The 55784-nt window shown below is 43.3% G+C and carries 65 protein-coding genes, 1 pseudogene and 2 riboswitches (1 of these 68 cut by a window edge); of the genes and pseudogenes, 8 read left to right on the forward strand and 58 right to left on the reverse strand.

What is annotated here, in order from left to right; all coding sequences use genetic code 11:
- Nucleotides 1-148 precede the first annotated feature (148 nt).
- From CW370_RS06715 to CW370_RS06745, 7 genes are all read right to left on the reverse strand, one after another.
- On the reverse strand, nt 149-733 hold the full coding sequence (locus CW370_RS06715; RefSeq protein WP_003230533.1) for a genetic competence negative regulator: 585 nt from the start codon (nt 731-733) through the stop codon (nt 149-151).
- A 158-nt stretch (nt 734-891) separates the two neighbouring features.
- Nucleotides 892-1671 carry a metallophosphoesterase gene (locus CW370_RS06720; RefSeq protein ID WP_015251802.1) on the reverse strand — a complete coding sequence of 260 codons (780 nt, stop codon included), beginning with the start codon at nt 1669-1671 and terminating at the stop codon, nt 892-894.
- 86 nt (nt 1672-1757) lie between these two features.
- Nucleotides 1758-2201 (reverse strand): YpbF family protein, encoded by a 444-nt coding sequence (locus tag CW370_RS06725; RefSeq protein ID WP_003230531.1) that lies wholly within the window; start codon nt 2199-2201, stop codon nt 1758-1760.
- 62 nt (nt 2202-2263) lie between these two features.
- Entirely contained in the window at nt 2264-2992 is a 729-nt protein-coding gene (locus CW370_RS06730; RefSeq protein WP_015714184.1) for a LysM peptidoglycan-binding domain-containing protein, read from the reverse strand.
- Nucleotides 2943-3545 (reverse strand): CPBP family intramembrane glutamic endopeptidase, encoded by a 603-nt coding sequence (locus tag CW370_RS06735; RefSeq protein ID WP_014477208.1) that lies wholly within the window; start codon nt 3543-3545, stop codon nt 2943-2945. Before CW370_RS06735 ends, CW370_RS06730 begins: the two co-directional genes overlap by 50 nt.
- A 26-nt stretch (nt 3546-3571) precedes the next feature.
- The gene (locus CW370_RS06740) at nt 3572-5062 is read right to left on the reverse strand and encodes a RecQ family ATP-dependent DNA helicase (RefSeq protein WP_101169528.1); all 1491 of its coding nucleotides are present in this window, start codon (nt 5060-5062) and stop codon (nt 3572-3574) included.
- Nucleotides 5055-6113 carry a helix-turn-helix domain-containing protein gene (locus CW370_RS06745; protein ID WP_085187754.1) on the reverse strand — a complete coding sequence of 353 codons (1059 nt, stop codon included), beginning with the start codon at nt 6111-6113 and terminating at the stop codon, nt 5055-5057. Before CW370_RS06745 ends, CW370_RS06740 begins: the two co-directional genes overlap by 8 nt.
- 265 nt (nt 6114-6378) lie before the next feature.
- Between CW370_RS06745 and CW370_RS06750 the strand changes: the two genes are divergently transcribed.
- A complete protein-coding gene (locus CW370_RS06750) occupies nt 6379-6627 on the forward strand; it encodes a ferredoxin (RefSeq protein ID WP_003225461.1) in 249 nt (82 codons plus the stop codon).
- Between the two features lie 37 nt (nt 6628-6664).
- On the opposite strand, the gene fmnP is transcribed toward CW370_RS06750, so the two are convergent.
- Nucleotides 6665-7237, reverse strand: coding sequence for a riboflavin transporter FmnP (fmnP, locus tag CW370_RS06755; RefSeq protein ID WP_101169529.1), 573 nt, complete (start codon nt 7235-7237; stop codon nt 6665-6667).
- Between the two features lie 153 nt (nt 7238-7390).
- Nucleotides 7391-7525, reverse strand: a riboswitch (FMN riboswitch).
- Nucleotides 7526-7733: 208 nt separating this feature from the next.
- On the opposite strand from fmnP, the gene serA reads away from it, so the two are divergent.
- Nucleotides 7734-9311 carry a phosphoglycerate dehydrogenase gene (gene serA, locus CW370_RS06760; RefSeq protein WP_014664444.1) on the forward strand — a complete coding sequence of 526 codons (1578 nt, stop codon included), beginning with the start codon at nt 7734-7736 and terminating at the stop codon, nt 9309-9311.
- A gap of 43 nt (nt 9312-9354) precedes the next feature.
- Here the strand turns inward: serA and aroD are convergent, their stop codons facing one another.
- From aroD to scpA, 15 genes are all read right to left on the reverse strand, one after another.
- On the reverse strand, nt 9355-10122 hold the full coding sequence (aroD, locus tag CW370_RS06765) for a type I 3-dehydroquinate dehydratase (protein ID WP_101169530.1): 768 nt from the start codon (nt 10120-10122) through the stop codon (nt 9355-9357).
- Nucleotides 10123-10233: 111 nt separating this feature from the next.
- The gene (gene rsiX, locus CW370_RS06770) at nt 10234-11340 is read right to left on the reverse strand and encodes an anti-sigma-X factor RsiX (protein ID WP_029878354.1); all 1107 of its coding nucleotides are present in this window, start codon (nt 11338-11340) and stop codon (nt 10234-10236) included.
- Complete coding sequence (gene sigX, locus CW370_RS06775; protein WP_003230521.1) at nt 11276-11860, reverse strand: RNA polymerase sigma factor SigX; 585 nt, start codon at nt 11858-11860, stop codon at nt 11276-11278. The genes rsiX and sigX overlap by 65 nt, the downstream gene beginning before the upstream one ends.
- Nucleotides 11861-12063: 203 nt before the next feature.
- Nucleotides 12064-13833: a sensor histidine kinase ResE gene (gene resE, locus CW370_RS06780; protein WP_024571506.1), complete on the reverse strand. Its 1770-nt coding sequence runs from the start codon at nt 13831-13833 to the stop codon at nt 12064-12066.
- Nucleotides 13830-14552 carry a DNA-binding response regulator ResD gene (resD, locus tag CW370_RS06785; protein WP_003246107.1) on the reverse strand — a complete coding sequence of 241 codons (723 nt, stop codon included), beginning with the start codon at nt 14550-14552 and terminating at the stop codon, nt 13830-13832. The genes resE and resD overlap by 4 nt, the downstream gene beginning before the upstream one ends.
- An 80-nt stretch (nt 14553-14632) precedes the next feature.
- Nucleotides 14633-15808, reverse strand: coding sequence for a cytochrome c biogenesis protein ResC (gene resC, locus CW370_RS06790; protein WP_004398799.1), 1176 nt, complete (start codon nt 15806-15808; stop codon nt 14633-14635).
- Nucleotides 15809-15827: 19 nt separating this feature from the next.
- Nucleotides 15828-17456, reverse strand: a complete 1629-nt coding sequence (gene resB, locus CW370_RS06795) for a cytochrome c biogenesis protein ResB (protein WP_014477216.1) — start codon at nt 17454-17456, stop codon at nt 15828-15830.
- The gene (gene resA, locus CW370_RS06800; protein WP_003230513.1) at nt 17453-17992 is read right to left on the reverse strand and encodes a thiol-disulfide oxidoreductase ResA; all 540 of its coding nucleotides are present in this window, start codon (nt 17990-17992) and stop codon (nt 17453-17455) included. The genes resB and resA overlap by 4 nt, the downstream gene beginning before the upstream one ends.
- Nucleotides 17993-18086: 94 nt before the next feature.
- Complete coding sequence (gene rluB / locus CW370_RS06805) at nt 18087-18821, reverse strand: 23S rRNA pseudouridine(2605) synthase RluB (RefSeq protein WP_004398815.1); 735 nt, start codon at nt 18819-18821, stop codon at nt 18087-18089.
- Nucleotides 18822-18912: 91 nt separating this feature from the next.
- Complete coding sequence (gene spmB / locus CW370_RS06810) at nt 18913-19449, reverse strand: spore maturation protein SpmB (RefSeq protein WP_003230509.1); 537 nt, start codon at nt 19447-19449, stop codon at nt 18913-18915.
- Nucleotides 19450-19453: 4 nt separating this feature from the next.
- Nucleotides 19454-20044 carry a spore maturation protein SpmA gene (gene spmA, locus CW370_RS06815; protein WP_004398980.1) on the reverse strand — a complete coding sequence of 197 codons (591 nt, stop codon included), beginning with the start codon at nt 20042-20044 and terminating at the stop codon, nt 19454-19456.
- Nucleotides 20032-21180: a D-alanyl-D-alanine carboxypeptidase DacB gene (dacB, locus tag CW370_RS06820; RefSeq protein ID WP_024573263.1), complete on the reverse strand. Its 1149-nt coding sequence runs from the start codon at nt 21178-21180 to the stop codon at nt 20032-20034. The genes spmA and dacB overlap by 13 nt, the downstream gene beginning before the upstream one ends.
- 122 nt (nt 21181-21302) lie before the next feature.
- A complete protein-coding gene (locus CW370_RS06825; RefSeq protein ID WP_004399065.1) occupies nt 21303-21842 on the reverse strand; it encodes a YpuI family protein in 540 nt (179 codons plus the stop codon).
- Nucleotides 21843-21896: 54 nt separating this feature from the next.
- Entirely contained in the window at nt 21897-22490 is a 594-nt protein-coding gene (gene scpB, locus CW370_RS06830; RefSeq protein WP_003223904.1) for an SMC-Scp complex subunit ScpB, read from the reverse strand.
- Entirely contained in the window at nt 22480-23235 is a 756-nt protein-coding gene (scpA, locus tag CW370_RS06835; RefSeq protein WP_014477220.1) for a segregation/condensation protein A, read from the reverse strand. Before scpA ends, scpB begins: the two co-directional genes overlap by 11 nt.
- A 280-nt stretch (nt 23236-23515) precedes the next feature.
- On the opposite strand from scpA, the gene CW370_RS06840 reads away from it, so the two are divergent.
- Complete coding sequence (locus CW370_RS06840) at nt 23516-24040, forward strand: DUF309 domain-containing protein (protein ID WP_024573264.1); 525 nt, start codon at nt 23516-23518, stop codon at nt 24038-24040.
- Between the two features lie 215 nt (nt 24041-24255).
- On the opposite strand, the gene ribT is transcribed toward CW370_RS06840, so the two are convergent.
- The 7 genes from ribT to sipS all read right to left on the reverse strand — a co-directional run bounded on the left by ribT (nt 24256) and on the right by sipS (nt 29721).
- Complete coding sequence (gene ribT / locus CW370_RS06845) at nt 24256-24630, reverse strand: GNAT family N-acetyltransferase RibT (protein ID WP_003223910.1); 375 nt, start codon at nt 24628-24630, stop codon at nt 24256-24258.
- A 112-nt stretch (nt 24631-24742) separates the two neighbouring features.
- Nucleotides 24743-25207 (reverse strand): 6,7-dimethyl-8-ribityllumazine synthase, encoded by a 465-nt coding sequence (ribH, locus tag CW370_RS06850; protein WP_003223915.1) that lies wholly within the window; start codon nt 25205-25207, stop codon nt 24743-24745.
- Between the two features lie 32 nt (nt 25208-25239).
- Entirely contained in the window at nt 25240-26436 is a 1197-nt protein-coding gene (locus CW370_RS06855) for a bifunctional 3,4-dihydroxy-2-butanone-4-phosphate synthase/GTP cyclohydrolase II (protein WP_003230496.1), read from the reverse strand.
- A 14-nt stretch (nt 26437-26450) separates the two neighbouring features.
- On the reverse strand, nt 26451-27098 hold the full coding sequence (ribE, locus tag CW370_RS06860) for a riboflavin synthase subunit alpha (RefSeq protein ID WP_014480161.1): 648 nt from the start codon (nt 27096-27098) through the stop codon (nt 26451-26453).
- A 10-nt stretch (nt 27099-27108) separates the two neighbouring features.
- A complete protein-coding gene (gene ribD, locus CW370_RS06865; protein WP_101169531.1) occupies nt 27109-28194 on the reverse strand; it encodes a bifunctional diaminohydroxyphosphoribosylaminopyrimidine deaminase/5-amino-6-(5-phosphoribosylamino)uracil reductase RibD in 1086 nt (361 codons plus the stop codon).
- Between the two features lie 128 nt (nt 28195-28322).
- A riboswitch (FMN riboswitch) is annotated at nt 28323-28467 on the reverse strand.
- 120 nt (nt 28468-28587) lie between these two features.
- A complete protein-coding gene (locus CW370_RS06870) occupies nt 28588-28932 on the reverse strand; it encodes a hypothetical protein (RefSeq protein WP_003230488.1) in 345 nt (114 codons plus the stop codon).
- A gap of 234 nt (nt 28933-29166) precedes the next feature.
- A complete protein-coding gene (sipS, locus tag CW370_RS06875; protein ID WP_014477226.1) occupies nt 29167-29721 on the reverse strand; it encodes a signal peptidase I sipS in 555 nt (184 codons plus the stop codon).
- 267 nt (nt 29722-29988) lie between these two features.
- Between sipS and CW370_RS06880 the strand changes: the two genes are divergently transcribed.
- Complete coding sequence (locus tag CW370_RS06880; RefSeq protein ID WP_069703885.1) at nt 29989-30225, forward strand: hypothetical protein; 237 nt, start codon at nt 29989-29991, stop codon at nt 30223-30225.
- Here CW370_RS06880 and CW370_RS06885 read toward each other — a convergent pair.
- Together CW370_RS06885 and CW370_RS06895 are read right to left on the reverse strand one after the other, a co-directional pair.
- Nucleotides 30168-30374: a zinc ribbon domain-containing protein gene (locus CW370_RS06885; protein ID WP_003230483.1), complete on the reverse strand. Its 207-nt coding sequence runs from the start codon at nt 30372-30374 to the stop codon at nt 30168-30170. The two genes, CW370_RS06880 and CW370_RS06885, sit on opposite strands and share 58 nt — an antisense overlap.
- A 624-nt stretch (nt 30375-30998) precedes the next feature.
- Nucleotides 30999-31216: pseudogene (locus CW370_RS06895) on the reverse strand (hypothetical protein).
- Between the two features lie 421 nt (nt 31217-31637).
- Here CW370_RS06895 and CW370_RS21495 point away from each other — a divergent pair.
- Nucleotides 31638-31733, forward strand: coding sequence for a hypothetical protein (locus tag CW370_RS21495; RefSeq protein ID WP_234398217.1), 96 nt, complete (start codon nt 31638-31640; stop codon nt 31731-31733).
- 161 nt (nt 31734-31894) lie between these two features.
- A complete protein-coding gene (locus tag CW370_RS06905) occupies nt 31895-32107 on the forward strand; it encodes a spore germination protein (protein WP_003230479.1) in 213 nt (70 codons plus the stop codon).
- 141 nt (nt 32108-32248) lie between these two features.
- Here CW370_RS06905 and CW370_RS06910 read toward each other — a convergent pair whose 3' ends face one another.
- Entirely contained in the window at nt 32249-32680 is a 432-nt protein-coding gene (locus CW370_RS06910; protein ID WP_003223931.1) for a peptidylprolyl isomerase, read from the reverse strand.
- A gap of 256 nt (nt 32681-32936) precedes the next feature.
- Between CW370_RS06910 and CW370_RS06920 the strand changes: the two genes are divergently transcribed.
- Nucleotides 32937-33809 (forward strand): DUF1002 domain-containing protein, encoded by an 873-nt coding sequence (locus tag CW370_RS06920; protein ID WP_101169532.1) that lies wholly within the window; start codon nt 32937-32939, stop codon nt 33807-33809.
- Between the two features lie 29 nt (nt 33810-33838).
- Here CW370_RS06920 and lysA read toward each other — a convergent pair whose 3' ends face one another.
- The 23 genes from lysA to ansA form a co-directional block, all read right to left on the reverse strand.
- Nucleotides 33839-35158 (reverse strand): diaminopimelate decarboxylase, encoded by a 1320-nt coding sequence (gene lysA / locus CW370_RS06925; RefSeq protein WP_101169580.1) that lies wholly within the window; start codon nt 35156-35158, stop codon nt 33839-33841.
- A 105-nt stretch (nt 35159-35263) separates the two neighbouring features.
- The gene (gene spoVAF, locus CW370_RS06930) at nt 35264-36745 is read right to left on the reverse strand and encodes a spore germination protein SpoVAF (RefSeq protein WP_003230471.1); all 1482 of its coding nucleotides are present in this window, start codon (nt 36743-36745) and stop codon (nt 35264-35266) included.
- Complete coding sequence (gene spoVAEA / locus CW370_RS06935; RefSeq protein ID WP_003230469.1) at nt 36696-37307, reverse strand: stage V sporulation protein SpoVABEA; 612 nt, start codon at nt 37305-37307, stop codon at nt 36696-36698. The genes spoVAF and spoVAEA overlap by 50 nt, the downstream gene beginning before the upstream one ends.
- Nucleotides 37308-37314: 7 nt before the next feature.
- Nucleotides 37315-37665, reverse strand: coding sequence for a stage V sporulation protein AE (gene spoVAE / locus CW370_RS06940; protein ID WP_003230467.1), 351 nt, complete (start codon nt 37663-37665; stop codon nt 37315-37317).
- 1 nt (nt 37666) lies between these two features.
- Nucleotides 37667-38683, reverse strand: a complete 1017-nt coding sequence (spoVAD, locus tag CW370_RS06945; RefSeq protein ID WP_003230465.1) for a stage V sporulation protein AD — start codon at nt 38681-38683, stop codon at nt 37667-37669.
- Between the two features lie 12 nt (nt 38684-38695).
- Nucleotides 38696-39148 carry a stage V sporulation protein AC gene (gene spoVAC / locus CW370_RS06950; RefSeq protein ID WP_003223947.1) on the reverse strand — a complete coding sequence of 151 codons (453 nt, stop codon included), beginning with the start codon at nt 39146-39148 and terminating at the stop codon, nt 38696-38698.
- 12 nt (nt 39149-39160) lie between these two features.
- On the reverse strand, nt 39161-39586 hold the full coding sequence (gene spoVAB, locus CW370_RS06955) for a stage V sporulation protein SpoVAB (protein WP_003230463.1): 426 nt from the start codon (nt 39584-39586) through the stop codon (nt 39161-39163).
- Nucleotides 39576-40196 (reverse strand): stage V sporulation protein SpoVAA, encoded by a 621-nt coding sequence (spoVAA, locus tag CW370_RS06960; protein WP_015714205.1) that lies wholly within the window; start codon nt 40194-40196, stop codon nt 39576-39578. Before spoVAA ends, spoVAB begins: the two co-directional genes overlap by 11 nt.
- Before the next feature lie 126 nt (nt 40197-40322).
- On the reverse strand, nt 40323-41090 hold the full coding sequence (gene sigF, locus CW370_RS06965) for an RNA polymerase sporulation sigma factor SigF (protein WP_003230458.1): 768 nt from the start codon (nt 41088-41090) through the stop codon (nt 40323-40325).
- A gap of 11 nt (nt 41091-41101) precedes the next feature.
- Nucleotides 41102-41542 carry an anti-sigma F factor gene (gene spoIIAB / locus CW370_RS06970; RefSeq protein ID WP_014477237.1) on the reverse strand — a complete coding sequence of 147 codons (441 nt, stop codon included), beginning with the start codon at nt 41540-41542 and terminating at the stop codon, nt 41102-41104.
- On the reverse strand, nt 41539-41892 hold the full coding sequence (spoIIAA, locus tag CW370_RS06975) for an anti-sigma F factor antagonist (RefSeq protein ID WP_004398633.1): 354 nt from the start codon (nt 41890-41892) through the stop codon (nt 41539-41541). The genes spoIIAB and spoIIAA overlap by 4 nt, the downstream gene beginning before the upstream one ends.
- Before the next feature lie 95 nt (nt 41893-41987).
- A complete protein-coding gene (gene dacF / locus CW370_RS06980) occupies nt 41988-43157 on the reverse strand; it encodes a D-alanyl-D-alanine carboxypeptidase DacF (protein ID WP_024572758.1) in 1170 nt (389 codons plus the stop codon).
- Nucleotides 43158-43311: 154 nt separating this feature from the next.
- Nucleotides 43312-44127: a purine nucleoside phosphorylase I, inosine and guanosine-specific gene (locus CW370_RS06985; RefSeq protein ID WP_024572757.1), complete on the reverse strand. Its 816-nt coding sequence runs from the start codon at nt 44125-44127 to the stop codon at nt 43312-43314.
- Between the two features lie 12 nt (nt 44128-44139).
- Nucleotides 44140-45324 carry a phosphopentomutase gene (deoB, locus tag CW370_RS06990; protein ID WP_024572756.1) on the reverse strand — a complete coding sequence of 395 codons (1185 nt, stop codon included), beginning with the start codon at nt 45322-45324 and terminating at the stop codon, nt 44140-44142.
- 160 nt (nt 45325-45484) lie between these two features.
- A complete protein-coding gene (gene xerD, locus CW370_RS06995; protein WP_004398985.1) occupies nt 45485-46375 on the reverse strand; it encodes a site-specific tyrosine recombinase XerD in 891 nt (296 codons plus the stop codon).
- Between the two features lie 7 nt (nt 46376-46382).
- Complete coding sequence (locus CW370_RS07000; protein ID WP_024572755.1) at nt 46383-46610, reverse strand: YqzK family protein; 228 nt, start codon at nt 46608-46610, stop codon at nt 46383-46385.
- Nucleotides 46611-46734: 124 nt separating this feature from the next.
- Nucleotides 46735-47184: a ferric iron uptake transcriptional regulator gene (gene fur / locus CW370_RS07005; RefSeq protein WP_003223972.1), complete on the reverse strand. Its 450-nt coding sequence runs from the start codon at nt 47182-47184 to the stop codon at nt 46735-46737.
- A gap of 112 nt (nt 47185-47296) precedes the next feature.
- Nucleotides 47297-47941: a stage II sporulation protein M gene (gene spoIIM, locus CW370_RS07010; protein ID WP_004398593.1), complete on the reverse strand. Its 645-nt coding sequence runs from the start codon at nt 47939-47941 to the stop codon at nt 47297-47299.
- A 100-nt stretch (nt 47942-48041) separates the two neighbouring features.
- Nucleotides 48042-48257, reverse strand: a complete 216-nt coding sequence (locus tag CW370_RS07015; protein WP_024572754.1) for a hypothetical protein — start codon at nt 48255-48257, stop codon at nt 48042-48044.
- A gap of 99 nt (nt 48258-48356) precedes the next feature.
- Complete coding sequence (locus CW370_RS07020) at nt 48357-49676, reverse strand: NAD-dependent malic enzyme (protein ID WP_004398731.1); 1320 nt, start codon at nt 49674-49676, stop codon at nt 48357-48359.
- Nucleotides 49677-49693: 17 nt separating this feature from the next.
- Nucleotides 49694-51100 carry a malate-H+/Na+-lactate antiporter MleN gene (gene mleN, locus CW370_RS07025; protein ID WP_024572753.1) on the reverse strand — a complete coding sequence of 469 codons (1407 nt, stop codon included), beginning with the start codon at nt 51098-51100 and terminating at the stop codon, nt 49694-49696.
- Nucleotides 51101-51240: 140 nt separating this feature from the next.
- Nucleotides 51241-52668: an aspartate ammonia-lyase gene (gene aspA, locus CW370_RS07030; RefSeq protein ID WP_003230430.1), complete on the reverse strand. Its 1428-nt coding sequence runs from the start codon at nt 52666-52668 to the stop codon at nt 51241-51243.
- Between the two features lie 44 nt (nt 52669-52712).
- On the reverse strand, nt 52713-53702 hold the full coding sequence (ansA, locus tag CW370_RS07035) for an asparaginase (RefSeq protein ID WP_004399032.1): 990 nt from the start codon (nt 53700-53702) through the stop codon (nt 52713-52715).
- A gap of 181 nt (nt 53703-53883) precedes the next feature.
- Between ansA and ansR the strand changes: the two genes are divergently transcribed.
- Nucleotides 53884-54234: an HTH-type transcriptional regulator AnsR gene (ansR, locus tag CW370_RS07040; protein WP_004399024.1), complete on the forward strand. Its 351-nt coding sequence runs from the start codon at nt 53884-53886 to the stop codon at nt 54232-54234.
- 8 nt (nt 54235-54242) lie between these two features.
- Here the strand turns inward: ansR and CW370_RS07045 are convergent, their stop codons facing one another.
- Entirely contained in the window at nt 54243-55406 is a 1164-nt protein-coding gene (locus tag CW370_RS07045) for a TIGR00375 family protein (protein ID WP_024572752.1), read from the reverse strand.
- Nucleotides 55403-55784: the 3' portion of an ADP-ribose pyrophosphatase gene (gene nudF / locus CW370_RS07050; protein WP_024572751.1), read on the reverse strand. The gene runs 176 nt beyond the window's last position; only the last 382 of its 558 coding nucleotides appear in the window; its start codon lies off the right edge, out of view; the stop codon is at nt 55403-55405. Before nudF ends, CW370_RS07045 begins: the two co-directional genes overlap by 4 nt.

The raw sequence follows: 55784 nt of genomic DNA on the forward strand, positions 1-55784 counted from the left end.
AACCTCCTAGAATCTTCTGTTTCTCACATGCTCCCTTTCAGAGAATAGTATACACCTTCATATGATCTGTGCATAGAATAAACGTTATGTTTTTCCATGTTTTTTAAAGAAAAAAAACTGCTGAAATCAGCAGTTTTCCGTTGCATTCTTATGAAAAATGAGTTTGTATCGTTTCTACGGCATTACCGTCCATAATGAGCTTACCATACTCTTGCAGGCGATAAATCGTTAAAGTTGTCGGATTGCCGTATTCAGCCAGAACCGCCACAACCCCTTCAGCCGTATGTGACCCTAGATCTTCAAGGCTTAAAAAGTACTGCCCGTCATAGTGGTAGACAGTTCCCCCTGTGATACCGATTCGCTGTAAGCTTTCTGAAAGCTGAATGATATCTTCAAAGGAATGGAATTGATATATGATGTCCGCGCTTTCATCAAGCTTGACTTGCATTTCGATGTAATCATCATCATACTCATCGTCTTCTGAATCGGCGTCTTGGTTCTTTGTTACAATCACGACCATCCCTTGTGCTTGGAGAGAATACACTTCCACTGCAATCGGTCCATTCGCTTCAAAGCCGAGCTCTGTATTTGCTTCATTCATCATATCTTTAAATAACTGGTGGACTTTAAATGAGTCCTTCCAGAGGTCTTCTTTTGTCAATCCCCGGTCTGTCAAATCATCGAGGGTTAAAAAGATTTTGATCTTATTATAATTCAGACGCTCAAGCCGCATAACGTTCCCTCCTGCCTCTACTTGCACACAAATCATATAACACATTATATGAGATGATGAGTCATAGGTTCTTAATTGTTATCAGTTTACACTGAGTTCACTAGTAAGACAAGCACAATGCAGTTTTTATTGCCATACGGATTTTTGCTTTTTAGAAGTTATTCTGGCCCGCAAAGAGTCACAATGTGTGTTTCAGGCTCAGCACCTAAACGAAGAGGCACTTTTGTCGTGCCGTAGCCGTTGCTGATCAGATATGCCGCGTTTTTAACAATACCTGTTTTCCCCAGTTCATAAGGGCCAAATTTTCCAAACCTGATCTGGCCTCCATGGGTATGTCCGCTGAATATCACATCAATACCGTCATCTTCATTGATTTGTTCATGAATCTCCGGATTATGGCAAACCAGAATATTCAGCTGGCTTTCATCAAGTTCTTTGATGGCTTCCTCATAATGATCCATCTCCATCCTGATATCATCAACCCCCGCAATCGCAATCGTATGCCCATTGTATGAAAACGGGACTGACTCATTTCTCAGAGCGATGACGCCGTGCGCTTTAAATATGGAATACAGCTTATGCTGCCTGACTTCATAATCATTATTCCCCCACACAAACACGATAGGGACCCCGAAATGTACGAGCCTTTTGATGTTTTCCTCAATTCTCGCACTGGGCACCCCGCCCTCAGCTAAATCACCGCCGATTATAACCAAGTGGGGGGCATGGCTTCGCGCTTTTTCTAAAAGGTCTTGATCGATGAGACGTTTGTGAATGTCTGAAATAAAAAAGATTGTCAGAGGCGGCTTGCCCTTCATCTTTGATAAAGGAAACGTATGTGTCTTCAAATGATTGCCTTTTGCTGTTGCATACATTTTTGCCGTCATTGCCGCTGCCGCAACAGTTAGTACACCGGCAATTTTCACTGATAGCTTCATAAAAAACTCTCCATTCTTTTTAGAACTTATCAATAAGACGGACAATAAAAAAAAGACGTTTCTATCGTTTGAGAAAACGCCCCATTTTATTTACTTTCAAAATATAGATTAATGTCATATTTGTGCTTCATCATGTGAAAAACAGACTCTCTCGCCTTCCATTTATCAGGCTGCGGCCAGAGATCCGTGCTTTTCTGAATAATTTCACATCTCAGTTTATGGAAATCAGTCTCGGATTTTTCTTCCTTTTTCTTGAAATAATATGAAGTGCAGTAGGCAAAAGCGGTTGCCAGCATCCAAAATAAATAAAAGGTATGGCTAAGTATTTCTTGAAGTATAAGCTGAGGCTCCGGGCTTTTGATCATGATCATAACACATAATAAGCCTAGGCAGATAAGTGAAGCCCATCGCCATCTGCGGCATTGTGCTGCATAATTTTCGAATTTTTGTTTTCGTTTTACCAGCGCTTGGAGCATCTGTTTGGTCGGCGCGTCTGTAAACTGATCCAGCTGATTCCATAAGGATTCCATACGCTTCACACCTTGTCCATTTTCATTGCTACAATATATGAACGTAAAATAAAAATAATACCCTATTCATCCATTAAGGGGATGTCCAAAACTTGTCCGGTGTAAACATCATTTCCATTCAGATGATTATACGCTCGAATTTTTTCTTCTCCTGTCCGGCTTTTATAATACTTCATGGAAATGCGGTATAGCGTTTCTTTCTTTTGGACGGTGTGCTTGACAACGCGATTCGGCACATTTTGAACTGGCTCAGCCGGCTGTTCTTGCTGTTGTACTGTTGATTGGGAAGAGGAAGCAGCCGCGGCGGTTGCTTCCTCCTTATTTGCCGAGTCTTCTTTTTCCGCTACAGCAGTCTGTTTCTTATCATCAGCGGTTTTTGCCGGCTCTTTTGGCTTGGAATCTTCAGGCTCTTTTTTTGACTCCTTCTGCAGTGCGGTCTCTTTAGTGTCTGCGGTATCGTTTTTATCCTCTGATTTCGGGACAACCTCATATTTGCTTTGGCTGCTGTCAATAAAAACATCTTCATAATCGTCATGATTATCCGGGTGGCTCTTTAGATAAAATAAGGTGACTAAAACGATAACCGGCACAAATACAAATATTACTGCGAGTACTGTGAATAATGGCGTTTTTGTTTTGCCTTGCTTTTTTTTCTGTTCTCTTTGATTTTTTACAGATTGTCTTGTCGGAAGGCTTTCTCCATCATCGACATAATCGTCCGCCAATGCGGCGTTTTGATCTTCATAAAGATTCTGGGCTTTTCTTCTCTCTACTCTCGACATGTTCGTCATGTTTATCCCTCCTCACATGTTCAAAACGAATCTGACAGGCAAACACGGCATCAATGATAAAATGCGCCGTCATCGGAACAAATAAGTTGCCGGTCCATTCATACATCAGACCGAGCAAAAAGCTGATTGCTGTCACCATAATAAATAACAGCCATTTTGACAAATACCGAAAGTGCAGAGCGGCAAATATAAGGCTGGCCGCCCATAAACCGATATGAGTCTGCAGCACTCCTCTGAATAACATTTCTTCCGCGAAAGCAATCAGAAGCGTTAAAAATATAATATGAGGGATTGACCTCTTACTGAATATTTTTTTATTGATTCCGCCGTCATCATATAAATGAGACGGAAACCATTTCATTACTGCCATATCGGCTAAAATAACAATAACAGCTATAGAAACACCATACCAGATGATTCGCATATCGCGAATGTCCCAGAGCTTTAATACGTCCCGTACATCCTCAAAAAAGAACAGTCCTGCCGCAGCAGCGGCAAAGATGATGAGTAGCTGCGTCAAATATAACTGCTTCAGCATATCACGGTCAGTCATATGCTGAATATAATCTTTTTGCTGTTTCAGTTCAGCTCACCTACAGTCTGCAAGCTGAATATCCGGTGCAATTCCGAACTCCAGCTGTCTAATGGCGCCATTTTACTCCGTTCCCCTTTTTGTTCATACAAGGATAAATCAAAACCGCAATGTGAACAGCACGGGAGGTTTCCGTCATCAGGCTCGTATGATTCATCAAAGTAGGTTAATAGTGCCTGCCTTAAACAGCCGTCACGCTGAAGCAAAAATGATACACGGTGCATTTTTTCCAGCTTCAGCTCCATGCGATATGAAATTTCTTTCTTCATCAGTTCAACTGATGTTTTCCCCTGCATAAAGAGATGAATCATCATACGGGCCTGTGTCTCTCCGACGCCATACTGAAGTAATACGTCACGCAGCCTTCTCTCATCCCGCTCCTCCGTCTTCTCTAGCACACGGATCACGTCGGCGATTTCTTCAGCTGTGACACTCTCCATCTGGATAATCTGTTCCTGCAATTCAAAATCCCCTGGCGCCCGCAGCAAAATGCTGACACTCGGCTTTCCGTCGCGGCCCGCTCTGCCGATTTCCTGCATAAAAGCTTCTGCCGTCTGCGGGAGGTGAAAATGAATCACATATCTGATATCGGGTTTATCGACACCCATTCCAAACGCATTCGTACAACATATCACATCAAGCTGGTTATGAATAAACTGCTGCTGAATTAAAATCCTGTCCCCTGACTCCAAACCGCCATGGTAAAAGTCGGCTCTGCTGCTCGTTTTGCTTTTAATTTCACCCGCTAATTCCTCAGCCCATTTCCGTGTCGGACAATAAACAATTCCCGGACCTTGCAGGTTTTCAACCAGCTGAATGACCCTATCTATTTTTTCGGCAGTATCCGCCGCATTTTCAACCCTCAGTGCGATGTTTGGGCGGTTGACTGAGTTGAGATGGCGTACAGCATGCTGCAGCTCCAGCAGTTTCATGACATCTTGCAGCGTTTCCTTTGTAGCCGTGGCGGTCAATGCCAGAACGGGCGGGTGACCAAGTTTTTTTCTCAGCTGCCCGAGCTTTGAATAATCAGGCCTGAAGTCGTGTCCCCATTCAGAAATACAATGCGCTTCGTCAATAACAAATAGGCTGATCGGGACGCTTTTCAATTTTTCCAATACATATGGAGACTGTAAAGCTTCAGGAGACAAGTACAAAAATTTATATCGATGAATATGTTCTAAAACAAATTGTCTTTCCTGCCTGTTAAGCATGCTGTTCAAAGCTGCAGCACGCTTTTCCCCCCGGGCTTTGAGCTGCTGCACCTGATCCTCCATTAAAGAAAGCAGTGGAGAAACGATTAATACCATGCCGTCAAGCATATAACCAGGCAGCTGGTAGCAAAGCGATTTCCCTCCCCCAGTCGGGAGCATTGCAATGGTATCCTTCCCGCTGAGTATGCTTTCAATAATGTCCTGCTGCCCTTTTTTAAAGGAAGTAAAACCAAAAAACTGATATAACGTTTGCTGTAATTTAGTCATATTGCTGCACCTGCTTTGTCAATGCCAGTCTGATTTGAAAGTAGCTGAACCGCTGTTCCAGCCCGTCGCGAATTTGTTTGATTTTATTCGTCCGCATCCGTTTGGCAAACTCTGCGATTTGAAGCTGGTCTTCTGCTGATACATAGTCATTAATCATAAACGCAGGCTCATGGAGAGAAATCTCGACAATGTGGTCTTCGATCGTCGCTGTTTTCAGCTTTCTGATTTCAGCAATTCGATGTATCGGAAACCCTTGTTTGACCATCTGCCATGTTTTCCTCGTCGACTCTGTCAGGGCATTATCTAAATGCACATCAGAAAGGAGATCCTTTAACAAAGCATCTTCACACTCCGGAAGAGAATGAATAAAATAATGTACCGAAGCCCAAAACATGATATAGACATACCATTCATCTTCTTTCAGCGTATCAGCAAGCTGCCTGCTCGTATAACCGATCCGATGGTGCGCGGTTAAGGAGTAGACAAAAATTTGCGCTGCTTTGTTTTCAATCTTTTTTAAATGCGCCTCAAGCATGGCAAAAAGGCTTTTTGCCATCTCTATATGATCCGTATGCCGGGACAGGTATTTCTTTACCCAGTGAAGTGTCTTATGATCCTTAGTGACAGGGATATACTGCCTGCTCCCTTGCTGTTTATGGGATAGGACCTGCACAAGCAGCGAAAGCCTTTTCCAAAGCACACCGGCAGCCTGCTGATAATGAGCGCCGTGACAATGAACGGGCCAAGGCCGCTCGCTAAGGGCATGCCTTAAAACTGCTGCGCCGCTGGCTGTCACTTTGTATGTATCTGTTTCAGACATTGGCGAGAGATATGAATGCTTTTCAAGCTTATCAAGCGACGCAGAAATATCGCTTCTCGAACATTGCGCCGCCATTCCAAAGTATTTTGCAGTCTGAAATAAGCCGGCATCTTGAATGGTTTGTGACGACCTCTTGCCTTTGAATAGGTGAAAAACAGCGCTTCCCGACCGTTCCCCGTTTATTTTGCAAAGGCAATCGAGAACCATAATATCGAAGTAATTTAATGACAACCTATCCACCTACATTCTTCCTGACAAAAATCGTTGATTTGCTCTTTTTATTTTAACAGATTTCAAACAGAAATCGACGTTTAAAGTCATCATTAAGGGGGATGTTATGTAGATAACCCCTTATGTGATAAGCATTCTCAATCATTTTTCTGTTGAAATGTGGCAGCAACATCATTACAATAAGTAAGAGGAATAGGTGTTAAATTGATTAAATATAAAGATTGATCCATTTGTTCCACCAAGAACAATCTGGGAGGTTTTATTCATGGCAAAGTACACAATCGTAGACAAAGATACATGTATTGCATGCGGCGCTTGCGGAGCTGCTGCACCAGACATTTACGATTACGATGATGAAGGCATCGCGTTCGTAACGCTTGATGAAAACAAAGGTGTTGTCGAAGTTCCTGAGGTACTGGAAGAAGATATGATTGACGCATTTGAAGGATGCCCTACTGATTCCATCAAAGTGGCGGATGAGCCATTTGAAGGCGACCCGCTTAAATTTGAATAGAAGTAACAAAAAAGCTCCCGAACGGGAGCTTTTTTAGTTAATGGATATGTGCACTTCGCTGCTGCTCAATCCATGGCTTAAGCTTGATAAAAATTAGTGAGAATACAACCGTAATTACAATACCTTTTATCATGTTAAACGGCAGGATACCTGCGACGACTGCTGTTTTTAGCGCGCTGTCGGATAATGCCGGTGAATGTAAAAACCATGTGTATGCCGGAAGAATCAGAACATAATTTAAAATACTCATTAAAATGGTCATCGCTGCAGTTCCCAAAAGCAGGCTGACAGCAAAGCCCTTTGCTGAGTTGAGTTTTTTAAATAAGAAAGCAGTCGGTAATATAAAGAGTGTTCCTGCAATAAAATTCGCAATTTGCCCTACAGGAACTCCGGCCATGCTTCCCTGAATGATATACTGAAGAACATTTTTTATCGCTTCTACGGCAATACCCGCCAAAGGTCCGTAAATCAGAATGGCAATAATAGCGGGAACGTCGCTAAAATCGATTTTTAAATAATCCGGAAGACCCGGAAACGGGAAATTTAACAGCATCAAAACAAATGCAATGCTGCTCAGCATGCTGACCACAACTAATTTTTTTACTTTCACTTCATTCTCTCCTTTTCGATCACATCTTACTCGAAAACGGAAAGGTTCTTTTCCAGCCAATAAAAAAACCGCTTCATATATAAAAGCGGGGTTTCGAAAATTAGGCTAGGCAAAGAAACGTTTGAAAAATTCAATTTCAAAACGCTTATGAACCTCCATCTTCTCCCATCCAGACTGTACTGTCGGCTCCGGAATCTCACCGAATCCTGCTGTAAAGACAGCTCGCGGGCTTAGAGCCATTGGCTCATCACCGCCGGTAGGGAATTTCACCCTGCCCCGAAGATTGATCATATGAAATTTAATTACATTATAAACGATAACTGGTTGGCTGTATAGAGAATTGCTTCAAATTATATATATTACCTGCAAGCTATCAGATCATTGATTTATTAGGCTTTACTTTTATCCTTTACTGCGTCAATACACGTTGACACTCTTTTGAGAATATGTTAAATTATCAGATATTTAGTTTGTCAATTTAGGAGGAAATCTAACGATGTTTCGAGTATTGGTCTCAGACAAAATGAGCAACGACGGTTTACAGCCACTTATTGAATCAGACTTTATTGAAATCGTTCAAAAAAACGTAGCAGATGCAGAAGATGAATTACATACTTTTGATGCTCTTTTGGTGCGAAGTGCGACAAAAGTAACAGAAGACCTTTTTAACAAAATGACTTCTTTAAAAATTGTCGGAAGAGCCGGTGTCGGTGTCGATAATATCGATATTGATGAGGCTACGAAACACGGGGTAATCGTGATCAATGCTCCGAACGGCAACACCATTTCGACAGCTGAGCATACATTTGCAATGATCTCTTCTTTAATGAGACACATTCCGCAGGCTAATATCTCAGTGAAATCCAGAGAGTGGAACCGCACAGCTTATGTCGGTTCAGAGCTTTATGGAAAAACGCTTGGTATTGTAGGATTAGGCCGAATCGGAAGTGAAATTGCACAGCGTGCGAGAGCATTCGGTATGACTGTGCACGTTTTTGATCCTTTCTTAACGGAAGAAAGAGCGAAAAAAATCGGCGTAAACAGCCGTACATTTGAAGAAGTGCTTGAAAGTGCGGATATCATTACCGTTCACACGCCTTTAACAAAAGAAACAAAAGGCTTATTGAATAAAGAAACGATTGCAAAAACAAAAAAAGGCGTTCGCTTAATTAACTGTGCGCGAGGCGGAATTATCGATGAAGCAGCACTTCTCGAAGCTTTGGAAAGCGGGCATGTTGCGGGAGCAGCGCTTGACGTTTTCGAAGTTGAACCGCCAGTTGACAACAAACTTGTTGATCATCCATTAGTCATTGCCACTCCTCACTTGGGAGCATCAACGAAAGAAGCACAGCTCAATGTCGCCGCCCAAGTGTCAGAAGAAGTTCTGCAGTTCGCAAAAGGCCTGCCTGTCATGTCAGCTATCAACCTGCCTGCCATGACAAAAGATGAATTTGCTAAAATTAAACCCTACCATCAAATTGCAGGAAAAATTGGCAGCCTTGTATCACAGTGCATGAAAGAACCAGTACAGGATGTTGCCATTCAATATGAAGGCACAATTGCTAAACTTGAAACATCGTTCATTACAAAAGCCCTTCTGTCAGGCTTTTTAAAACCGCGCGTTGACTCTACTGTTAACGAGGTCAATGCCGGGGGTGTCGCTAAAGAACGCGGCATCAGCTTCAGTGAAAAAATTTCCTCCTCTGAATCTGGATACGATAACTGCATCAGCGTAAAAGTGACAGGAGACCGCAGCACCTTTACTGTAACGGCTACGTATATTCCTCATTTCGGAGAACGAATTGTCGAGATCAATGGATTTAATATTGATTTTTATCCGACAGGTCACTTGGTGTATATCCAGCATCAAGATACAACAGGTGTCATCGGCCGAGTAGGACGTATTCTCGGGGATAACGATATTAACATTGCAACCATGCAGGTTGGCCGTAAGGAAAAAGGCGGAGAAGCCATCATGATGCTTTCCTTTGACAGACATCTGGAAGATAAAATTGTGAAAGAACTAACAAATGTCCCTGATATTGTGTCTGTGAAGCTCATTGATCTGCCATAATCAAAAAAACTCAAGCTAATATAGCTTGAGTTTTTTTATTGTTCTATTCTCGTGTGTTTTTATGCAAAATATCTAAGACACTCCTTAGCTCAGAAACAGGTATTTGACCTGGTGCGGACGCCTCTTCTCCAGCGCCAAAAGTACAAGCCGATCCAAAAACTTCACCGCTCAGCCTGCTGATAAGCCCTGTTGCAGCCATTGACATTGTAATAATGGGACGGTCTGCATATTTTGTTTTCATTGTATACGTCGCATCAAGCAGCGTTAGGAGATCTCCAGTATCATTCGGCATAACAGCCATTTTTGGAATATGCGCCCCTAAATCCTGCATTTTCAGAAGTCTTGAAAGAATCTCATCTTTTGAAGGTGTTTTTTCAAAGTCATGATTTGACATCACCACATAGACGTTGTTTTCTTCCGCCAGCGATACTAACGATTTTACATGTGCATCTCCTGTAAATAATTCGATGTCAATCAGATCGATTTCTTTTGTTTGGATTGCCGATTCCAGCAAAGCAAGATAGGAGCTTTCGTCTATTTCCAGGCTCCCGCCCTCTTTGTGGGTTCTGAATGTAAATAGAAATAGCTTGTCTTCTAAAGATTTACGAAGCTTAGAAATGAGCTTTGTGACCGCTTCTCTGTCATTCGCTTTTTCAAATACGTCGACTCTCCATTCAACAATGTCCGGATTCAGTAATTTTACTGCTTCTGCTTCATTCAGAATTTGTTTTTCTGTCTTTCCCATCAGCGGAATGATGATTTTCGGCATTCCTTCCCCGATGGAAACTCCTTTAATCGTTAACACGTTCACTCGTCTCAAATCCTTTCAATCTTTACCTTGTTTTATTATACACGTACAACTTTTTTTTGAAAATTTCTATTATATGAATAGCAACTAAAAAAGAGCCTTAAAGGGCTCTTTTTAGTTTAAGGAAATCGGATTTGGAGCAGCTGGCACCGGAATTGCATCTGATATGTCATATTTGCCGATTTTTTTCGTTCTGGTTTCCGTAAAGGTCACTTCTGTGAAGCCAAACTCTTTTGCAGTCAAAAGTAGTCCCTCAATCATTAAAATACCGGCAATAGAATCATCAACTTCTGACTCCTTTGAAAAGCGGATATATAAGTGTTTCTGTTTCTTCGTTACAGATTGGACAGCACCCGCTTGAATAAGAGGTGTCGTATCTTCTTGGCTGCTCGATTCCATTTCCTTAATCGCTTCTTTTACTGTATCAAAAGAATTATTTGACGGAACGAGAAAGTCTTGTCCTTGTTTATTTTGGTACAAGTAGTAGGATCGTTTTGACTGTTTGGGAATCGAAATTTCCGTAAAAGTGCCATATGAGCCAATCCGAACCCCAGTCTCATTTTGATCCGATAAAAATTTGACTTTTTCATAAGGACTCCATTTTAAGGATTCTTTAAGCAATTTTTTTAACAGTGTATCATCTTTTATAGAAAATGCCGTAGCTGGCTGATGGACTCGTATACTTAATTCCTTCTGCTTTGGTTTTTCCTTTATTTCTACTTCATCTATGAAGGTTGGAATTGTAATGGCATGATCAAGGATGCCCAATTCACTACTTTCAAACAGCATATCCTGGATCGTTTGGTCTGCATTTGTTTTTTGAATGCTGACGGGTATGATTGCAGATGTATCGGCATCAGCAACCGCTACAGTGATGTAATTGTCTTGTTCCTTTTCAGGAACGACAAACGATGTCTGATCCAAGGATGATGCAACTTTTGGGCTGTCTTCTGTCTCAGTTTTCGTTACTGCGTTCTCTTGGGACGCTTCTTTTTGTTGAGGCTGTGCCTGATCAAAGAAATGAGGAGAAATAATGAAGGCGATATAAACCGCAATTGCAGCGGCACACGCGGGGCCAATCCACCTGACAGCGGGCTTATTTTTACGCTTTGCCATCGTCAGCCGCTTGTAAATATCCTGAGGCGAACGATGGTCTTTAACTGCCGGAAGTTGACTTAACAACTCCTTTATCTGTTCTTCGTTCCATTCTGACTTCATCATCCATTAGCTCCTCCCTCAAAAGCTCCATATGTTTCCGAAGTACTTTGAGCCCTCTGTGTTGGGTCGTTTTTACTTTGCTTTCCGAGAAGCGCAGAGCCTTGGCTGTTTCCTGTATTGAATATCCCTGAATAAACCGCAAGATAATCACAGCTCTTTGATCGATTGTACATTGATCAAGCGCAGCATAAATTTCCCGGACATTTTCATGTTGAACCGCAAGTTCGTCCGGCAGCAATTGCTGATCCCTGACATCCTGTGTATCCCAGTCAAATGTACCGAGTATACGCTGTCTGATTGTTTGCTGTTTACGGAACCAGTCTATCGCAACATGGCGTGCGATAGACAATAGCCATGTTTTTTCACTGCTTCTTCCTTCAAACGTATGATAAGAATTTAATACCCGGATATAAACCTCTTGAAGAAGGTCTTCTGTCTGGTTTTTATCCTTTACCATATAAAATAAAAATTGGTACAAATCTTGATGATATGTATCATATAATAATTGAAAGGTTTCTTCCATTTGAAACCCCTCCGTTCACTTTTTTGTCGTATGAATAGCTTGAAAAGTTACATTACAACTATATTACGAGTAACTGGAATTTGGAAGGGAATTTATATTAACATATCCTTAAATTTTATTAATGTTGGCTATTAAAAAAACACCCGCTCAGTCAGCGGGTGTTTCTTATGGAACAAGATTCTTCGGCAAATTCAGACTCGATTTTACCGTTTTGTCGGAATATAAAAAGTAAATGTTGTTCCTTTATCTATTCGGCTGTGCACAGTGATTGATCCGTTGTGGGCTTCCACGATATTTTTAACGATAGCCAGCCCTAACCCGGTTCCTGCTCTGCCCCTTGTCCGCGCTTTATCTGCCTTATAAAACCGCTCAAAGATAAATGGCAGATCTTCTTCCGGTATGCCAGACCCGGAGTCTTTGATATCAATTTTCAATCCATCCTTCACAGAATGGACTGAAATGGAGACACTGCCGCCGGCTGAAGTATGTCGCAGCGCGTTATCAATCAAATTGGTAAATACCTGCTCCATCTTGTCTTCATCAAACAGAAATTCCTCTTCTGTAAGAGAAATGTCATGATGTAAAGCAATATTTTTTTCTTTCGCAACACCCGAAAACTTCCGAATGATCTTTTCTAAAAACTCATTCACATTGATTTTTTCATAATGTAAGCCTGTATGGCCTGATTCCATTCGGGCTAAATCAAGCAAATCATTAACTAAACGGCCCATTCGGAGCGATTCGTCATAAATGATTTGGGCAATTTCTTTCCGGTCTTCTTCAGAGCTTGCAATGTCATCGACAATTGCTTCACTGTATCCCTGAAGCATGGAGATCGGTGTTCTCAGCTCATGACTGACATTTGCGATAAAGTCCTCCCGCAGCTTATCAAGGCGGCGTTCTTCTGTCATGTCACGCAGTACGGCAACCGCTCCTCTGACATGCGATTCCGCATAAAGCGGCGACATCAAAAGCACCCATGATCTGCCTTGCAGCGTCATCTCAATCATTTGTTCTTTTTCAGTGCTGACAGCGTTTTGAAACAGCTCTTTTGCTTCAGGCGGAAGGTTGTCGCCTTCTTTGATATTCATGTTCTGTTCATAATACCAAGCCTGAAGAAAACGTTCAGCCGGCGGGTTGGTCACAAGAATCGTACCGTCAATATTAATGGTAATAACCCCGTCAGCCATACTGCTCAAAATGTTAGAAAGCTGCTCTTTTTCTTGATTGAGCGCATTGATATGAAAGTTAAGCTGCCGGCCCATTTGATTAAAAGCGGTTGCCAGTTCACCGATTTCATCCTGAGTTAAAATCGGGATTTTTGTATCGAACTTGCCCTTCGCCAAATCCTGCGCGCCTTCTCTCATTTTTCGGAGAGGGTACGTGACCCTGCTTGATAAAAAGAATGCGAAAAATGTGGTCAGCACAATCGCAATTCCAGCGGCAAGAAAAATATAGCGGGTCGTATGTTTTGTTGTATCTTTAACGGCAAGCAAAGACTGGGATAAAAAGACCATGCCTTTCTTTCCGTCTTTTTCATACGGGACACCTACAATCAGGCGTTCATTATCCGTGTCTGTATCGCTCAGTCCCGTCCGTTTGCTTACTTTTTTATGGTCTTTGAGAGCTTTATTTAAGTCTTTGTCATGCTGTATTTGCTCAACCGTAATAGACGACAGGCGATTTTTATCATTCGGAGAATACCAGTGGTTCTTCTCATCCTGGATGATGGCAATGCTTGTTAAGTTATCAGCGAGCTCCCAAGTGATTGACCTTGCCAGTGCCTGGTCCTCGTGATTTTCTAGGATGACAGCAACTTTATTCGCAAGCTGTGTTAAATCATTCTCGGCTTCTTCCACATGGTAGTTTTCAATAAACTCCAGCAAAAGAACCGTTAAAATGAACAATACGATCAAGACGAGTGAAAGGATCGTAAACCACAGCTTGCCTACTACGCTTTTCCAAAATTTCATTCAGCGCCGACCTCAAATTTATAACCTACACCCCATACGGTGACAATTTTTTTCGCAGCTTCCGGAGATACCTTGTTCAGCTTCTCTCTCAAGCGTTTGACGTGAGTGTCCACTGTCCGTAAATCACCAAAAAACTCATATTGCCACACTTCTTTCAGAAGCTTTTCCCGATCATACACCTTGTCAGGCGTTTTCGCTAAGAAATATAGAAGTTCATACTCTTTTGGCGTCAGGCTCACCTCTGTACCATCAGCTGTTACGCGGTGAGCGTCATGGTCTATGGACAGATGTGAAAACACGAGCACATTTTTCGTCGGTGTATTGGCATTGAAATAAGAGGTTTGGGATGCTCTTCTCAAAAGGGCCTTCACACGCAGCACGACTTCTCTCGGGCTGAACGGCTTAACAATATAATCATCTGTTCCCGCTTCAAACCCCTGCACCCGGTTTGCTTCTTCTCCTTTTGCGGTCAGCATGATAATGGGTGTCGCTTTTTTTTCACGAATTTGCCGGCACACTTCAATTCCATCAGTCCCCGGCATCATCAGATCAAGCAAAATTAAGTCATAATTGGCTTCAAGCCCTTTGGCAATGGCTTCATCACCATTTTCAGCTTCATCTATAGCATAATTTTCACGTTCAAGATACATTCTTAAAAGGCGGCGAATTCTGGCTTCGTCATCAACTACTAATATTTTTGTTTCGTTCGTTTGGTCCATGTTTTCCCCCTGCTTTCCTTCTGTTACTTTCATTTTATCAAATCGTGAGAAAGTTTGAGAACTGTGTCGCTTTCAAAGGACTATGCATAAGAATGAAGTCCGGCAAGCACAAGATTTACGAATATTAAATTAAACATAATAATAGCAAAACCGATTACGGCCAGCCATGCTGACTTCTCACCGTGCCAGCCTCTTGACAGTCTTAAATGCAAGTAGGCGGCATAGAACAAAAATGTGATCAGCGCCCATACTTCCTTAGGGTCCCAGCCCCAAAATCTGGTCCACGCGAGCTGAGCCCAAATCATTGCAAAGATCAGCGCGCCGAGTGTAAAGATCGGAAATCCGATTGATACTGCCCTGTACCCAACCTCATCCACCAGATCAAGATTGACGTTTTTCACCAGCGGATGTAATAGAGCGCTGATTCTTTTTCTGATGATCAGACGGAGAGCCCCATACAACACAAGACCTGCTCCAAATGACCAAATGACAGTGTTCACTTTTCTGCCTGAGAAAAGCGCGGGAAGATCAACAAGCGGTTCCATTCTTCCTTCGGTCAAAAGCTCTCCCTGATGCGGACCGACAAGCGCGGGCATTTCGTACACCATCACGCTTTTTTCTTTACTTTTGTCCACCCAGTTAAACTCCGCTTCATAGCCTGCAAGACGAAATGCTGATGTGATTGCAATAAAGGCGACGGTTGTGACCAGGATAAACATAATCGCTTCAAGCCAGAAGGTCTTTTTACTTGGCTTTGTCTGGTCTACATGCTTCAAAAGAAAGATGACACCAGCGACAAAGCTGATGGCAAGTATAGCTTGCCCAAGCGCGGCCGTTGTTACGTGAATATACAGCCAGTTACTTTGGAGCGAAGGAATTAAAGGCGAGATATCTGTCGGAAACATGCTGGCGTAGGCAATCAGCAATAAAGCAATTGACAGCGTAAACAGGCCTAATGAAGGCAATCTATAGAGAAAATAAAGAATGATAAACGCCAAAACAAGCATCATGCCAAAAGCGGTGGTGAATTCAAACATATTGCTGACCGGCGCATGGCCGCTGGCAGCCCACCTTGTGATGAAATATCCAAGGTGGCAGAAAAAACCGACAATAGAAAGGGTGATTCCAATGTTGGCCCATCGGTTTGGCCTGCCCTTTTTATCTTTATTCCCGCGTATGGCCCCGCCGAAGATTGGGACAGCGATTAAATACACAAGAAAGGCCGCATAAAGAAAATTTCCGCTCAGCTCTGCCATGACATCACTCCCTTTTCGCCTATTTCTGTGTTTTGATTAATTCTTTTTGGTCCGCCGGTTCAGTCAGTCCGGAATCAGCCAGTATAAATGCTAAATCCTTCTTCAGGCCAAACCAGTTTTTATTGGTATGCCCTGCCACCATAACTGCGCCGTCCTGTGAGTGCAGCCAAATTCTTCGATGCTGCCAGTACATACCTTGAATGACACCGATCATAAAAATGGCTCCGCCGACAGCAAGCACCCAGAGTGTCAGATCCTTTCTGACTGTAAGTCCAGTAATGTTTTTCGTTTCGACATGGTCAAATTTCAGCTTGTATTTATTATTGCCTGATCCTTCGATGGTTTCTTGGATGGCGACAAAGCTCTTTTCGCCTTTCGGTTTGTCCGGCGTTATAATATTAAAGACAAAAGCCGGATTGTTAGGGATCTTTGTTTTTGTGCTCGGCTCTCCGTCCTGATTAAAATAGAAGTCTGGCAGGTAGCTGGCGATTTCCACTTTGTAACCGTTGCCAAGATCATAGACCGAATCTGGATCCAGAAGGTTGATCTTCAGGCTCCCAAAGGATTTTTTTGTTTTTTTATCAATCAGCTGGAACACCATTTGGTCAAGCTGATTCTCTTTATAATCCACCTGGTAAACGGAAAAAGAATCAAAACGCAGCGGCTGATTGACACGGATGTCTTCTTCTGTTACTTTTTTCAGCTTCGGCTTCTCGCCATAAACAATTTTTCCTTCTCTCTTGTAGAGTACGGCATCGGTTTGAAAGTTCTTTGCCACTCTACCGTCCCCGACTCTGTCAATGGCATCTGCAAATACCTTTTTTTCTGTTTTGCTGTTATAGGTCTCTACGCTGAATTGATTGTTTTTCAAATAATATTTTCCGTCTGTACCCGGAATTGCGGCGGTTTCGCCTTCTCTGACCCAAAGCGTCTCATCGACGTACATGCCAGGCACAAATCTCAGCATCGCACCAATCAAAAAGATGATCAATCCAATATGGTTGACATACGGGCCCCAGCGGGAAAAGCGTCCTTTTTCAGCAAGAATGCTGCCCTCTTTTTCTCTGATTCTATAATGTTTTTTCTTTAATAGAGCAACTATCTTTTCTTTCGATTCCCCGTTCAGTACAGTAACTGTTTCACTGAACAAGCGCTGCCTTCTTAAAAAAGCTGGGCTCCTTCTGACGCCTTGGTTTTTTAACGCTCTGTACAACGGAATGACCCGATCAAGGCTGCAAATCACGAGTGAAATGCCGATCGAGGCAATGAGCAGCAAATACCACCAAGAACCATATAAATGATGAAACCCGAGCAAATAATAAAGCTGGCCAAACGTGCCGTACTGCTCCTTGTAATAAGTATCAGCCTGTGCGCCCGGAGGCAGATAGGCTTCCTGGGGAAAAATGGTGCCGAACGCTGATGCGGCAAGGGTTATGACGATAAGCCATATTCCCACCTTAACCGAGGAAAAGAAATTCCAAATTTTGTCGATGATCGTTTTGTTATAGGTTTGCGAACGTCTTGCGCTTCCGTCATATCTCATATCAGCGAGCGGAGGTTGAGTTTCCTGAAGAGCTCTTCCGCACGATTCGCATAAAACGGTTCCGACCGGGTTTATATGTCCGCATTCACATTTGACTTGCTTCATCCCGAAGTCTCTCCGGGTTTTATGAGATTCATATAATCGTGTATCATGCTTTCTGTCATAGTGCCGGTCACCACCTTGACAACTTTTCCTTCCGGATTGATCAAAAAGGTTGTCGGAAGTGGAGATACGTCATAGGCATCAAGCACTTGGCGATCTGTATCCAGAACAACCGGGAAATTGACTCCGTAGGATTTCATAAAATTATGTACTGCTATCTTTGACTCCCCAACATTTACAGCGACAATTTCAACACCTTGGCTTTTAAAATGCTTATATTGGTTTGCCATATAAGGAAACTCTTTTTTGCACGGTTCACACCATGTACCCCAGAAATTCAAAAAAACACCTTTCCCTTTTAAGTCACTGAGCTCGATACGTTTCCCATTCGTATCCTCTAGGACAAAATTCGGTGCGTCGGACCCTTCGGATATACTCTCTTTGCCGGCAAATACAGCGTTGTAAATGGTATAGCCGAGTGCGCAGATTAAAACGAGAAGGATGCCGGTCCGAATGAATAAACGCCTTTTTTTCTTCATTGTCCACTGCCCCCTTCCCCCTATTGCAGATCCATTCAATTATATCATTGCACGTTCATTTCACATTTCTTACTTTTTGAAGGTTATGTGAAATTTAGAAAGCGTTTTTACCGTGATCCGCCAGTGCTCTGAGCCTTTTTACTTCGTGAGGCGTAAGCTCTCTGGCATCGCCCGTGTGCAGGCCTCGCAGGTTTAAAAACGCGTATTCCTCACGCTTCAGCTTGATTACCTCATGTCCGATCGCTTCAAACATGCGGCGCACCTGTCTGTTGCGTCCCTCATGGATCGTCAGCTGAATAATGCTTGTCTGCTTTTTCTTATCCAAAGACAGCAGCTTCGCTTTAGCAGGCGCTGTTTTGCCTTCCTCCAGCCTAATTCCGCGCTCCAGCTTTCTGAGCAGCTCTTTAGGCGGGATTCCTTTCACCTTCGCCACGTATGTTTTGTCTATTTCATACTTAGGATGCATTAGCTTATTGGCGAATTCGCCGTCATTGGTTAAAAGCAAAAGACCGCTCGTATCATAGTCCAGACGCCCAATCGGATAAATGCGCTGCGGAATATTTTTAAAAAAGTCTGTCACCACTTTGCGTCCTTTATCATCTTGCGCTGCGGAAATAACGCCTCTTGGTTTATATAAGAGAAAGTAAACCGGCTCTTCGCGTTCAACCTTTAACCCGTTTACCTCAATCTGATCAGAACCGGTGACCTTAACACCTAGCTCTGTTACTACTTTGCCATTCACCTTTACTTTTCCTTCTTTAATCAGCTCTTCTGCCTTTCTGCGCGACGCAACTCCGGCATGAGCAATCACTTTTTGCAGTCTTTCCATGTCTTTCACCTCAAGTATTATCTTACTTTTTTCAACCTTAACAAACAAGCTTTTTCAAATTCCTATGCCAAATCTAAAAAAAACGCCGTTTTCAGGCGCTCCCAAATAATAACGTAACGATGATGATAGATGCAACTACGCCGATTAAATCTGCAAGAAGTCCCACCTTTAATGCATCACCCATTTTTTTAATGCCGACTGCTCCGAAATACACAGTCAGTACGTAAAGCGTTGTATCTGTAGATCCCTGCATGACGGAAGCCAGCCTGCCGATAAAGGAATCGGGCCCGTATACTGCAATTAAATCGGTCGTCATTCCGAGTGCGGCCGTACCGGAGATCGGGCGGATCAGAGCAAGCGGCACTACTTCAGCAGGGATGCCGATAGCGGAGAAAGCCGGTTTTAAAAGATCCATTATAAAATCAAGCGCGCCTGATGATCTGAAAACAGTTATAGCGACAAGCATTCCGACTAAATAGGGGATAATGGAAAAGGCGATTTCTATCCCCTCTTTTCCGCCTTCGACAAACGATTCATATGTCGGAACCTTTTTGATCGTTCCATAAAGAAGAATTCCGGCAATAATGATTGGAATCATGGCTAAAGACAGCCAGTTGATGATTTCCATCCGCTCACCTTCCCTTCTTTTTGCGGCGGTAATAAAAATACCGATCAATGATAATGGCACCGATTCCGGAAATAAGCGTTGCCAAAATGCTTGGCCCGACGATATCTGTCGGCGTTTTGGAGGAATAAGCCATTCGGACAGCGATCACCGTTGTCGGGATGAGTGTGATGCAGGACGTATTAACAGCTAAAAAAGTAATCATCGACCGGCTTGCTTCCGATCGGTTTCCATTCAGCTTTTTCATTTGTTCCATTGCTTTAATGCCAAGCGGAGTTGCTGCATTTCCGAGGCCGAAGAAATTCGCCATAAGATTAGATAAAATATAGCCCATCGCCGGGTGATCCGGCGGTATATCAGGGAACAGTTTAGATATAAAAGGCCTGCACATCCGGCTGAAAATATCCAAAAGCCCTGACTGCTCGGCGATTTTCATTAAGCCAAGCCAGAAAACAAGCACGCTCATCAATCCAAATGAAATCGTAATCGCTTCTTTCGCACCCTTAAACACGGCTTCATTTACATCTTGCAGAGTTCCGTTGCACATCGCAAAAACGAGTCCGATCACGGTTAAACTGACCCAAATTATATTGACCATTTTGCTCCGCCTGCCGCATTCAGAAAGATTGATTTAAACGTTTCAAAAAATTGTTTCTTCGGTTTTTGATGCCGCTCATTTTCATAATAGATCGGCACTTTTGCGATGGTTGCATCGTTGAACATGATCTCCATGTGCCCTACGATGTCAGGGATTTTCGAGGCATCTTTTTCCCATGCTTTTTTCGGCTTGAGCAGTGTGGTATTAATTTTCACATCTTCTTTTTCCTCTTCAGTCAGCAAATAGGTGATATCACGTTTGATAAAAGCCTTCGATTCATAAAATGTGCCTTTCAGCTTTGGAATATCCCCTTTTTTTGCAATTAAATAGGTTTGATAATGCTTAAACACATAGTTAAACATCTTCATATGGTCATCCCAATCATTAGGGTCATTAATGGTGACGGCTATCAGGTCAATGCTGTCCTTTGAAGCCGTAGAGACCAGTGTCCGTTTTGCAAGTTTTGTATAGCCTGTTTTTCCTCCTGTGCTGTACGGATATAGCATGGTCAGCAGTTTATTTTTGTTTTTCCATACGCTTTCCATCGTTTCCGCTTTGTATATTTTTGTGCCTGAAATCTTTTGATAGTCTTTCAGCTTCATAGCATACTTAGTTAAAATGGCCATGTCATAGGCTGTTGAATAATGATTTTCATGGTCGTCCAATCCGTGCGGGTTTTGAAAACGGGTGTTTTTCATACCAAGCTGCTCGGCTTTTTGATTCATCATATAAACAAACCCATCGAGGCTCCCACCGACATGCTCAGCAATCGCGACAGCGGCGTCGTTTCCTGATCTTAGCATCAGGCCATACACAAGATCTTTTAGCTTCACTTTTTGACCTTCTGTTAAATAAATGGCGGAGCCTTCTGTTCTGACAGCATTTGCCGAAACCGTCACCGTTTGATCCATTTTGCCGGATTCGATGGCGAGGACGGCGGTCATAATTTTTGTGATGCTCGCGATCCGCCTTTTTTGATGCTCATCCTTGGCATATAACACTCTGCCTGACGCACCGTCAATAATGATCGCGCTTTTTGCACTGACATCTATAGCAGCATGTGCTGTATTCACATTTACAGTTGCAATAAGAAAAGAAATCATGATCACGAATACTGCCTTTTTGAAAATGCGCATGTTTGCTCACGTCCTTGTGGTGGTTTGTACAAGTTTATGCGCATGTCCATCAGTTATGAATAACAATTATATTTCTGGAAGCAAACATAAAAAAACTCTCCCTGAAAAAGGGAGAGTAAACGTTATCTGATTGGCGCCATGCTTGATCCGGACGCTTCGTAATGAGCCAGCTCTTCCCTCATCTTCAGAAAGGCCGCGCTCAACGGCAATAATAATTGCTCAAGCGACGCAGGAACAGCATGATAAAACTCAATTGCGCTGACCCCAGTATAAGACGCCCGGCTATTTTCACACCACGTGTCTTTTTTCGGCATAAAGAACTCTTCAATGCATTGGTGATACACATTATAAAGTGTTTTTTCCGCTCTGGCTTCCTGAAAAGGCTCCTGCATCAGGAGACGGCGGCACGCTTCTGCGCCTCCTTCACAAAATACTGCCATTCTTCTCAGAGTGCTCAGCACATCACAGCAGTATCCTTTTTCAATAGGCAATTCAGCCTGTAAGGACTCAAGCGTCGTTTGATTTAGGTAATCGTTCACGGTATTGACAACCATTGATAAGAATTCGCCTGTTTTTTGAGTCTGCGCTCGCACAATCGAATGTCCCATTTCGTTTGGTATCTTCCCCTCATGTATTTGTCTCTCACATTTTGCTTCTTTCATGATAGCTTCTTCCTTATATCTTATGATGATGAAAAAGCGCGATTCATTAAACTTCTATTTTATATCTTCGAAGGTTTGGTTAAAGTTTTCAAAAAATAAATCTGCTTCTTCTTGAAGAACGTCTTCTTCCGCATTTTCAGGCAGCGGCGGAAGCTCGTCCAGCGTTTTCAGACCGAATTGTTCAAGAAAAGTCGGCGTAGTACCGTATAAAATGGCCCGCCCCGGACCATCGGCACGCCCTACTTCACACAATAGCGCCTTCGCGACAAGACTGTGTAAAATCCGCTCTGATTTTACTCCTCTGATTTCTTCAATTTCTGCTCTCGTAATTGGCTGTTTGTATGAAACAATGGCCAGTACTTCTAAAGATGCTTGAGAAAGGCCCTTTGACGGCACTTCAATCAGTTTTTTCAAGTAAGGCGCAAAGTCTTTTTTGGTAGAGAGCATGTACGTATCTGCATACTCAATAAGTTCAATCCCTCGTGTATCTCCGCGGTATTCGTCCGCCACATCCGCCATGATCGTGTTCAGTTCAGGCTCTTCGATTTCAAGCACTGTTAACAGCTGCTTTTTTGTAAGCCCTTCATCGCCTGCCGCATAAAGAAGGGCTTCCACAATAGCTTTCCAATTCACGATATCAAGCCCCATGAATGGATTCACTCCCCGTAATGTAAATATCTGAAAAATTGTGCTCCTGTTCAATGAGGACCAGCTGATTTTTCATCAGCTCAAGAACAGCTAGAAAGGTCACTACTAAATGTTCTTTTTGCTCATATGGAAACAGATCCATAAAGTTGATTCTCGTTCCTCTAGATTTCAAGCTGTGCACGATTTCGTTCATTCTGGCTTCGATTGGTATGTCCTGTCTTGTAATTGTTGTTTCCATCGGCCTGTTTATTTTTTTGCGTTTCAGCACTTTTTGAAAAGCTCCGATCATATCATAGACCGTGACAGAGAGCTTTTGCTCAGACTGTTTTACTTCTTTTGCATATTCACTCAAATCACTCGGCGGTTTCGTGAACGATTTTTGTCTTTCTTCTTCCCGTTCTTTTAAATCCTTCGCCGCATCTTTATATTTTCGATACTCAATCAGCTTTTCAATCAGTTCCTCCCGCGGATCTTCTTCTTCAAGTAATTCATCTTCAAAAAGCTCCTCCTCTTGCTTCGGGAGCAGCATTCTGCTTTTAATGCTGAGCAGCGTGGCAGCCATAACCAAATACTCGCTGGCCATATCGAGCTCAAGCACACGCATCGTATGTACATATAATAAATATTGTTCAGTGATCTTCGCCACAGGTATATCATATATGTCAATTTCAAGACGATTGATTAAATGAAGCAGCAGGTCCAATGGGCCCTCAAACGTATCAATTTTCACTTGATATTCTTCCATCATCTCACCATTTTCAAGTATCACTCTCATTGCCGGAAAAACTGGCTACCCTATAGTATAAGCCACCAAAAAGCTCTCGTCCAATACTATTTCATTTCCTGTTTTGAACAAGTTTGTACAGAATATTCAAAACACGAGAGGTGTTTGCTCGGAGCGCTGAAGCGGGAGAAAAAGCCTTAGCTTCTGGTTTTCCTTTCTAAGAAGCAATAGAGGCCGAGCGTTCTTTTTTCCTTTTATCCCTTCTATGGTACACTAAAAGCACATTAAAGGAGGAAGCACCTTGTATCCGAAAGCTTATATAGATTATCTCGTTGAGTTTCACGCGACACGGGATTATTTTGAATGCCATGAAATATTAGAAGAATATTGGAAGGAAGATCCGCCAAAGAAACGAAAACGCTATTGGGTCGGCTTTATTCAGCTTGCAGTTGCTTTATATCATCACAGAAGGCAGAATACAGCCGGGGCAAAAAGACTGATGGCAAACAGCATCCGAATTCTCAAAGCAGAACACCGGGCAGTCGAAGACTTAGGGCTCGATCATGGCCGTTTGCTCGAGCTTATGCAATCGGTTTACGAACAAATCGAAACCGGCTCTGCCTATAAAAGCATTATGCTGCCAATCAAAGATGAGAAACTGGAGGAAGCATGCAGGATCGAATGCAGGGAAAAAAAGTATACATGGGGGCAGCCCAGTGCACTCAGCAACATATTTCTTATCGACAAACACCGTTTGCGGGATCGGACTGACGTCATCCGTGAACGTGAAAAAGAAATAGAACGCAGAAAAAAAAGCAGAGACTGATCACAGCCTCTGCTCAGCGTGTCGACAAACCCTCGCATTCGTTGTCAAGCCTGTGCGTTGGTGCTCACGAATGAAAACATTCGCTCCGATCCAATGCTCAGCTTTCCTAGACTTCAAGGGTTTTCAATCGCGCTGAAAGGATGACAAAAACCTAAAACAAAACTGTTTTCGGATTTTGTCATCAAACTAAAGCAGAGGCTGATGACAGCCTCTGCTTAATTATTGTATGAAATGTCTTGATCCTGCTGACCTTGACAACGTTCGAAAAAGCTCTGCGTTAATTCATTTGGAACCAGTACTTGCGTTTTGAATAAATGCTTTAAAGCATCCATCATCTGTTTTCCGATTCCTTGATGGCGATGAGAAGGATTCACACTGATATGCCGGATCTCAACCTCAGAATCCTTTTTTTCGACTCCGATTGCTCCGACGATATCCTCGTCCTCTTTCCAAAGAAAGAGCTGGCGGTCTGTATCCGTTTCGTAGTCCTTAATTGTCTGCTGAAGCTGCTTAAGGTCTTTTTCATTCGGCATAAACGAAAGAAGCCCCATCGCAATCTTTTCAAACGATTTTTTATAACGAATTAACATAAAAACCCCTCTATATCCAAAATGTCCAGTCTGCTATTAACGGATACGAATAGGTGATCCGTTTTCTCACATTATATCATTTTCGCCATATTTTTAAACTGTTTTCAGCAAATTATTCAAATGAGCGGTTTAAATTTGCCATTTCAATGGCAGAAACAGCACAATCTACACCTTTGTTGCCCGCTTTTGTGCCGGCACGCTCGATAGCCTGTTCGATGTTTTCAGTTGTTACAATTCCAAAGATGACAGGTACACCAGTAGTGTTTGCTGCTTGCGCGATGCCTTTTGCAGCTTCATTGCAGACATAATCGTAATGTGTCGTCGCGCCTCTGATGACAGTGCCCAATGTGATAATAGCATCATATTTTTTTGTTTCCGCCATTTTTTTCGCAGCAAACGGTATTTCAAATGCGCCTGGAACCCAAGCCACATCAATGTCATTTGTGTCTACGCCATGTCTGAGCAGCGCATCTTCTGCTCCGCTCAGCAGCTTGCTCGTAATAAAATCATTAAATCTTCCTACTACGATTCCGATTTTAAGACCTGTACCAACTAAATTTCCTTGTATGATATTCATATGATTCCCATCCTTTTTTGTGATATTTGTGATTAGAAATGAAGTAAATGACCTAGCTTGTTCATTTTGGTTTGCAAATATTTTTTATTGTGTTCTTTCGCCTCCATTTGAAGCGGCACTCTTTCTGAAATACTGAGTCCGTAGCCTTCAAGGCCTGCGATTTTTCGCGGATTATTCGTCAAAAGCTTCATATTCCGGACACCGAGGTCGCGTAAAATTTGTGCTCCGATGCCATAGTTGCGAAGATCCGGCAAGAATCCAAGCGCCTCATTGGCTTCTACGGTGTCATAACCTTGTTCCTGAAGCTTATAAGCTTTTAATTTATTGATTAAACCGATGCCTCGTCCTTCTTGGCGCAAGTACAGAAGCACTCCACGGCCTTCTGCGGCAATTTGGTTCAGCGCGGCGTGCAGCTGCGGTCCGCAGTCACAGCGATGAGACCCAAACACGTCACCTGTGAGACATTCTGAATGCACCCGGACCAATACCGGTTCTTCTCCGAACGGCACCTCTCCCATCACAAATGCGACATGCTCTTTTCCATCTACCTCATTTGTGTATCCATAAACCTTAAATGTCCCAAAATCAGTAGGCAGCGTAATGTCAACTTCACGCTCGACAAGTGTTGTCAGATTGTAACGGTATTGAATCAAATCCTTAATGGTGATCATTTTTAATTGATGCTTTTTCGCAATTTCAATGAGCTCAGGCACTCTCGCCATCGTTCCGTCTTCATTCATAATTTCACAAATGACGCCGGCTCCTGGAGATCCGCAAGCTTCAGCAAGATCAACAGCAGCTTCTGTATGGCCCGCTCTTTTCAGGACACCTCCTTTTTTCGCAATCAGCGGAAAAATGTGCCCCGGACGCTGAAAATCAGATGGCACGGATTTGCTGTCCAGCAATGCTTGAACGGTAAAAGATCTTTCTTGAGCGCTGATACCTGTCTTCGTTTCACGATGGTCTATGCTTACGGTAAATGCAGTGTGGTGAGAATCTGTATTATGCTCAACCATAGGGTGAAGATCAAGCCTGTCTGCGATTTCCTCACTGAGCGGCGTGCAGATCAGTCCTCTCCCATGTGTCGCCATAAAGTTAATGACTTCCGGCGTTGCATGCTCGGCAAGAGCCACAAAGTCTCCTTCATTTTCTCTGTCTTCATCATCTACAACGATGATGACTTCGCCTTTTTTTAAAGCGTCCAGTGCTTCTTCTATCGGATGAAACATGCAAATCTTCCTCTCTAAAAGCCGTTTTCGCTTAAGAAGGCTTTTGTAATGGTTTGTTGGGTCTTATTTTCATTGGCTTTATGCAAAAATCGATACATATATTTTCCGATCATATCGCATTCGATATTCACTTTAGAGCCGATCGTTTTTTCTGAAAAAATCGTTTCGCTGATCGTATGCGGTATTAAGGAGATCGTCACTGTGTCTTCTGTCAGGCCGAATATGGTTAAGCTCACGCCATCCACAGTAATTGATCCCTTTAAAACCAATGTTTTTGTTAATGACGGGTCCATTTTTAAATCATAGTAAACTGCGTTGCTTTTCTCTTCAATTCGTGTGATTTCCGCAGTTCCGTCGACATGGCCTGAGACGAAATGGCCTCCGAAACGGCCGTTTGCCGCCATCGCTCTTTCCAGATTTACTTTGCTTCCTTTTGTTAAATCATTCAGTGACGTAGCTTTGACTGTTTCAGGCATAACATCCACTGTGAATTGATTTTTTGTAAAATCAGTGACAGTCAAACAAATGCCGTTCACTGCAATGCTGTCGCCAAGATGAACATCCTCTAAAATCTTTGAGCATTTAATAGTTAAGGCCATTGAATGCCCTGCTTTTTTCATGGATTCGATTGTGCCTGTTTCTTCGATAATTCCTGTAAACATGGTCACCATCCTATTCCTTTGTCGGTTTTGCCGTCAGTTTGATATCACGGCCGATTTGGGTTATATCAGTGAATTGTAATAAGGGGACATCTTTCATTGATTGAAAACCTTCACCGGAGATTAAGCTGGGAGCATGCGTTCCTCCGATTAGTTTAGGGGCAAAATAGAAGATGATTTCTTGAAAACAGCCTTCTTTGACAAAGCTTCCGTGAACAGCTGAACCGCCTTCCACATACACCGACATGATACCTTCTTCCGCTAGGATCTTCAAAACATCGGGAATTTGAATGCGCTCGGTTTCAAGTGTAAATATGTTCACTCCGAAAGCTGAAAGCCGTTTTTTCTTTTCCTCGTCTGCGCGTGCCGTCGTAAAAATCCATGTCGGCGCTATTTGATCGCAAATCACTTTAGCGTCCTCAGGAATCGAGAGTACGGTATCAAGTATGACCCGAACCGGCTGTTTTGTTACATTCGGCAGTCTGCAGGTTAAGCTCGGATTGTCGGCGTTCACTGTGCCAACTCCGACTAAAATGCTTTGGTGTGTTTTCCTGTATTGCTGAGCATCCTGTCTTGCAGCCTCTGACGTGATCCATTTGCTGTCACCCGTGCTGGTAGCTATCTTGCCGTCAAGGCTGGCAGCCGCTTTTAGCGTGACGTACGGAAGGCCTGTCCTCATAAAGTGCAGAAATTTTTCATTCAGCCTCTCCGCCTGGTCTGCCAGGATGCCTTCCCTTACCTCAATGCCGGCTTCTTTGATCATGCTGATCCCTCTTCCAGCCACAAGCGGATTAGGATCTCTCATCGCCACGAACACTCTTTTGATGCCAGAGTTGATAATCAATTCTGCACATGGCGGTGTTTTTCCGTAATGGCTGCACGGTTCGAGTGTAACGTAAATGTCGGCACCCTCTGCATGTGCTCCAGCCATATGGATGGCATGAACTTCTGCATGAGCTTCACCATATTTTAAATGGGCGCCCATTCCGACAATTTGTCCGTCCTTTACGACAACAGCACCGACGAGCGGATTGGATTCGGTCTGTCCTTCGCCCTGCTTCGCAAGATCTAATGCCAGCTTCATATAATACTCTTCCATTTGTTTCCCTCCCCTCTTTTGCTATTTACCGTCAAAAAAGCCCCGAATTTATAAAAAATTCGGGGCTTTAGGTATTTTACGCAATAGGAAATAACACTATGCATTTTTGACCATTTGCATAGCGGTTCATCATCCTTCTCCCATCCAGACTTTCACTGTCGGCTTCAGCTTAAACTGAATCCACCGCGTGCTTATGCACACGGGTCACGGGCTCTAAAGCAAATGTGCTTTACTACCGCCGGTCGGGATTTCCACCCTGCCCCGAAGGATACAATCTTTATTCATTTGTCCTTATTGGCTATTATAGCGATCCTTTTTAAAGTACGCAATGAAATAAACTTACAATTTGAGAAAAACAAAACATCACCCTTCGATCCGAAAGGTGATGTTTTGTTAATCATTCACTTTTGCAACCTTGATTAATCCGTCGATCCGCTTTGATTTGCTGAAGTATGCCTTAATCTTGTCACCTTCTTTTATATCAGATAAATCCTGATTTAATTTTTTTCCGTTGAAGATGATTTTCGTTCCGTTTTCTGCTACTCCATGATACTCTGAGCCGTCAATTTTCGTCACTTTATATTCCTGGATGGTGTATTCCTCTTCTTCCGAGGACAAGGTTTGTCCAATTGCTGTCGGAACATCCTTCAGCTCAACATCATTTATGTACATATAACCGCCTGCAAGTAAAAGCAAAAGCACTAACAGAATGGTAATCTTGGTTTTTATTCTTCCCATTTCTAAACCTCCAGCCAATATGAATCTATTCATACATATGAGTTATTCCTTTTTTTCATGAATAAAAAACCGTAAATTCTCGTAAATTATTAATATAACGATGCATAACGGGAATATGTTTCACATTTCTGCAAAAATTTCTTTTCTATAGATATACGAATTTATGTTCTGTTTTTAGGGGATGACCGTAAAAAAGATATAAAAAAAGCAGCCCCAATGGGAAACTGCTTGATCCTAATTTGTTTTGCGCATTTCGTTAAACGGGTAGAAAACAAACTTTGACGTACCCGCAATTTGTTTTTTCGTGAAGAGGCCAAGACCGTTACGGCTGTCCATTGAATTCCGACGGTTGTCGCCCATCACAAAATACTTGTTATCAGGCACTTTAACCGGGCCGAAATCATCGGTCAAATGGTCAAAACCGTCCTGTTTCGCTCTCTTTTTATTAGCCGCCAAATAAGGTTCGTCCACCTTTTTCCCGTTGATATAGAGCTGGTCATTTTTCATCTCAACCGTATCGCCGGGAAGGCCGATAATACGTTTGACATAGTGAACATCATCTCCGTTTAACACGACGATGTCTCCTCTATCAAACTCGCCGATGTATTTGACTGTCATATTGACAAAGACCCTTTCACGATCGTGAAGTGTAGGTTCCATGGATTCACCGTCAACGACATACGGCGCAAAAATAAAGTTGCGAATGAGCAAAGCAAGAACGACAGCAATCACAATTGCTTTTGCCCATTCTAATATTGTTTTTTTCTTCGAAACATTTTCTGATTTCAACTGATTTCCTCCAATAAACAACGGTCTTCAATTTATGTTATCACGAATCGAAAAAAAATCCCATTAGGACCTTTGAAGTGATTTTACAAACTGTTAATCTTTCTCTTCTACCCACATCATGCCTATTTTTTTCTTGTCGATCATAACTAAGCCTGAAAATATTGAAAGAAATGAATCGCATAATTCAGAAGCGATGGACTCAGAAGAAAGAGAGTTCTCATATGCAAAATCTTTAAATCGTATATAAGGCATGAGGTTACGAACAGTTTGTTCATTTACTGCATTCCATTGATCTCCCAGTCCATGATACCCATGGCACTTGACAAAACAATTCACGTCATGAAGGTTACTGGAATGTTTGCGGCAACCTATTTCACAGGTGATAACCGCACTCCGTTTTTTGCTTTCATAATATGTTTAAAATCATTCAAGCTCGAAAACATGGATCAGCCTCCAAAAAATAAATCCAATATATTCCCAGCAGTTGAAGACTCTTTATTATAAAATTCTGAATATCCGCAGTTCTTACAGTAAACCACTAGAAATCGGTTATGCTGCACGTCAAACAGCTTTGATAATCCCGTACCGGTTGTGGCTATTTCTTTTTGTCCGGCTTCAGTACTGCCGCATTTTATACAGCCTTTGTTGTCCATATCACGATCTCCTTTTCATTACATCACGTTTGTTTGATTTATTTTACTACAAAATACCAATCCCAATGACCCGTACTACTTTAAAGTTTACTTAATTTTGATTACATACTAATTGGGTTCGTTTCTCAGCTTGGTAAATCTTCTGGAGAAACGGAAAAGCTCCATGGCCAAAACATTTAAACCCAGCCAAACACCGCCGAAGGCGTAACCCGCAGCAACATCACTCGGATACTGCTCATTAACGCGTACACACGATCAGCCCGATGAGGAATAAAACGATAATCAACAAAAAAAAGCAACAGTTTGCAGACGCGCCTTGTGAGAATGACGAACAAAAAGATAAGCACAAAAACCCAAAATGACAAATGCCGTTAACGTCTGTTCGCTCGGGAATGGATATAATACATGATTTTCCAAAGGGAGCGTGAACAGGATGAAGGGAATGAAAGAGCCGTCTAATTCCCTCTTCATAAAGCTCTCCACCAACGACTAGGAAAAATAAGAAAGAGAGTTCAATTTTCCGACCTCGCCCTCTGAATATTGTCCAAAAAAAGGTTAGAACAATAATGGCTAACAGAACACCTCTCGACGCAAAAGCTTTCTGAAATTGCAGCTGGGCCCAGTCTATACCCGATCCAATACGACATGCTCACTCCCGCACAGCTCCCCAATCCGGCCGCTAACATGCTTAGCACCCAGTTTAACTTTTCTTGAAACACGAGAACACCGGCATAACCCATCAGAAACTCTCCCGGTCCAAGTAAAGTTAGAAGCTCTAACATTAACACAATAAACAAGACGGAATATCCATGCTGTTCAAGTAACCCCGTCAAAACTTGCATGTGTTTCTCCTTAAACTTTTTTGTCCTTTTATCATTCCCAATCCACTTTTTGTATAATCAGCACAATTTCACCTTCAGTCGTCCAACAACATTGTCTATGGCGGGATCTTCTCTCCTATACTCGTCACTCATACATTCTTTTTTGACAAGGAGGAGCAACAGCATGAAATGGGAAGAAACAAAAAATACGCAGGGAGTTTGCCAAAATTTTGGGCAGTTCGTTCTGCCACCGAGTCAGGTGTTTGTTTGCCTACCTCATTCCTTGGCCATTCCCCATTTTTCCCGTTTGAGGTTCGCAATGATAAAGTATTTCACTTAGTTTCGTACATAAAGAGGTAAATTCTTTGCTCTCCGAACTAGGATGCGGCGTATGACGATTACTGCATTGCATAACCACTGGTTATTTAGTGAGCTGTGTGCAATGTATATGCACTTTGAGTCAGCACAGGATGATCCTATTACATTCGCCAGAAAAGCAGCTGCCGCATTCAGAGTAGTTAAAAGAATAGACAGGTAGCTGGGCTTCCGGAAGCTATAAAGGAGGCGCTTTTTTCGAGCATTTTTATAAATCAATAAAAACAGGCATCTCCTAAATATTTTTGCCGATAAGTTTACGCTAATCAACTCTAGCACTAATACATATAAAAAATAGAATGATATGAAAGGAGACTTGATAGTATGATTGATTATCCTATTAATATAAACAACGTTTCCGGGAACAGTGTAATTAACGTAGGCGGCGCTTTTATGATCAGGCCTTTAACTTTGTCCAAATCTGTGTTTGGCTCCGGAGGTTTAAACACAGGAATTGTCTTTGAAAATAACTTTGTAAGCAAGGCTAAAATGATTAATCATCAATTTACTGATCAGAACGTCACCAAAACTTTTTAATGTATTTATTTGGGGATTGAGAAATCTCCTTCCTTAAAAACCCGGTTTACCAACCGCCATCAGCACTCGGCGGTTTTTTATTGAACATTTTTGGCCAATAAAAAAAGCTTCCTCTCTAAGAGGAAGCCTTTTGCCTGCCGATTAGCCTTCTACGCGAACTTCTTTCATGACATCGCCATTAGACATGTTTTTCGCGAATTCTAATCCGCTTGTTACTTTACCAAATACAGTGTGAACACCGTTCAAATGAGGCTGTGGCTCATGAACGATGAAAAATTGGCTGCCGCCAGTGTCTTTTCCGGCATGTGCCATAGAAAGTGCGCCCGCCTCATGTGTATGCGGGTTGCCTTCTGTTTCACATTTGATTGTGTATCCTGGGCCGCCAGTACCAGTTCCGTGCGGGCAGCCGCCTTGACTGACGAAGCCAGGAATCACTCGGTGGAATGTAAGCCCGTCATAAAAGCCTTCGTTCGCAAGCTTTTCAAAGTTTGCGACAGTTCCAGGTGCAGCTTCAGGATAAAGTTCAAATTCAATTTTGTTCCCGTCTTCTAATAAAAAGTAACCTGTTTTCAATTGTATGCCTACTTTCTTTATTTTAATTTTCAAAGGAGATTATGTATGATAGGTTATAGCCTGTCTCTCCTTGTCGCGGCTATTATACCACACCTTTCGGGGGAAAACGAATCTCCCGGGCTTTACTAAAAAATAAAAATGAAACCTGAATCTCTTTATCTCCGTCTAACCTAACGGAACTGTATTTTTCATGATTCAGGTCCTCACAAAGCAGCACTATCCAGCTGCTTGTGAAATTGAAGGAGGTCAAACTGCTTTGAAGAAAATTTGGATTGGAATGCTGGCAGCGGCCGTTTTGCTGCTGACGCTTCCGAAGGTCAGTCTCGCGGATGCCGCAGTTGGAGATGTCATTGTAACACTTGGTGCTGATTTGTCAGAATCCGACAAACAAAAAGTGCTTGATGAAATGAATGTCCCTGATAATGCCACAACGGTAACCGTGACCAATAAGGAAGAACATGAATATTTAGGAAAATATATATCGAACGCGCAAATCGGATCGAGAGCGATTTCTTCATCGTCAATCACCATTGCCAAAAAAGGCTCCGGATTGAATGTTGAGACCCATAATATCAGCAGCATCACAGATGAAATGTACCTGAATGCACTGATGACAGCCGGTGTTAAAGATGCGAAGGTGTATGTTACAGCACCGTTTGAAGTATCCGGGACTGCCGCTTTAACTGGATTGATTAAGGCTTATGAAGTTTCTTCTGACGAAGCGATCTCGGAGGATGTTAAGCAAGTCGCCAACCAAGAGCTTGTCACGACATCAGAGCTTGGAGACAAAATCGGTAACGAGAATGCGGCAGCCCTGATTGCAAAAATCAAAGAAGAGTTTGCTAAAAACGGGGTGCCTGATAATAAAGCTGACATCGAAAAACAAGTGGACGACGCAGCTTCTGATTTAAACGTCACACTTACAGACAGCCAAAAGAACCAGCTTGTCTCCCTATTCAATAAGATGAAAAACGCTGACATTGACTGGGGACAGGTCAGTGACCAGCTAGATAAAGCGAAAGATAAGATTACGAAATTCATAGAATCAGATGAAGGCAAAAACTTCATCCAGAAAGTCATTGATTTCTTCGTATCTATCTGGAATGCGATTGTATCTATATTCAAATAAGAAAAGCGCCGAAAAATCGGCGCTTTCTTTTATTGCTTTACACTCGTTTTAAATGGCAGATCAAGTTTTACAATATCTTCGTATGTTTCTCGCTTCACGACTAAATGAGCCTCACCGTTTTCGACAAATACAACGGCGGGTCTCGGAATACGGTTATAATTGTTGGCCATGCTGTATCCATAAGCGCCTGTACAAAAAACGGCAAGAAGATCGCCTTCTTTTACTTCCGGCAGGTCAATATCCCAAATCAGCATATCTCCGCTTTCACAGCACTTTCCGGCAATTGATACCGTTTTGTCATGCGCTTCTCCGATCCTGTTGGCTGCCGCAGCTTCATATTTAGCTTGGTAAAGCGCAGGACGAATATTGTCGTTCATGCCTCCGTCTACAGCCACATATTGGCGGACACCCGGCACTTCTTTTTGAGAGCCAACCGTATAAAGGGTTGTGCCTGCGTCTCCCACTAGAGAACGGCCCGGTTCGATCCAAATTTCCGGAATGTCAAAACCGTAACGGGAAGCATTTTCTTTCACAGCTTCAATAATTTTTTCAACGTATTCAGTGGCATGAAGCGGTTCATCATCTTCCGTATAACGAATGCCGAAACCTCCTCCAAGATTCAGCACCTTGGATACAAATGAATATGAAGCTCTCCACTCGTCTAGTTTTTTGAAGATTTTTTCCGCTGCTAACACAAAACCGGCAGTATCAAAGATTTGCGAGCCGATATGGCAATGGACACCCAGCAGCTGAATGTGTTCCGATTGTAATACTTGTTCGATGGCCCGTTCAGTTTGTCCGTTATGAAGGTCGAAACCAAACTTTGAATCTTCCTGGCCCGTTGTAATGTAGTCATGCGTATGCGCTTCTACTCCGGGCGTGATCCGAAGAAGAACATCGATGGAGTGACCCGTTTCTTTACATAGGTCTTCAAGAAGCGCAATTTCATAGAAATTATCCACCACAATACAGCCGATGCGGTGCTCAAGCGCCATACGCAGTTCTTCCCTGCTCTTATTGTTTCCATGAAAGTGGATGCGTTCTGCCGGAAAGCCTGCCGCAACAGCCGTATATAGCTCTCCTCCGGATACGACATCTAAAGAAAGTCCCTCTTCCTCAGCGAGCTGAATCATTGCGACTGATGAGAATGCTTTGCTCGCATATGCCACCTGTGCTTTCAGCCCTGCAGAAATAAACGCCTGCTTAAAGCTTTTAGCACGCTCACGTATTAAAGCCACATCATATACGTAAAGAGGTGTACCATATTTCTCCGCTAAATAGAGAGCATCCACACCTCCGATTTCTAAATGACCATGTTGATTTTGTCTGCTTGTGCCGTGTAAGAACAATGTCATTCCCTCTTTCTCCGCTTATGGATGAAAGGACAGTTTTATGGACTGTCCCTTCATAATTAAGACATACATTATCATACTCTTCAGTCAGTTTCAATGCGATTATGAATTGGTAGGCTGTCTTAAGCGATTTTTGGGGTGAACGATACTGGGTCTTACTTTTGCGCCAGGTTTCGCTGTGCGGACAAGAACCTGCCACAGCGCCTTTCCGTTAAAGGGAATCAGCGGCCATAAGTACGGTGTCTGAAGGGATTTGATGCTTGCCATGGCAATAATTAGCACTGTAAATCCGATGACGAGCCCTTTTATATGAAATAAGGCAACGAGTATCATGAGGACAAGACGGCTCATTTTGTTTGCCAAGCTTAATTCATAACTAGGCGTCGTAAAGGTTCCAATCGCCGCAAGTGAGACGTACAGAATCACCTCAGGCGAAAAAAGGCCGACCTCAATCGCAATCTGCCCGATCAGAACAGCGGCAATTAAACCCATTGCTGTCGATAAAGCCGTCGGTGTGTGAATGGCAGCCATTCTGAGAAACTCGATTCCTAAGTCAGCTAAAAATATCTGCAGGATGATCGGGATATGCGTATCTTTATTTAAACCGATAAATTTCATGTTGTCCGGAAGCAGATCAGGCTGAAGCACAAAGAGAAACCAGATCGGAAGAAATAAAGTAGAAGCAAGAATACCGAAAAATCTTACCCATCTTAAAAAGGTCCCGACTGAAGGAGCCTGCCTATATTCTTCAGCATGCTGCACATGGTGAAATAAAGTCGTTGGGGTAATGATTACACTCGGCGATGTGTCCACTATAATGATAACATGGCCTTCTAGAACATGATTTGCGGCCACATCCGGTCTTTCTGTATAGCGCACGAGCGGAAAAGGATTATAGCTTTGATTAACAATGAATTCCTCGACAGTTTTGTCTGCCATTGTTAATCCATCGACATCAATGGATGCAATTTCTTTTTCTACGATCTCAACCAGATCCGGATCAGCTATATCTTCTATATAACAAATGCTTAAATCCGTCTTTGACCGCTCACCAACTTTCGTCATCTTGACTCGAAGGCGTTCGTCTCTGATCCGCCTTCTGAGAAGGGCCGTATTGACGACGATATTTTCAACAAATCCGTCTCTGGCTCCTCTGACTACCTTTTCCGTATCAGGTTCTTCCGGGTTTCTGCCCGGATAGCTTCTGACGTCAATTATAAATGCGAAACCTGCACCTTCAACAATGACAGCGACGAGCCCGGACAGCACTTGGTCGGTGGTTTCATCCAAGGTTTTTACTTTTTCGACCTGGGCGTTAAGCAGCCTGTTTTCGACGATGTCGACCAGCTCATCAGGGTCTTCTTTCCGATTGTTAATGGCAACAAGCTCTCTCATTAAATGAATAATATAGGCTGTATCGCATAATCCATTTAGATAGTAAAGCTGGATCTCTTTATCTAAAATCGTGAGCTTGCGAACACCTACATCATAGCTCGTCCCCATCCCAACACGGTTTTTGAAATACTCTTCATTTTTAGCTGGATTCCGATAAACCCGAATTTTCTCTTCCTTGTGGTCCGGCATGATACCCGCTCCTTTCTAAAATAAACTCGACCGCTTTCATGGTGATTGGCGACCCTTTTGAGATATCGTCTTTTCTGCCCATTTTGCCGATATCCCCGATACCGACAATAAGCGGGAGATCAAGTTTATCAAGGCAATAGACTGTATCTCCACTCATTCTGTGGTCATCAAATTCCCTTTCCCCGACTTTATCGACGCCGTATTCAGTTATTTCTCCATTGCGGTCAATGCTTACATCGACCCTGGTCCATTCAGCCTGATGTGTTTTTGACGCGACCGCAATCACACCGAGCACTTCAATAGACGGATGGGTTGCGACATAGGTCAGAGCGGCTTCTCCCGGACCCTCTCCTTGAAGGCCGGAGTCGTCAAACATGACAAATACAGGATCATACGGTGCTGAGGCGATCAGCTTGACAAGCTCGGCGCCGCTGCGGGTGGAAGGATTCCCTTTTGATTGTGAAATACATCGACCTCCCACTTTGCTTGCGGCGTATTCAATTGTTTTAGCGGCATAAACATCCCCGTCTGTTACCAGTATGACCTTGCGTTTTGTCGTCATGTCAGCATTATCCTTTCGGTTTGAAAATAACAGCTACGATAAAGGCGAAAAGAATAGCGGCTGAGATACCGGCCGAGGTCAGCTCAAAAATCCCCATGCCGATTCCTATAAATCCGTGTATATGCGCCTGATGCATAGCACCGTGCAGAAGACTGTGACCGAAGCTGACGATCGGAACGGTGGCGCCTCCTCCGGCAAATTCAATAAATTTATCGTAAATGCCGAAACCATCTAATATTGCACCGATTACAACAAATGATGTCATGACATGAGCTGGCGTCAATTTAAAAATATCCAAGAGCAGCTGGCCGACGATACAAATGGCCCCGCCGCATACAAAAGCCAAAAGGTAGTCCATGTTAAGATGCACCTCCTGCACGCTCAAATACAACCCCGTGGGCGATAGTCGGGATGGTTTCTTTTTGCTGGATCATCGTCGGGCTTAACAGCGCCCCGGTCGCCACGACAAATACACGGTTTAATTTTCCTTCTCTCAGCTGCTTAAAAATATGAGAGTAGGTGACAACCGCTGAACAAGCACAGCCGCTCCCCCCGGCAAAGACCTGCTGATCCGGAGTGTAAATCAGAAGCCCGCAATCATCATGCTTTGTGCCGACTGGATATCCATCTTCTTTTAAGATGTCTTTTACGATTGGAGAACCGACGCCTGACAGGTCACCTGTCAGGATTAGATCATAGTCATCCGCTGTCCGGTTGAGATCTTTAAAGTGCTGCTTAATCGTATCAGCTGCAGCCGGAGCCATAGCCGATCCCATATCAAAAGGATCTGTAATTCCTAAATCAGAAACCTTTCCGACAGTCGCACTTGTGATTTGGATATCACCCGGTGTCTGACTGATGACAACTGCACCGCTTCCGGTTACAGTGGAGGTAGCAGTGTCCGGTTTTTGGCCTCCGTATTCTGTCGGATAGCGAAACTGTCTTTCCGCAGTTGCATTGTGACTGCTGGTGGCAGCGAGTGCCCTTTTGGCAAACCCGCCATCAACTAAGGCTGATGCGACAGCCACTGTTTCCATTGATGTTGAACAGGCGCCAAACATACAAAGAAATGGGATTTTCAAGTGTCTTGCCACATAGTTAGCCGTCACGTTTTGGTTCAGCAAGTCGCCTGCCAGCAATAGGTCAATATCATCTTTTGTCAGATTGTTTTTTTGAAGCGCAACATTAACAGCGTCTTCCATCAGCTGCCGTTCCGCCATTTCCCAGCTTTTTTGATTACAATGCATTTCGTCATAGGTTTTATCAAATAAAGAGCCGAGCGGTCCGTCTTTTTCCTTTGGTCCTGCTGCCGTTCCCGCTGAGTTGACAAATATGGGATGTTCAAATACCCAGGTTTGCTTTCCTGTTAATTTCATTTTCTTCTCCTCCTATGACATCAGTTTCTCAAAAGCAAACCGAATCATTCCAACGATGTATGCAGCTACAACTCCGAAAACAATAACATTTCCTGCCAGTTTAAACATATTTGTCGCTACTCCAAGCACTAATCCTTCGCTTTTATATTCAAGAGCCGCGCTTGCCATACTGTTGGCAAAACCTGTGACAGGTACGGCTGAACCTGCGCCTGCGAATTGTCCGATTCTGTCATAGATGCCGAACCCTGTAAGCAGGGCAGAAATTAATATCAGCGTTGCAGCTGTTGGATTCCCCGCAGTTTTTTCATTGAAATCAAAAAAATGGATATAAAAATTTTGCAGACCTTGCCCGATTGCACAAATCAGTCCGCCCACTAAAAAGGCTTTTACACAGTTCCAGACGTAAGGCGGCTTAGGCTGATATGTTTTCACTTTTGATTTGTAATTTTCTTTTATGTTTGTCATCTTGAAACCTCCTTATGAATGGTCAATAAAGTACAGCCAATGAAATAAGGATCCCGCGATTTTCCCAATCACGATGGCCATTAAAAGAATAATGATTTTACTTCTGAGCCCGATTCGTTTTGCCAAAATCGGCAGGACATTTAAAACCTCTGTAAGAGCAGCCGCTAGCATCCCGACGAACAAACCTGCCAGAAGCCCGACCGGCACAGCTATCCATTTTGTTAGATAAAGATGATTCATATGAAGCGTCTCCCATCCCCCGCAAACCGCGCCAAGAATAACAGCCGCTTCATAAGCCTGAACAAATCTCATTGTTTTGGTGAGCTGCATCAGCCGCGGAATGATTCCCATTACGGTTAAAAAAGCAACGAAACCCGCCCCCACCGTTATGCCTCCGCCGAGCCCGACAAAAATAATGAACAATACACTAACGATCATGCAGATCCTTTATGGTTTCTTGATTCTCATGCATGGCCACATATTGATCGAGATCAAGCTGATAGTTAAACATCTCAACCTCCAGCGGGCTGGGCTCTTCATTTAGGCGCTTTTTAAATATGTGGTTAAAAAACACGATCATCCCCAGTCCCAAACCGATGCTGTATGGGATTTGAAGCAAATATGGATAGTCATTTCTCTCTCCGGTTATGATTTCATATAGTGCGATATGAACATCTCTCATGCTTACATCCTCATGAAAGTTCATGATGGCAAGACACGATCCAATAAACAGAAGCAGCCAGACACCGATAAATAGAACCGTTGATAAATTTCGCTTTCGATATTGAATTTCAACAATGGTTTCTGCTCCGCCTACGGTTTGAACATCAAGTGTCGGATCTTGTAAATGAATGGCTCTGAGGACTTGTATGATATCCAGAATTACGATATTTTTATCTTTTTCGCTCACCTGATAAAGCGGCATAGCCGAAAGTTTCTTTTTCAGCTGAAGCTGCCCTTCTATTTGCGCGGCATCTCCAACGGTAATAATATCCCCTGGATGTGCCAGCACCCGGTGGCGAAGCCGGATAAATATTCGTCGTTCCATCATTGATCACCATCTTTCGGTGGTTATATATGTAGTATGTGGTTCGATTTTGTTCTCATTCATCCGCTCGAAAAGACCATAAATTACCACGCTTTTGCACATAAAAAAGCTAGCCTGCACTGCAGACTAGCCATCCGTATGATCCATTTGAACCTTGATCTGTTTTAATATTTTCTTTTCAAGCCTGGAAACCTGCACCTGAGAGATCCCGAGCCGCTCAGCCACCTCAGACTGTGTCTGGTCTTTATAATATCTGAGATAGACGATTAATTTTTCCCTTTCCTCCAAATCGCTGATCGCTTCTTTCAGCGCAATTTTGTCAAACCATTTTTCTTCTGAGTTGTCAGCGATTTGATCGAGCAGGGTAATCGGATCTCCGTCATTTTCATAAACGGTTTCGTGAATCGAAGATGGAGCCCTTACCGCCTCTTGGGCCAGTACAACATCCTCAGCTTCAATCTCCAAGTGGTCAGCGATCTCCTGCACCGTCGGCACTCTTCCCAGTGTTTTCGAAAGCTCATCCTTCGCGCGCCGGATTTTGTTTCCAAGCTCTTTTAATGACCGTGATACCTTTACAGTTCCGTCATCACGGATAAATCGCTGGATTTCTCCGATAATCATCGGCACTGCATACGTTGAAAAACGCACATCATAGGTTAAATCAAATTTGTCAACAGATTTTAACAGCCCGATGCAGCCGATCTGGAAGAGATCGTCAGGCTCATATCCTCTGTTTAAAAACCGCTGTACGACAGACCAAACAAGACGCATGTTTTTTTCTATGAGGAGGTCTCTTGCCTGCTGGTCGCCATTTTGGCTTTGTTTGATTAATTCCTTTACTTCATGATCCTTCAGCTGAGCGTTTTTGCCGTTTTTCTTAACCTCCACATCCATAACAAATCTCCTTAATTACAAAGCGCTTTGCTTTTTGATAAGTGCTTTGTTAAGCGAATCGTTGTTCCCATTTCAGGCGATGAATCGATACTGACATCATCCATGAAATTTTCCATAATGGTAAAGCCCATTCCAGAGCGCTCAAGCTCAGGCTTAGTCGTAAATAGAGGCTGACGGGCTTCTTCAAGATCTGTAATGCCTAAGCCTTCATCACGAATAGTCATATATACGACATGATCTTCCAGCGTCACTGAAATGTAAACTTTCCCTTCACAGTTCTCTTCATATCCATGGATAATTGCATTTGTGACTGCCTCTGACACGACTGTTTTGATTTCAGTCAGTTCATCCATTGTCGGGTCCAGCTGAGCTATAAATGAAGCAACTGTCACACGGGCGAACGATTCATTCTGACTGAGGGCAGAAAACTCAATGTGCATTTCATTTTTCATGATGCCACCCCCAGTGTCAGGAGCGCCTGCTGTTCAGATTGTTCAAATCGGATAATTTTAAACAGACCCGACATATCAAACAATCGCTTCACCGCAGGAGAGATAGCGCAAACGACCATTTCCCCGCCAATTTGCTTAATTTGCTTGTATCTTCCTAAAATAACGCCAAGCCCCGAGCTGTCCATAAAGGAAAGATCCTCCAAGTTCAGCACGATATGGCGAATATCATCCTTCTCCAATGATTGAGTCACTTTTTGCTTCAGGGTTTCAGCCGTATGGTGATCGAGTTCGCCTGTTAATCGAATACAAAGCACAGATTCTTTGACATTCATGTCAATTCCAAGGCTCATGCTCATTCCTCCTTGATATGATCGGATAATGAGTGTTTCGATTTCGACGGAATGAATTCCTTCACCGTGACAAAACTAGTGGTCATTCGGCATAATTACTTAAATTTTGTCCAGTCTCCCATCGTCCGCTTCAAGAATGTGATAAACCCGGCTTTCTTCATATCTTCTTTTGCAGCAACAGGACTTTCAGCGAGTACTTCTCCATCCTTTTTCAGAACTAGAGTGCCAAGCTCTTGGCCTTTTTGAATCGGAGCACTAATATTGTCCTTCATCTTGATTTCTTTTTTCACATCGTTCATATCCTCGCCTTTTTTCGTCAATATTGAAATCGGCTCAGATGTAGAGAGTTCGATCAATTTTTGTTTCCCTTTTTTGACCTTTACTTTTGCTACTGTTTCATTTCGTTTATATAAAGGATGCGTTTCATACTGGCTAAAGGCGAAGTCCAGCATTTTTGTCACTTGCGCGTTTCTTTCTTTAGGCGTGCTCGCTCCGAATACAACCGCTATGGCCCGCATGTTTCCTTTTTTTGCCGAAGCAGTCAGACAATATTTCGCTTCGCCTGTATAGCCTGTTTTTACGCCGTCTACACCAGGATAAAATTTGATAAGGCGATTTGTATTCACAAGCCAAAACTTTTTATCTGTATTTTCACGAAGGTAATCTTCATACGTGCCGGTAAACTTCGTAATTGATTCGTATTTCAATAATTCCTTAGCCATGATTGCCATGTCATAAGCAGAGCTGTAATGTCCTTCCTCGGTCAATCCGGTCGGGTTTTTGAAGGATGTATTTTTCAATCCCAGCTCTTTTGCTTTTTTGTTCATTTTCTGAACAAATTCTTCTTCAGAGCCGGAAATAAATTCAGCCATGGCTACGGAAGCGTCATTTCCCGAAGCGATTGCGATACCCTTCAGCATTTCTTTGACAGTCATTTCTTCGCCGGGCTCAAGGAAGATCTGTGAGCCGCCCATTGACGCCGCATGCTCGCTTGTACGGACCTTATCACTCATTTTGATCTTGCCTTTATCTAAAGCTTCCATAATCAAAAGCATCGTCATAATTTTCGTCATGCTTGCAGGCGCCAGTCTCTCATTGCTGTTCTTGTTGTAAAGCACTTTTCCTGTGTCACGTTCTATCAGCACCGCAGACTTCGCTTCATGAGCAAGCTCCGATGTACGTTTTCCGTCTTGTTTTGCAAATGCAGACGGTGCAAATGTAAGCAGCATTATACCAATCAACAAAGTGGATAAAAGACGTTTCATCTCAAAAGCCCTCCATTTCATAATCCTTTTTATTTTTTCCAAGCGGGATGGTTTTATACGCCACTGATGGAAAATGTTTCGAATTTTGGGCATAAAAAAAGACAGCTGTGTGATATCAGACACAGCTGTCTTTTGGTCCTGCATTGATTCATATTTATTCGTACTGAGCGACGATCGCTTTAACAAGCTTCAAGAATCCAGCTTTTACTTTTTCGGTCACTTCCATAACTTCATCGTGACTTAAAGGCTGATCCAGAATTCCGGCTGCCGCGTTAGAGATGCAGGAAATGCCAAGAACCCGCATTCCCGCATGATTCGCCACAATGACTTCAGGAACAGTAGACATGCCGACAGCATCAGAGCCCATCGTTCTTAAGAAACGGACTTCTGCCGGTGTTTCGTAAGAAGGTCCTGTCACAGCAGTGTACACGCCTTTTTGAATTGGGATATTAAGGTCTTTCGCAATCTTTTCAGCCAGGCTGGACAGATCTTTGTCATAGGCTGAAGACATATCTGGAAATCTGGCGCCGAAATCAGCTTCGTTTGGCCCGATTAACGGGTTTGTTCCCATAAAGTTGATATGATCGGTAATAATCATTAAGTCTCCCGCACGAAATTCAGTGTTGACACCGCCTGCGGCATTTGTCACGATCAACGCTTCCACACCGAGCGCTTTCATCACGCGTACAGGGAATGTGACTTTCTCCATTGAGTAGCCTTCATAAAAATGAAAGCGGCCCTGCATTGCAATGACGGAAACTCCTTCAAGAGTGCCAAGCACAAGCTGTCCGGCATGCCCTTCAACAGTAGATACCGGGAATTCAGGTATGTCTCCATATTTCAGCTTGACCGGATTTTCGATTTCGTCAGCCAAAATGCCAAGACCTGAGCCTAAAATAAGGCCGATCTTCGGAGATTCCGGCAGGTTTTGTTTAATAAAAGCTGCTGCGCGTTCAATTCTGTCCTTCAAGAAACAGTCCCCCTATTGTAATAAAGATAAAAAGCTTTTCCCGTATTTCGGTTTATTCGATTGGAAATTATCAGCGATCGTTGCGCCAATATCAGCAAATGTATCTGCAAGCGGCAGCATTTGCGCTTTCTTATGTTTTTTGCTGTAAGCGAGAATCGGCACATACTCGCGTGTATGGTCAGTCCCATGATGAATCGGATCATTGCCGTGGTCGGCTGTAATAATTAACAGATCGTCTTCTCTCATTTTTTCAAACACTTCCGGAAGCCGCGCATCAAATTCTTCAAGCGCGCGTCCGTAGCCTTCAGGGTCACGGCGGTGTCCGAATAACGCGTCAAAATCAACAAGGTTCGCAAAGCTCAGACCCGTAAAGTCTTCTCCCAGCGTATCGATCACCTTGTCCATTCCGTCCATATTGGAAACCGTTCTGCGTGAAGAAGTAATGCCTTCTCCGTCGTAAATATCAGAGATTTTACCGATTGAAATCACATCTAAGCCGCTGTCTTTCAATTCATTCATGACAGTGCGATCAAACGGTTTAAGGGCATAGTCATGGCGGTTTGGCGTCCGTTTGAATTGACCCCGCTCTCCGACGAACGGCCGTGCAATAATGCGGCCAACCATATATTTCGGATCAAGCGTCAGCTCTCTCGCCGTTTCGCAAATGCGATACAGCTCCTCAAGCGGCACAACCTCTTCGTGAGCGGCAATTTGCAGAACAGAGTCAGCAGACGTGTAAACAATTAAAGCCCCTGTCTCCATGTGCTCCTGGCCAAGCTCATCCAAAATCGCTGTGCCGGAAGCCGGCTTGTTTCCAATAATTTTGCGGCCAGATCTCTTTTCCAGCTCTTGAAGCAATTCATCAGGAAAGCCTTCCGGGAACACTTTAAATGGTTTATCAATGTATAAACCCATAATCTCCCAATGGCCGGTCATCGTATCTTTTCCGTTTGACGCTTCTTGCATTTTTCCATAATACGCAAGCGGATGTTCTGTTTTTTCTACACCTTTGATATCTTCGATAAGACCAAGGCCGAGCTTTGCCATATTCGGCATATGTAATCCGTTCATATGCTCGGCAATATGACCGAGCGTATGAGCGCCTTCGTCATTAAAGTCAGCGGCATCCGGCGCTTCGCCGATTCCGACTGAGTCCATCACAATTAAAAACACACGATTATATTTGTATGCAGGCATCTTGAAAGCCTCCTTTTTTTCTATACGTCTATTGTATCGCTAAGAGGTCTGACAACTCAAGTATAAACCGTTTTCATTCCCGTTGACAATGTATTTGGAAATAATGAGAAACTTCAATATTTTCTGTCGCTCTAAACAAAAAAGCCGCAGCCACCTGCGGCTATGCTCGCGGATGAAACTGCTTGTACACATCCTTCAGCCTTGTTTTCGTCACATGCGTATAAATTTGCGTCGTGGATATATCCGCATGACCGAGCATTTCCTGCACCGCTCTTAAATCTGCCCCGTTCTCAAGCAGATGCGTCGCAAAGGAATGCCTAAGCGTATGCGGAGTCAGCTCTTTCTTAATGCCGGCTTCCAACGCGATTTTTTTCAGGTTCTTCCAAAATCCCTGGCGGCTGATCTGTTTGCCGTGATGATTTAAAAAGAGGGCGTCAGACACATTGTTCTTTAACAGTTTTCCCCTGGCTTTTGTCATATATTCCTCAATGGCGGAAGCGGCGGCTTCACCAATTGGCACAATCCGTTCTTTTCTTCCTTTGCCAAAGCATCGGATAAACCCCATAGATAAATGAACATCTGCCGTTTTCAACTCAATCATTTCACTGACTCGTATGCCTGTCGCATAAAGCAGCTCCAGCATTGCTTTATCCCGATAGCCGAATGGGCTCGTCAGCTTAGGCGTGTCCAATAATCGCTCGACTTCATTGAGTGCGAGCACCTTCGGAAGCGCCCGTTCCGTCTTTTGTGTTTCGATATGAACGGAAGGGTCCTTATCCGTTACTTTTTCCCTGAGCAGAAATTGATGAAAAGAGCGAATGGATGCCAAATGCCGCGCCGATGTCTTGCCGGATTTCCCCGAATCCTTCAAATGCTTTAAGTATTGGATAATATGTATGCGGGTAACGTGATTCCAATCTGTAACATGAAGGGTTTCTGTTAAGTAGAGAGAATAGCTTTTCAAGTCACGTTCATAGGATACGATCGTATTTTGAGAGAGCCCTCTCTCTACCATGACGTAGTGGATGAAATCCTTTATTTGATCTTTCACTCTTGATCTACTCCCCGTTTTGGTAAAAAAAGATCAACCGGTCGAACCATCCGCCTTTTTCATCCTGATCCATTTCAACAACTTTTACAGCGGAGCCTTCCGGTTTATCATACCGATGATAGTTTTCATACTCTTGATTCACCCATATCATAGCATAATAGAACAAACCGGTAAAACCGGTAAACAGGATGAAAACTTTCAATGCATCGACAGCTGTTTTCAGGAATCTTCCCATGTCCTAATCGATCCTTTCCCTATGGTTCCAGTTATATAAACCATATGCCAAATCAGAAAGGTTTTATACATAGAAACAGCAAAAAACCCTTTCCCCATGAGAAAAGGTTCGCGCTCGGCACCGTCTATTCAGTTTCTTTTCCGTTACAGCGGTGGCAAATGCCGTGAAACGTCAATCTATGATCTTTAATCTTAAATTTCCAATCACGTTCAATGATTTCTTCCACGTCTTCAAGCAAATCTTCTTCAATTTCATCAACGGCTCCGCACTCCATGCACACCAAGTGGTGATGAAAGTGAGCTGCGCCCTCTTTCCGAAGGTCGTAACGGGACACACCGTCTCCAAAGTTAATTTTATCTACGACTTTTAATTCAGTTAATAATTCAAGCGTACGGTATACTGTAGCGAGACCGATCTCAGGAGATTTCTCTTTTACGAGGAGGTATACATCTTCTGCGCTTAAATGGTCTTCTTCGTTTTCAAGCAGCACTCTTACTGTCGCTTCACGCTGTGGCGTAAGTTTATAGCTGGATGAGTGCAGTTGTTTCTTAATTCGATCAATACGGTTTTCCATGTCTTTCCCTCCTACGCCGCATTCCATGACTCATTATAACAAAATACGCGCAGAGTTCCAACTATAATTATTATAAACTGATAAATAAAACGGTTTTCTTTTAATAATAATTTTAAAAAAGTCTAGATGTAAGCTTTTCCATTAAAACAGGAGATAAGTATGCTTCAAAGAGAGATGAGATCAGCGCTAAAAACAGAATGACCAGCAGCACAAAGGCATACCGCCCGAACCATTGAATCGGCGCGTCATGGAGGCTTCGTTTCACGAACAGCTGTCTGATTAACTTTAAAGAAAACGCAATTGCACATGTGCCCATAATGAGATAAGCCGGAATCAGCAGCACATTTTGCGGTAAAACGGAGACAAATGATAGGAAAAACCCGCTTACTCCCATCTGATTGACTAAAAACCCGACAGTAAAGCCGACGACGATCCCTTTCAGAAAGATCATGATGAAAATAATCGGCATCCCAATGACGGAAATTCCCAGTATCCACATCAGGCCTAAATACTTTGCATTATGAAAGATACTTTGCCCAAACATATCAGCTGAACTTGCCTGTTTTCCATCCGAAAGCTGTCCAAAAAATTGACTTAAGTAGTAGTATAAATCTTCTTTCTGGCTGATGGTCATACTGTTGACAATAATCGCGCCAAAGATGACACCCATGAAAAACAGCACTGACACAAATATATAAAGAGAGAGATGATCTTTAACATGCCTGAGAAACATGTCCTTATAAGAGATTTTTCGCATACCGTTTCCTCCCGCCCGCTCTAGTGATTTGATTTAATAGATTGTATGAAAGAAACAGAAAAACATGCCCTTTTTCAAAAAGAAACGATAGAGACGAATGCTAGGCGGCTTTTTGGGGCACAAAAAAATCCCTATCATCAACTGCTGTATGATCATAAGGATTCTTATGCTTCCGCTTATTCAAAATCTCTTTTTTGCTTTTTGTCATTCTTTCATGTGTGCTAAAAGATGGTGTGCTGCCTCTTGATAATAAGACGTCACGTCCGCCGTTTCTCAATCGATGCTCCCGCTTCTTTTTCGCTTGGCTTTTTGCCATGTGATCACTCCCTTTTTTATTTTCATAGTAATGATAACAAAATTGAACACTGATAAGAAAAAAACAGCACCTGCTATGCCAGGTGCTGTTTAGCTACATTTATTTCACTGCTGTAAGAGCTGCATGCTCAACAGCTGCTGCTACCGCATGATGGACTTTTGAATCAAGCGGCTGAGGGACAACATCACCTTGTTTAGTGCAAGCTGCGATGGCCTCTGCTGCTGCGACAAGCATATCATGATTAATCTCCGTGCTTTTTGCGTTAAGCGCTCCTCTAAAAATCCCCGGAAAACCGAGTACATTATTAACAGAACGCCCGTCAGCTGCATATGCGGCGCCAGCCTGCAGCGCGGCCTCCGGTTCAATTTCCGGCTTCGGATTCGATAAAGCCAAAATCACTTGACCAGAACGTACAAATGCCGGTTTTATTAAACCCGGAACGCCCGTTGTAGCAATGACAATATCACATGTTTCCATGAGCTCCTCAATACTGGAAACTGCCTGTCCGCCGTATTGTTCGAGACGGTTCATTGCTGACTCTGATTTGTCTGTTCCGTACACAGCATTCACACCATAAGCCATGAACATCCGGCAGATGGCCACGCCTGCTGCGCCAAGGCCGATTTGCCCCACTTTCGCTTCCTTCAGGTCAACTCCCGCACTCCTGCATGCCGAAATGGCAGCTGCCAGCGTCACTACAGCTGTACCATGCTGGTCATCGTGCATAACAGGAATGTTCAGCTCCTCTTTTAGGCGATCCTCGATTTCAAAACAATGCGGCGAACCGATATCCTCAAGAAGGATGCCGCTAAAGCCCGGAGAAATATGTTTTACTGTTTTGATGATTTCTTCAGGATCACTCGTATCAAGCAGTATCGGAATACCGCTAATACCCGCCAGCTGATCAAATAAAGCAGCCTTTCCTTCCATGACAGGCATGCCAGCCACAGAGCCGATATTCCCAAGGCCTAAAATTGCGGTTCCATCCGTTACAATTGCAACAGAATTGCTGATCGTTGTATAAATAGAAGCTTTTTCAGGTTCTTTTTCGATCAGTCGGCACACGTCCGCAACACCTGGTGTGTAGACACGTCCCAGCTCTGCCAGTGAACGGATCGGCATTTTGCTTTTCATTTGGATTTTTCCGCCTTCATGTGCTGAAAGGACTTCATCAGATACGGTGTGAAGCCTGATCCCTTCTCCGAGGGCCTGTACAGCCGCGATCACTTCCTGAAGCTGTTCTTCATTCTCCACTTGAACGGTAATATTCCGCATTGTGTAATTGGGTCCGACTTTTACCGTCTCCACTTCACCAATATCCCCGCCCAGAAGGCCGATTGCCGTAGCCACCCTTCCAAGATTTCCGGGAACCGAAGGCGTTTCGATCATCAGTGTCCGAATCATGTGTTTCGCTATCATTCAGTGATCCTCCCCTATTAGCCTAGTTTTTCGGCTTTAACTGTATTGTTTTTCGTATACCATATAAATTTTCCTGTATAACCATAGATAATTGCAAGACCTATTGCTACAAAACTGAGCCACATAAACGGCAGATAAGAGAAGGTAGAAACACCTAAAATACCAGCCATGTAAATCCCATTATCAGACCAAGGAACCATCCCCGAAGTCAATGTTCCCCCGACCTCTGAGTTACGTGATAACACTCTTCTGTCCAGATGTAAGCGATCATAGCTGTCTTCCATAATTTTCGGAGTCAAAATAAGGGATACATACATCGCACAGCCGAAGATGTTTGCTAAAAACGCTACGATCAGTGTAGACAATGTGACATTGCCGGCTGAAGTTAATTTCTTTTCAAACGTTGAAACAATGACTTTTAACACGCCGAGTTTCTCAAGCAGACCGCCAAAACCAAGGCCAAAGATGATGACGACGAGAGAATCAAGCATACCGACAATTCCACCGCGGTTTAACAAGCCGTTCAAAAATTCAACATCAGTTTTAATAGAGAAGCCGTTGTACGCAGTTGCAATCGCATGGGCAATATCCATTCCTTGGAAAACAACAGCCCAGATTGCACCGAGTAAAGCGCCAATTACGATAACCGGCATAGATGGCTTTTTCATCGCCAATAAGACTATGACGACAACTGCCGGGATCAGCATCCAAATATGAATGTCAAACGTGTTTTGCAAAGATGATTTTAAGAATTCAACTTTATCAAGATCAATATTTTTCCCGCCGTACCTAAATCCAACAACTGTAAAGAGTATAGCTGTAATGACATAAGCAGGTATTGATAAATAAAGCATTGCTCTCACGTGAGCCAATACATCGACTTTTGATAATGAAGAAGCTAGAACTGTACTGTCAGACAGCGGAGACAGCTTGTCCCCGAAATAAGCACCTGAAAGAATAGCTCCCGCTACAAGAGGAAGCGGAATGCCTAAACCCTCTCCAATTGCGATCATGGCAATGCCGGCAGTTCCGACTGTTCCCCATGACGTTCCTGTTGCCACAGACATAATGGAACAAATAATTAACGTTGCCAGTAAAAAGATACTTGGGTGAATAAATTCCAGTCCGTAATAAATCAAAGTCGGCACAACGCCTCCGGCAATCCATGTTCCGATGAGCGCTCCAACTGAAACGAGAATCAGTACGGCTTCAAGGCCATTTGATATCCCATGTACAATCGCATTTTGTAAATCTTTATAAGAATAACCGAGTCTTATACCTAAAAGCATTGCAATAAACCATGAAACAAAAAGCGCCAGCTGTATCGGCAAGTCGAGAAAGACTGTAAACGATAGAACAAGTGCTAAAAATACTCCTAGTACAATAATAATTTCAAATAGTGTTGGCAATCTTACATCCTTCAAAAGAAGTCCCCCTTCATGTAAAAGCTAAAACGCTTTCAATATATAGTGCAACACGTATACTATACTTCCTCATCCCTATGTTGTAAACAGCTTATTCATCCGACTATTCGGAGATGAATAAGCTGCATTTTGTTCAAATTTTATTTTTCTAAGAGTTCTTTTCCTGCAATCCCTGGTTTTGTCATTTCATATGGATTTAAAATAATATCCAATTCTTCTTCAGTCAGCACATCATGCTGCAGGCAAAGGTCACGGACTGATTGGCCTGTCATAATCGCTTCCCGGGCAATTCTGGCAGCCGCTTCATATCCAAGATGCGGATTGACTGCAGTGATCACGCCTGCGCTTTTTTCTACGTATTGCTTCATACGCTTTTCGTTGGCTTCAATGCCTTTTAAGCAGTTGTCAGTGAACGAACGGAAGCCGTTGTTCATGATGCTGATGGATTGAAGCAAATTAAAGACAAGCACGGGCTCCATGACGTTCAACTCAAGCTGGCCGGCTTCTGAAGCAAGGCAGATTGTATTGTCGTTTCCGATCACCTGGAACGCAATTTGGTTGATCAGCTCCGCCATAACCGGATTGACTTTCCCCGGCATAATAGATGAACCCGGCTGACGTGCAGGCAGAGAAATTTCCGCAAGTCCGGCGCGCGGTCCCGACGCCATTAAGCGCAGGTCGTTTGCGATCTTCGACATGTTCATCATGCAGACTTTTAATGAAGCTGATACCTCTGTATAGGCATCTGTATTTTGTGTCGCATCTACAAGATGGTCAGCGCCGACAAGAGGAAGCCCGCTAATATCAGCAAGGTGCTTTACTACCTGTTTGATATATTCAGGATCAGCGTTCAGCCCTGTACCAACAGCAGTTGCGCCCATGTTGACTTCATATAGGTGCTGGCGCGATTGCTTGATTCGTTTGATATCACGCTCGAGAACACGGCTGTAAGCTTCGAATTCCTGTCCAAGACGGATCGGAACCGCATCTTGAAGGTGTGTCCGGCCCATTTTAATAACAGAGTCAAACTCCTGTGCTTTTTGCTTAAACACACTATGCATATCTTCCATTGTTTTCAGCAGTTTTTCCAAGAGCTTCAATGTGGAAATATGAATAGCAGTCGGGAACACATCGTTCGTAGACTGTGACATGTTCACATGTGTGTTTGGACTTAAATGGATATAATCTCCCTTTTTATGGCCCATGATTTCAAGCGCCCGGTTTCCGATAACCTCATTCGCGTTCATGTTCATAGAAGTTCCGGCACCGCCCTGAATCGGATCGACGATAAACTGATCGTGCCACTTGCCTTCCAGAATCTCGTCAGCGGCTTGTACGATAGCTTGGCCAATTCCTTCATACAGCCGTTTCACGTCCATGTTGGCAAGAGCCGCAGCTTTTTTCACAATCGCCAGTGCGTTAATCATTTCCTCATGGATTTTGTATCCTGTGATCGGGAAATTTTCAGAAGCACGGAGCGTCTGAATTCCGTAATAAACATCTGCCTCAATTTGTTTTTCCCCAAGGAAGTCTTTTTCCACGCGATATTCTTTTTGGCCGTTTAACATAATCTTTAACCTTCTTTCTCTTTGCTGGTTATCGTTTTTACATTTTACAGGACAACGTCATCAGCTATCGGCGTTTCCATAATTCTCTTGACGACAGGAAGATCCGAAGACTGACCTAGTGCCCACATCAACTTTGGCACAATTGCTTCTGTGTTCATATTTCTTGATCGGATAATTAAGTCTTGGTTGACTCTGCGGCCAACTTCGTAAATGCTCATGTCTTCGCCTTCTTCAAGACATTGAGTCGTAATGACCACGACAATGCCGCTTTCGATCAGCTCATTCACTTTTGACAAAATGTCTCTGCCTTCAAACGGCACCCCTCCGCTGCCATAACTCTCAATGACAATTCCTTTGTACATGCTTTTCAGGGCATCAAACATTTCGGGCTTTAAGCCTGGATGCAGCTTCAGCAGACATACATCTGTACATAGTGAAGTGTCAACTGTGAAGGTGTCGTTCTCAGGTTCCGTTACTTGTTTGTTGTATTCGATCCCGTCTTCATTGATAAAAGCGATATATGGGTAATTGATGCTTTCAAATGCGTCGTAGCTTTTCGTTCTTAATTTGATCGCACGCGTTCCCTGAATGACTCTGCCGTCAAACACAACATAAACGCCGCCCACGCCTTCACAGGCAAATCGAATGGCATCTGTAATATTTTTTTTGGCATCGGTTTTTTGGAACGTGATCGGAATCTGCGAGCCGGTGATGACAATCGGCTTTTTGGCATGCTGCAGCATATACGATAGTGCGGCAGATGTATAGGCCATTGTATCTGTACCGTGAGTAATAACAAACCCGTCATAGGCATCATAATTTTCCTTAACGGCTTCCGCTATTTCCACCCAGTATTCAGGCTGCATATTGGTGCTGTCTATATTCATAAGCGACTGAGTTTCCATTGTGTAATCGTTATCAAGTTTTGATACGTAACTTAGTAATTCATCAGCCTTGACTCCGGGAGCCAGCCCATTTTCCCCTTCAACTGAAGCAATCGTTCCCCCAGTTGTCAACATCAATAATTTTTTCATACCATGCACCTCTTCACTGTATCTAAAGATGGGTTGCGAGAAGGTATTCGCTTTTCGCATACTTTTAATGCAATTATAGACACGGAAAATAAAATACGCAAGACATTATTATTCAATTCGCGTACACTTCCTAATACCTATATGATATAATCAGCTCAAGGTGAAAAAGGAGCGGAAGTTCATGAATCTAGATCGTTTAACTGAATTGAGAAAAAAGAAAAATTGGTCGCTTCAATATACAGCTGACCTTCTCGGTATCGCAAAAAGCACATATGCCGGCTACGAGTCAGGCTACCGACGGCCTTCACTTGAAGCGCTCGCCATGCTGGCTGACCTCTTTGACACAACCTGCGATGAACTTTTAGGCCGCGAGAAACAAAAGCAGACTGCTCCTCAGGCCATAGAATTGGCCACGTGGAGCAGCCTTGACTTTACCATTTCTGTTGATGGCCAGCCGCTGAGTGAAGATGAAATCATCCAGCTGATTACCTTTATACGCACAAAAAGAAAAGTACAGGAGGAACTGAGTTAATCTTTAGCTCACGGTTTAATTTTACCGTAGGTTCCTCCTCCTCCGGCTTTCAATTCCAGTTTTCCGGATCTCGCTTTTACGATAAGCGCCGCGGTTTTCGGCGGGACAACGCGAGCCAAATCTTCTTCTGCAGCCTCGTGAAGAACAGCCATTTCTGTTCCGAAGGCTTTTTTTAGTTTGTCCAGCGTTTTCGGGCCTACACCCGGAACAAATTGCAGCGGGATCTGATGTACATATCGCGGACGCGGGACGCGAACTTCAAGCTGATCACTCAATTCATGCAACCTTTCGCTGACTCCCTTGGTAAATCTGGCATTTCCGCAATTCGCGCACGCTGTTTCCCCGCTTACAGCAGGCTCTCCGCATGCTTCGCAAGCCGTCTGATAATATTTCCCCAATAACGGGTCCAAGCCGTAATTTGCGATAATTTTCCTGTCATCTTGTCCCTTTAATGCAAGAGCAAATTCAGTAAAATCAGCTGACTGCACATATAGTTCATTATATTCTCTGCCGATTTTCCCCAACGAATGCGCATCAGAATTTGTTAAAAAAGGATACGGATTCAATTGCGATACGTGTGATGCCATGTCTGTATCACAGCTTAATCCAAGCTCCACCGCGTCTATCATAGATGGATCAAAAACCTCAGTTAAGCTTGATTTAACCCCTTTTCCATATAAGCTTTTATGCGGCGTAAAGATATGAGCGGGGATAAACAGGCCGCCCATATCCTGCACTTTTTTTTGCAGGTTTAAGCCCGTTTCATAAATCCGCTGCGAGCTTAAATGAATATTTTTCAGCCGGGCTGACAGCCAGTTTGAAAACTGTTTCATAGCAGCCAGCGTCGGCATAAATACGAGCACATGGATCGGTCCGCTGCAGGCTTCATCATAAATCTCCAGCTCGCTCCCCAATAAAAGAGTCGTGCTGCGATAACGGATTCCTCCCCCGTCAAGCTCGCGATATTTTCCAGATGAAATGCCTTCCTCAAGCTCTAGAATGACTTCCGGAGAATGACAGTCGATAATGCCGAGGAGTTCAATTCCTTTATGTTCACTGGCTTCAACCAAAATTCTGTCCAGCGTTAATGTTTTGGCGCCTGTTATTTTGACAGCCCTTCCTGTAAAGGTTCGGCCGATATGAATGTGCAAATCCGCGTAAATCTTTTTCATTTTTGTGCTTGGAGCGCTTCTTTCAGCTGAAGATACTGAATCGCGTAGGCTGTTTTAGCATCATATACTTCACGCAATTCAACCAGCTTTAGCGCATCTTCAAGCGTCACCTCCATTACTTCAACAAACTCGTCCTCATCAAGCTCCCGTTTTTCTTCAAGCACTGAAAGCTCCTCAGCAAGAAAAACGTGAACGATTTCATCTGCAAATCCGGGTGATGTATAAAACGCAGTTATTTTTGTCAGTTTTTTTGCTGTATAACCGGTTTCCTCTTCAAGTTCCCGAAGTGCCGTATACTCCGGCTCCTCACCTTTTTCAAGCTTACCGGCCGGAATTTCAACGATCGTCCGCTCAAGCGGCTTACGGAATTGTTTGACC

The sequence above is a fragment of the Bacillus sp. SN32 genome (genome assembly GCF_002837495.1).
Taxonomy (GTDB): Bacteria; Bacillota; Bacilli; order Bacillales; family Bacillaceae; genus Bacillus; species Bacillus subtilis.

What these genes read in the sequence shown, in the direction of transcription:
- CW370_RS06715 (WP_003230533.1), bottom strand. Translation starts at nt 733, where the DNA reads ATGCGGCTTGAGCGTCTGAATTATAATAAGATCAAAATCTTTTTAACC.
- CW370_RS06720 (WP_015251802.1), bottom strand. Translation starts at nt 1,671, where the DNA reads ATGAAGCTATCAGTGAAAATTGCCGGTGTACTAACTGTTGCGGCAGCG.
- CW370_RS06725 (WP_003230531.1), bottom strand. Translation starts at nt 2,201, where the DNA reads ATGGAATCCTTATGGAATCAGCTGGATCAGTTTACAGACGCGCCGACC.
- CW370_RS06730 (WP_015714184.1), bottom strand. Translation starts at nt 2,992, where the DNA reads ATGACGAACATGTCGAGAGTAGAGAGAAGAAAAGCCCAGAATCTTTAT.
- CW370_RS06735 (WP_014477208.1), bottom strand. Translation starts at nt 3,545, where the DNA reads ATGACTGACCGTGATATGCTGAAGCAGTTATATTTGACGCAGCTACTC.
- CW370_RS06740 (WP_101169528.1), bottom strand. Translation starts at nt 5,062, where the DNA reads ATGACTAAATTACAGCAAACGTTATATCAGTTTTTTGGTTTTACTTCC.
- CW370_RS06750 (WP_003225461.1), top strand. Translation starts at nt 6,379, where the DNA reads ATGGCAAAGTACACAATCGTAGACAAAGATACATGTATTGCATGCGGC.
- serA (WP_014664444.1), top strand. Translation starts at nt 7,734, where the DNA reads ATGTTTCGAGTATTGGTCTCAGACAAAATGAGCAACGACGGTTTACAG.
- rsiX (WP_029878354.1), bottom strand. Translation starts at nt 11,340, where the DNA reads ATGATGAAGTCAGAATGGAACGAAGAACAGATAAAGGAGTTGTTAAGT.
- sigX (WP_003230521.1), bottom strand. Translation starts at nt 11,860, where the DNA reads ATGGAAGAAACCTTTCAATTATTATATGATACATATCATCAAGATTTG.
- resE (WP_024571506.1), bottom strand. Translation starts at nt 13,833, where the DNA reads ATGAAATTTTGGAAAAGCGTAGTAGGCAAGCTGTGGTTTACGATCCTT.
- resD (WP_003246107.1), bottom strand. Translation starts at nt 14,552, where the DNA reads ATGGACCAAACGAACGAAACAAAAATATTAGTAGTTGATGACGAAGCC.
- resC (WP_004398799.1), bottom strand. Translation starts at nt 15,808, where the DNA reads ATGGCAGAGCTGAGCGGAAATTTTCTTTATGCGGCCTTTCTTGTGTAT.
- resB (WP_014477216.1), bottom strand. Translation starts at nt 17,456, where the DNA reads ATGAAGCAAGTCAAATGTGAATGCGGACATATAAACCCGGTCGGAACC.
- resA (WP_003230513.1), bottom strand. Translation starts at nt 17,992, where the DNA reads ATGAAGAAAAAAAGGCGTTTATTCATTCGGACCGGCATCCTTCTCGTT.
- rluB (WP_004398815.1), bottom strand. Translation starts at nt 18,821, where the DNA reads ATGGAAAGACTGCAAAAAGTGATTGCTCATGCCGGAGTTGCGTCGCGC.
- spmB (WP_003230509.1), bottom strand. Translation starts at nt 19,449, where the DNA reads ATGGAAATCATCAACTGGCTGTCTTTAGCCATGATTCCAATCATTATT.
- spmA (WP_004398980.1), bottom strand. Translation starts at nt 20,044, where the DNA reads ATGGTCAATATAATTTGGGTCAGTTTAACCGTGATCGGACTCGTTTTT.
- dacB (WP_024573263.1), bottom strand. Translation starts at nt 21,180, where the DNA reads ATGCGCATTTTCAAAAAGGCAGTATTCGTGATCATGATTTCTTTTCTT.
- CW370_RS06825 (WP_004399065.1), bottom strand. Translation starts at nt 21,842, where the DNA reads ATGAAAGAAGCAAAATGTGAGAGACAAATACATGAGGGGAAGATACCA.
- scpB (WP_003223904.1), bottom strand. Translation starts at nt 22,490, where the DNA reads ATGGGGCTTGATATCGTGAATTGGAAAGCTATTGTGGAAGCCCTTCTT.
- scpA (WP_014477220.1), bottom strand. Translation starts at nt 23,235, where the DNA reads ATGGAAGAATATCAAGTGAAAATTGATACGTTTGAGGGCCCATTGGAC.
- ribT (WP_003223910.1), bottom strand. Translation starts at nt 24,630, where the DNA reads ATGTTAATTCGTTATAAAAAATCGTTTGAAAAGATTGCGATGGGGCTT.
- ribH (WP_003223915.1), bottom strand. Translation starts at nt 25,207, where the DNA reads ATGAATATCATACAAGGAAATTTAGTTGGTACAGGTCTTAAAATCGGA.
- CW370_RS06855 (WP_003230496.1), bottom strand. Translation starts at nt 26,436, where the DNA reads ATGTTTCATCCGATAGAAGAAGCACTGGACGCTTTAAAAAAAGGCGAA.
- ribE (WP_014480161.1), bottom strand. Translation starts at nt 27,098, where the DNA reads ATGTTTACAGGAATTATCGAAGAAACAGGCACAATCGAATCCATGAAA.
- ribD (WP_101169531.1), bottom strand. Translation starts at nt 28,194, where the DNA reads ATGGAAGAGTATTATATGAAGCTGGCATTAGATCTTGCGAAGCAGGGC.
- CW370_RS06870 (WP_003230488.1), bottom strand. Translation starts at nt 28,932, where the DNA reads ATGGGAAGAATAAAAACCAAGATTACCATTCTGTTAGTGCTTTTGCTT.
- CW370_RS06885 (WP_003230483.1), bottom strand. Translation starts at nt 30,374, where the DNA reads ATGGACAACAAAGGCTGTATAAAATGCGGCAGTACTGAAGCCGGACAA.
- CW370_RS21495 (WP_234398217.1), top strand. Translation starts at nt 31,638, where the DNA reads ATGTATATGCACTTTGAGTCAGCACAGGATGATCCTATTACATTCGCC.
- CW370_RS06905 (WP_003230479.1), top strand. Translation starts at nt 31,895, where the DNA reads ATGATTGATTATCCTATTAATATAAACAACGTTTCCGGGAACAGTGTA.
- spoVAF (WP_003230471.1), bottom strand. Translation starts at nt 36,745, where the DNA reads ATGCCGGACCACAAGGAAGAGAAAATTCGGGTTTATCGGAATCCAGCT.
- spoVAEA (WP_003230469.1), bottom strand. Translation starts at nt 37,307, where the DNA reads ATGACGACAAAACGCAAGGTCATACTGGTAACAGACGGGGATGTTTAT.
- spoVAE (WP_003230467.1), bottom strand. Translation starts at nt 37,665, where the DNA reads ATGGACTACCTTTTGGCTTTTGTATGCGGCGGGGCCATTTGTATCGTC.
- spoVAD (WP_003230465.1), bottom strand. Translation starts at nt 38,683, where the DNA reads ATGAAATTAACAGGAAAGCAAACCTGGGTATTTGAACATCCCATATTT.
- spoVAC (WP_003223947.1), bottom strand. Translation starts at nt 39,148, where the DNA reads ATGACAAACATAAAAGAAAATTACAAATCAAAAGTGAAAACATATCAG.
- spoVAB (WP_003230463.1), bottom strand. Translation starts at nt 39,586, where the DNA reads ATGATCGTTAGTGTATTGTTCATTATTTTTGTCGGGCTCGGCGGAGGC.
- spoVAA (WP_015714205.1), bottom strand. Translation starts at nt 40,196, where the DNA reads ATGGAACGACGAATATTTATCCGGCTTCGCCACCGGGTGCTGGCACAT.
- sigF (WP_003230458.1), bottom strand. Translation starts at nt 41,090, where the DNA reads ATGGATGTGGAGGTTAAGAAAAACGGCAAAAACGCTCAGCTGAAGGAT.
- spoIIAB (WP_014477237.1), bottom strand. Translation starts at nt 41,542, where the DNA reads ATGAAAAATGAAATGCACATTGAGTTTTCTGCCCTCAGTCAGAATGAA.
- spoIIAA (WP_004398633.1), bottom strand. Translation starts at nt 41,892, where the DNA reads ATGAGCCTTGGAATTGACATGAATGTCAAAGAATCTGTGCTTTGTATT.
- dacF (WP_024572758.1), bottom strand. Translation starts at nt 43,157, where the DNA reads ATGAAACGTCTTTTATCCACTTTGTTGATTGGTATAATGCTGCTTACA.
- deoB (WP_024572756.1), bottom strand. Translation starts at nt 45,324, where the DNA reads ATGCCTGCATACAAATATAATCGTGTGTTTTTAATTGTGATGGACTCA.
- CW370_RS07000 (WP_024572755.1), bottom strand. Translation starts at nt 46,610, where the DNA reads ATGGGAAGATTCCTGAAAACAGCTGTCGATGCATTGAAAGTTTTCATC.
- fur (WP_003223972.1), bottom strand. Translation starts at nt 47,184, where the DNA reads ATGGAAAACCGTATTGATCGAATTAAGAAACAACTGCACTCATCCAGC.
- spoIIM (WP_004398593.1), bottom strand. Translation starts at nt 47,941, where the DNA reads ATGCGAAAAATCTCTTATAAGGACATGTTTCTCAGGCATGTTAAAGAT.
- CW370_RS07015 (WP_024572754.1), bottom strand. Translation starts at nt 48,257, where the DNA reads ATGGCAAAAAGCCAAGCGAAAAAGAAGCGGGAGCATCGATTGAGAAAC.
- CW370_RS07020 (WP_004398731.1), bottom strand. Translation starts at nt 49,676, where the DNA reads ATGATAGCGAAACACATGATTCGGACACTGATGATCGAAACGCCTTCG.
- aspA (WP_003230430.1), bottom strand. Translation starts at nt 52,668, where the DNA reads ATGTTAAACGGCCAAAAAGAATATCGCGTGGAAAAAGACTTCCTTGGG.
- ansA (WP_004399032.1), bottom strand. Translation starts at nt 53,702, where the DNA reads ATGAAAAAATTATTGATGTTGACAACTGGGGGAACGATTGCTTCAGTT.
- ansR (WP_004399024.1), top strand. Translation starts at nt 53,884, where the DNA reads ATGAATCTAGATCGTTTAACTGAATTGAGAAAAAAGAAAAATTGGTCG.
- CW370_RS07045 (WP_024572752.1), bottom strand. Translation starts at nt 55,406, where the DNA reads ATGAAAAAGATTTACGCGGATTTGCACATTCATATCGGCCGAACCTTT.